Origin of the sequence: Salipiger sp. IMCC34102 (assembly GCF_004145405.1) — a bacterium.
Lineage (GTDB): Bacteria > Pseudomonadota > Alphaproteobacteria > Rhodobacterales > Rhodobacteraceae > Loktanella.
This window is the reverse complement of sequence record NZ_SELQ01000002.1, coordinates 226,388-282,287: the sequence shown is the minus strand read 5'-3', so window position 1 is coordinate 282,287 and position 55,900 is coordinate 226,388. Positions and strand designations below refer to the sequence as shown.

The following is a 55,900-nucleotide window of genomic DNA, read 5'->3' as shown; positions in this document are numbered from 1 at the left end:
GAGCAGGATGATCGTGGCGATGGCCCCGGGTCCCGCGATCAGCGGAATGGCCAGCGGGAAGATGGAGGGGTCCATCTCGGGATCGACGTGATCGCTGGAATTGTCCTCGCGCCGCTGCTGGCGCCGTTCGAAGAGCATGTCGAGCGCCGTGAGGAACAAGAGCACGCCCCCCGCGATGCGGAAGGCGGGCATGGAAATTCCGATGAACTCCAGCAGGGCCTCGCCCGCGAAGGCGAAGATCATCAGGATCACGACACCCGCCACGCAGGCCCGGATCGCGATGGCGCGCCGCTGGTGTCGGTTCATCCCTTGCGTCATCGCCACGAAGAGCGGCGCCATGCCGATGGGGTCGATGACGACGAACAGGGTGGTGAAGGCGGTGATCAGGAACGTCATGTCGGTCATGGGGGAACCGTGGAAGCCTCCGGCGGGAGTATTTTAAGTAAAGCGAGGATCGGATCTTGAATGGGCGACGTCAGACTGGCGGCGCTGTCGGAGCCTCCGGCGGGAGTTTATCTTGCAAGATGAAGATCAGGCGCTTTCGGCCCTTTCCAATTGTTCCAGAGCGGCCATCCACATCGCCTCCGCGCGGGAGAGGCCGTCCATCACCTCGGCGTATTTCTTGTTCCAGGTGGCGAGCTCACCGATGCGGCTGTCCTCGTAGAGTTCGGGGTCGGCCAGTTTCTTCGCCAGCTTGTCGCGCATCTCGTTGATCTTGGTGACGCGCTCCTCTGCCTTGCGGGCCTCGGCGCGCAGGGCGAGGATCTGGTCGCGACTGGGCTTTTTCGCCTTGGGCGGTGCGGGCTTTTCCGCCTTCGCGGGCTTGTCCGGAGTCAGCAGCATCTTGCGGTAGCTATGCAGGTCATCGTCGTAGGGTTTGACGTGTCCGCCCTTCACCAGCCAGAGCCGGTCGGCCACCATCGACAAAAGATGCATGTCGTGGCTGACGAGGATCACGGCGCCGGAGTAGGCGGTCAGCGCCTCGACCAGCGCCTCGCGGCTTTCGATGTCGAGGTGGTTGGTCGGCTCGTCGAGGATCAGCAGGTGCGGCGCGGGCAGGGTGGCCAGCAGCAGCGAGAGGCGCGCCTTTTGACCGCCCGAGAGGCGGCCCACTTCGGTTTCGGCCTGATCCGCGCCAAGTCCGAAGCCTGCGAGCCGGGCGCGCAGTTTCGCCTGACCCTCCTCGGGGCGTTCGCGCAGGAGGTGTTCAAGCGGGGTTTCCTCGACTCGCAATTCGTCCACCTGGTGCTGGGCGAAGAAGCCGATGCGCAGCTTGTTGGCGGTGACCATCTTGCCGCGGGCGACGGGCAGCCGGTCCGAGAGCATCTTGGAGAGCGTCGACTTGCCTTCGCCGTTGCGGCCCAGAAGGGCGATCCGGTCGTCTTGATCGATGCGCAAGTTCAGATCGTGCAGGATGATCTGGTTGCCGTAGCCCACCGCGGCCCCCTCGGTCGCGATGATGGGCGGCGAGAGCTCCTCGGGTTCGGGGAAGGTGAAGACCGTGCGGGCGGCGTCGGCGGGGACGCGGATCGTCTCCATCTTCTCGAGCGCCTTGACGCGGGACTGGGCCTGTTTCGCCTTGGAGGCCTTGGCCTTGAAGCGATCCACGAACTTCTGCAGATGCTCGCGCTTGGCGTCCTGTTTCTTGGCCGCAGAGGTCAGCAGCGCGATCTTCTCGGCGCGTTGGCGGGCGAACTGGTCATAGGGGCCGGTGTAATAGGTCAGGCCCTTGTTCTCGAGGTGCAGGATGCCGCCCACGGAGCGGTTGAGAAGCTCCCGGTCGTGGCTGACGATCAGCACAGTGTGGGGGTACTTGCCGATATAGGCCTCGAGCCAGAGTGCCCCTTCGAGGTCGAGGTAGTTCGTCGGCTCGTCGAGCAGCAGCAGGTCGGGTTCTGAGAACAAGACGGCGGCCAGCGCCACCCGCATCCGCCAACCACCCGAGAAGGCGGAGCAGGGCATGCGCTGCTCTTCGTCGGTGAAGCCGAGACCCTTGAGGATCGTCGAGGCGCGCGCCTCGGCCGACCAGGCGTCGATGTCGGCAAGCCGCGTCTGGATGTCGGCAATGCGGGTGGGGTCGGTGGCGGTCTCGGCCTCCGCCAGCAGCGCCTCGCGTTCGGTGTCGGCGCGCAGGACGGTGTCGATCAGGCTGACCTCGTTGCCGGGCACTTCCTGGCTGACGCCACCGATCCGCCAGCCGCGGGGGATATCGATCGTGCCGGTGTCGAGCACCATCTCGCCGCGGATGATGCGGAACAGCGTCGTCTTGCCGGTGCCGTTGCGCCCCACGAGACCCACCTTGTGGCCGGTGGGAATGGTGACGGTCGCGTGCTCGAGCAGCGTGCGGCCTTCGACGGAATAGGTGATGTCGGAAATCTTCAGCATGGCGCGCCTCTAGCAGAGAGGCGCGCCCCGGGAAAGCGGATTAGCGGCGCTCCGCCGCGACATCGCGGTTCCAGATCGTGGGGTCGATACCCTTGTCGAGACGCGGGTGGTCCTTGAACCGGAAGAGCGGCTCCTTCCCCGCCTTGCGCTGCGCGAAGTAGTCGTCGGTCAATTGCTTCACCGTGCCCGAAAGGATCACGATCGCCACGAGGTTGATCGTGGCCATGACCGCCATGCTCGCATCCGCGAAGTTGAACACCGTCGCCACCGGCTGGACGGCGCCCCAGATGACCATGGCAAGCGCGATCAGCTTGAGCACGGCCAACGGCCCCGCGGTGCCGAGACCGAGGAATTCCATGGCGCTTTCGGCGTAGGAATAGTTGCCAATGATCGAGGTGAAGGCGAAGAACAGGATCGCGATGGCGATGAAGATCGGACCGGCGGCGCCGATATGTTCGGACAGCGCGTTCTGGGTCAGAACCATGCCCTGTGCCCCCTCGGGGCCATAGTCGACCGCCCCCGACAGCAGGATCATCAGCGCCGTGGCGGTGCAGATCACCAACGTGTCGATGAAGACGCCCAACCCCTGCACGAGCCCCTGGCTGGAGGGGTGGTGCGGGTCCGGCACCGCGGTTGCCGCGATGTTGGGGGCGGAGCCCATGCCCGCCTCGTTGGAGAAGAGGCCGCGCTTCACGCCGTTCAGGAGTGCCACCATGATGCCGCCCGTGACGCCGCCCGTCGCCTGCTCGAACCCGAAGGCGGAGCCCACGATCGTGGCCAGCATCCCCGGCACCTCGGTGATGTTGATGACCAGCACGTAGAGCGCCACGAGGATATAGACGCCGGCCATGGCGGGGACGATCTTTTCGGCCACGCGCGCGATCGAGCGGATGCCGCCGAAGATCACGATCCCGGCGAGGGCCGCGATGACGATACCGGTCCAGATGCCCGGGATTCCGAAGGCCGCCGTCATGGATTGCGAGATCGAGTTCGCCTGCACGGCCGAGAAGATCAGCCCGAAGCTCAGGATCAGGCAGATCGAGAAGGCATAGCCCATCGCGCGGGATCCCACGCCGTTGGCCATGTAGAAGGCCGGTCCGCCGCGATACTGGCTGTTGGCGTTGCGCACCTTGTAAAGCTGCGCCAAAGTGCTTTCCGCGTAGGCCGTCGCCATGCCGACGAGCGCCACGATCCACATCCAGAAGATGGCCCCGGGCCCGCCGAGGTAGATCGCCACCGCGACACCCGCGAGGTTGCCGGTGCCCACGCGTGACGCCAGCGAAATCGTCAGCGCCTGCAGCGGCGAAATGCCGGAAGAGGACGTCTTGTTCGAGCCGATGATGACGCGGAAATACTCTGCGAAGTGGCGGATCTGAATAAAGCCCAGGCGGATCGTGAAGAAGATGCCGACGCCCAGCAGGCCCCAGACGAGGACGTAGCCCCACAAAACGGTGTTCAGAAAATCGACAATCGCGGTCATGGCTTGTCCTTAAAGGAATCACGGTCCCGTGAGCCTAACCGAATTTCGCGTTCGGCCAAGCCCGACCGTTCGCGCTTTTCAGCGCCACGCCCGCATGCTAGGGCGCGCGGGAAACATGAACCCACCAGATACGAGGTCCCAAATGGCTGTCGAACGCACGCTCTCCATCATCAAGCCCGATGCCACCAAGCGCAACCTGACCGGCAAGATCATTGCCAAGTTCGAAGAGGCGGGCCTGCGGGTCGTGGCCTCCAAGCGCATTCACCTGACGCCCGCGCAGGCCGGCAAGTTCTACGAGGTCCACAAGGATCGCCCCTTCTTCGGCGAGCTGACCGAATTCATGGCCTCCGAGCCGGTCGTCGTCCAGGTGCTGGAAGGTGAAGGCGCCATCGCGAAGAACCGCGAAGTCATGGGCGCGACGAACCCGGCAGACGCAGCCCCCGGCACGATCCGCGCCGAATTCGCTGAGTCGGTCGGCGAAAACTCGGTCCACGGCTCCGACGCGCCCGAGACCGCCAAGGAAGAGATCGCGTTCTTCTTCTCCGGCCTCGAGCTGGTCGGCTGAACGAAAAAGGCGGGCCGTTGGGCCCGCCGCTTCACATCGCCATCAAGGGGCTGCGCGGATCAAGCACGGCCCCTTTTTCATAAAGGTGCTGGCGCAGGATCTGCACGTTGCGCCGATTGGACTTGAACCTGGCGTCGAACAGGTCGCCGATGATCGGAATGCCGCCGATCAGGACGTCCACGGCCGTGTTGACCCCCATCCGGCTTATCGTCGCTGTCGAGGCGCCCAGACGTTTCGCTTCCCCCAGGATCATCAGGGCGGGAACCAGCGTCAAAACATCGCCTATCCCAGGGACGATTCCGATGATCGCATCCCAGCCGATCCGCATGTTCACGATGGGCAAACGGAACGCCGAGTCCATCTTGACGGCGAGGCTTTCCAGACGCCGCAGGCGGGCTTCGTGATCGCTCACAGCGTCGTCGACTGCGTCGAGGGCGACCGCGCGATGATCCAGACCGCGTGAACGAGGCCGGGAATGAAGCCCAGCAGGGTCAGCAGGACGTTGATCAGGAACTGCTTGCCGATGCCCTCTTCGAGAAGAACGCCCAGCGGGGGCAGGATCACGGCGAGAACAAGCTTGAGTATATTCATGGCTTCGGGCCTCCGGTATGGTTCCGGTGTCAACGCAAGCCAGCTGATAACGGTTCCGTTATCGCGAGAGGTGTGGGCGGACGATCGACCCAAGCCCCGGCCGGAGAGCAAAACGATCCTGGCACGCCGGCGGGACGACCGTCGCATCGCGGTCGGGTCCGCCAAAAGGCCGCGCCTGCGCAGATTCCGGCCGCCAAGGTCTAGCAGCGATCCGGTGTCCGGCGACGATGGCCTCGTGATCCGCCGGATCCCCCGGCAGGTCAGATGCTAGCGAAATCCCGGAAGCGGTAAGATTCGGACCGGGCCGTGGCCGATATCGGCTGACGCTGGGTCGTGGATTGCTCGGCATCACGCTGTGCCGGCTTTGTGTTTTCGTTCGTCGTTTTCGCAGTCGAAGCCATGGTGGCGTCCCTTGTGCATGTCGCAATTGGCCCCCCAACGATCAGGGTGGGCGGGAGTTCAGAATTTTTCCAGAATTTCGACGGAATTGGGCCGTTGGGGGTCTATTCCGCGACAAAATGCGGCTTAATCGCTACGATTTTCCGCTTTTCGACCGTTTCGGAGGCGCACCGCCGCCCTTCCGGGGTCCACCGGGCTTCGCGCCGGGGGGCGTGAAACGCTTCGATGTGTCGCTGGCCCGTGCCGTCGGCTTCGCACCGGGTCCACCGGGTTTGCCGGAGGACTTGCCGAACGGTTTGCCACCCTTGTTGGGCGCCCGCCCTTCGCTGTCGCGGGCAGGTTTGCCGCCAGGGGCGTAGGATTTGCCGCCGCGTGGTTTGTCGCCACCCGAAGGTTTGCCCTTGCCGCGTTTGTCGTCGCGAGGGCCGTCGGACGTGTAGGGCGCCTTGGCCGGGCGCGACTTGGCCTCGCCCTTGTCCTTCCAGACCGCCTTCGACCGGGGCTTGGTCACGGCGCCGTCGTGGTCGCGCGGGGCAGGCTTGGCACGCGGCTTGCGGGGGGCCGCGTCGACCGGTGGAAGCTCTTCCTGCCGGGACGGCGGAGGGGCGGAGGTCTCGCGGTCGTGCACCGGGCGGTCGTCGCGCGTGGGGCGGTTCCCCTTGGGCGCGCGGTGTTTCGTATCGCGCGGCGTGTCGTAATCGCGCTTCGACGGGCGTGGGCCGCGACCGCCCAGTTGCGGCGTGCCTTCGATTTGTTCCAGCTTCGCCTGGTTCTCGAGGCTCATCTCGGGACCAACGGCGCGCAGGAAGCCCGGAACGGCGGCCTCGGCGATCTCGACATAAGTTTCCTCGGGCTGGATGCGGATCGCGCCGATCTCTTTCTTGGTGATGTCGCCGGCCTTGCAGAGCATGGGCAGAAGCCAGCGCGCCTCGGCCTTTTGCTCGCGGCCAACGTTGACCTTGAACCATTTCGAGGGGCCGAAGGTCTCCTTGCGCTCGCGCGGGGGCTTTTCGCCCTTGTAGCCTTCGCCGGGGGCGGGCGCGGGGGCCAGATCCTCTGGCGCGGACTGGCGGCCCTGATAGAGGCGCAGGTAGGCGGCGGCGATCTTTTCCGGCGCGTGCAGCTCCAGCAGGCGGGCGGCGAAGGCGGTTTCGCCTTCGGTGAAGTCGGTCGTCCAGATCTCGTCGGCGAGCAGGCGCTCTTCGTCCTTGGCGAGGATCTCGTCGGCGGAGGGCGGCGTGTCCCAGGTCGCGTCCAGCTTGCCCCAGGTCAGCAGGTTGCGCGCGCGGCGGTTCATCTTGGGCGGCACGATCATAGCGCTGACGCCCTTGCGCCCGGCGCGGCCCGTGCGGCCCGAGCGGTGAAGCAGGATTTCGGCGTTGGTCGGCAGTTCCGCGTGGATCACCAGTTCGAGGTTCGGCAAGTCGATGCCGCGCGCGGCCACGTCGGTCGCCACGCAGACCCGTGCGCGCCCGTCGCGCATCGCCTGCAGCGCGTGGGAACGTTCGGTCTGGGACAACTCACCGGACAGCGCCACGACGGCGAAGCCACGGTTCGACAGACGGGTCGTCAGGCGGGTGACCATGGCCCGCGTGTTGGCGAAGACGATGGCGTTGGGCGCCTCGTAGTAGCGCAGCAGGTTGATGATCGCGTTGTCGGCATCGTGCTGGGCCACGGTCAGCGCGCGGTAGTCGATGTCGGCGTGCTGGCTTTCCTTGGTGGCCGTGACGATGCGCCTGGCGTCGGTCTGGTAGTCCTTGGCCAGCCGTTCGATCATCGGCGGCACCGTGGCCGAGAACATGAGCGTGCGCCGCGTCTCGGGCGCTTCGCCAAGGATGAATTCCAGATCCTCCTTGAAGCCCAGGTCCAGCATCTCGTCGGCTTCGTCCAGCACCACGGCGCGCGTATCGGAGAGGTCGATGTTGCCGCGCGTGATGTGGTCGCGCAGGCGGCCCGGGGTGGCCACGACGATATGCGCGCCCCGGTCCAGCGCCCGGCGCTCGTCGCGCACGTCCATGCCGCCGACGCAGGAGGCCAGCGTGGCCCCTGCGGGACCGTAGAGCCAGGTCAACTCGCGTTTCACCTGCATCGCAAGCTCGCGCGTAGGGGCGACGATCAGCGCCAGCGGGCGGCCTGCGGGGCCGAAGCGACCGTCCTCTGGCAGGATCGTCGGCCCGATGGCAAGGCCGAAGCCCACGGTCTTGCCCGATCCGGTCTGCGCGCTCACCAGCAGGTCGCGGCCCGCAAGGTCGGGGTCGGTCACGGCCTCCTGGACGGGCGTCAGGCTGTCGTAGCCTTGCGTCGCCAGGGCCTGGGCAAGGGTCGGGATCATGTCGGTCATCGGGTGCGGCTTTCGGTCGTCGGGTGCGCGCCGCCTACGCCGCGCCCGCCGTCTTGTATAGAGGCAATCGGCGCAATCGCGTCATGCGCGCCAGACCGCCGAGGCGGCAATCCGCCGGCGCCACCGCCGGTAGACGATCAGCGCAAGAAGTCCCACCACCGCGATGACCCCCAGTGCCACACCGGCGGTTCCGATCACGGCCCAGGTCTCGAGCGGCGGGGCGTCGTAGGTCGTCGCGTCGGGCGGGGGGCCGCCCTGGGGCACGGGACCGGTCGGGTCAGAGCCCGGTTCGGGGACGAAGGGATCCTCCACCAGTTGCAGGGTGATGACGGCGACGTCCCAAAGCCCGTGCAGCAGGATCGCGGGCCACAGCGACGCTGTCTGCAGCGCGATGGCGCCCAGAAGGGCGCCGAAGACGAAGGTGAACCCGATCTGCTGCGCGGTCAGCAGGGGGGACTGTCCCCAGAGCCCGTTGGCCGAGTGACTGACGGCAAAGGCCAGCGAACAGATCACCAGCGCGCGTCCGGTCGAGACCCGGCTGCGCAGCCCGTGCATCAGCACTCCGCGAAAGAGGACCTCCTCGGTCACACCGACGGCGAGGCCGAAGAGCAGCGTCATGACAAGCCGCGCCCCCGTCGCGTCGTAGCGCGGCGCCTGCAGCGCCAGCACCGCACACGCCAGGCACAAGATCACGACCGGCCCCAGGAACCAGGCGGAGAGTTTGAGTCCCTCTGGGTCGGAGCGGGCGATCAGCGTAGTCTCGCGGCCCCAGCCAAGCACCCAGACCGCGGCCAGCGCCAGCGCCGCCGCCGCGCTTTGAAAGACGAGCGCGAAAAGCCCCACCACCACTTCGAGCGTGCCGGTGCCCTGCGTCAGGTCCGTCGGGCCGGAGATGAGCACCGGAGAAAACAGCAGGGCCAGCACGACAAGCACCGCGATCACGGCCGCCCACAGGGGGCGGGCCGTGGCGAAGGTCCGGATCTGGGTCATGGAATGGGCTTTCGCAGTATGGGATCAGCCCTGATGTGACGCCGCGCGCTCCGCAAGCAAGCTTCGTGCGCGTTCTTCCGCGCGCCGTACCCGCACGGCGGTCAGGTAGCTTTCCTGCAGGGTCTGCGAGGAGGCGCCGAGGATCTCTCCCACCCGGGCCACGATCTTGTCGTCGCCGGTGCGGGCCTCGTCCTCGAGCGCCTTGGCGGCGAGTTCGTTCGCGACCTCCTCGACGTAGCTCATCGCGTGCTTTCGGTCAGGCGGCGGCGGACGTAGTCCTGCACGGTGCCGATCATCGGCTCCATGTGCGGTTCCTCGAAGAAATGCCCGGCGCCTTCGACCTCTTCATGGGTGATGGTGATGCCCTTTTGCTCGTGCAGCTTGTTCACGAGGCTCGTGGTATCGGCGGGCGGGGCCACGCGGTCGGCGGCGCCGTTGATGACCAGACCCGAGGAGGGGCAGGGGGCCAGGAAGCTGAAGTCGTACATGTTGGCGGGCGGGCTCACGCTGATGAAGCCCGTGATCTCGGGCCGTCGCATCAGAAGCTGCATCCCGATCCAGGCCCCGAAGGAGAAGCCCGCGACCCAGCAATGCTTGGCGTTGGAGTTCATCGACTGCAGGTAATCGAGCGCCGAGGCGGCATCCGAGAGCTCGCCGATGCCCTGGTCGTATTCCCCTTGGCTGCGGCCCACGCCGCGGAAGTTGAAGCGCAGCACGGTGAAGCCCATCTGGTAGAAGGCGTAGTGCAGGTTGTAGACGACCTTGTTGTTCATCGTGCCCCCGAATTGCGGGTGCGGGTGCAGCACGATGGCGATCGGCGCGTCGCGGTCCCGCTGGGGGTGATAACGGCCTTCGAGGCGACCTTCGGGACCGGGAAATATGACTTCGGGCATCTGGGCCTTCCGAGCTGAGGGCCGGTTGACGAGAACCGCCGGCCACTTTAGAACGTTTCTAAGTCTTTGCGAGGTGCAGAAGACGGGTTGACGTGACCTAATCGCCTTGCTGCTTTTCGTCAACGCGATACGGCCGGACAGGGATCTGGCGGGCCCCCGGGGGGTTGGGGCCACAAGGAGGGAACCGATGAAACTGAGCACGAAGGGCCGCTACGCGATGGTGGCATTGGCGGACGTGGCCCTGCAGCCGGAGGACAAGCTGATCAGCCTGAGCGAGATCTCCAAGCGTCAGGACATCTCTTTGCCGTATCTCGAGCAGTTGTTCGTCAAGCTGCGGCGGGCGGGGCTGGTGCAATCGGTACGCGGCCCCGGTGGCGGCTACAGGCTGGCGCGCCCGGCCTCCGAGATCCGCGTGGCCGATATCCTCGGCGCCGTGGACGAGACGGTGAGCGCCATGCACAAGGGCGCGGGCGCCTCCGGCGGCACCTCCGGCAGCCGGGCGCAATCGCTGACGAACCGGTTGTGGGAAGGTTTGAGTGCGCATGTCTACGTCTTCCTGCACCAGACGCGGCTGTCGGACGTGGTGGGCAACGGCATGGCACCCTGTCCGGCCGTGCCCGCGCTGTTCGAAGTCGTCGACGAGAATTGAATGGGCTGCGCCCATCCGGGGCGCTGCCCCGGACCCCGGAGTTTATGGGCCAGATGAAGATGGAACGGTGCTACCTCGATCATAACGCGACGACGCCCTTGCGGGCGGAGGCGCGGGCCGCGATGGTCGCGGCGATGGATGTCGTGGGCAACCCCTCGTCGGTGCACGCCGAAGGTCGGGCCGCCAAGGGACTGGTCGAGCGCGCCCGCGGCCAGATCGCCGAGGCAGTGGGGGCCGGCGGGGCGGACGTGATCTTCGTCAGCGGATCGACCGAGGCGGCGGCCCTGGCGCTCTCGGGGCGCGGCCTGATTTGTGCGGGGATCGAACACGAAGCAGTGCGCACCTGGTGCGACGCGACCCTGACCGTGGAGGGGGGCCGCGTCCAGGTCCCCGATCCCACGCGCGCCTGCGTGCAGCTCGCCAACTCGGAGACCGGGATCCTGCAGCACCTGCCGGAAGGTCTGGCCGTCAGCGACATTACCCAAGGGTTCGGGCGCGTGCCGTTTTCCTACGGTTGGTCCGGCGTCGGGATGGTGTTCCTTTCGGCGCACAAGTTCGGCGGGCCGAAGGGGGTGGGCGCGCTGATCGTGCCGCAAGGAGCGGAGATCGCGGCCCAGATCCGAGGCGGCGGACAGGAGATGGGACGCCGGTCCGGCACCGAGAACGTCATTGCCATTGCGGGCATGGGTGCGGCGGCAAAGGCCGCGCAAGTCGATCTTGCGGATGGCCTCTGGGACCGGGTTGCGGATCTTAGAACTTTTCTAGAAAAGGCCATTGTAGAGGTCTCTTCGCAGACTATTTTTGTAGGGAATTCGCTGGAGCGGCTGCCCAACACGGCCTGTTTCGTGACCCCCGGCTGGAAGGGCGAAACCCAGGTGATGTCGATGGACCTTGCGGGGTTCGCCGTCAGCGCGGGATCGGCCTGTTCGAGCGGCAAGGTCCGTGCGAGCCGGGTGCTGCAGACGCTCGGGTTCTCGGACGAGGACGCGGGTTGCGCGCTGCGCGTGTCGCTGGGGCCGCAGACGCGGCGAGAAGAAATCGAGCGGTTCGTGGACCGTTGGGGCGCTTCGGCGCAGAAACGTCAGGCGGCATGAGGCCGCGAGAGAGGAAACGATATGTCGCCCATGGATATTGACGTCAAGGAAGGTGTCGACCGCGAAACGGTGGACGCGGTCAAGGAACTCTCCGGCGTCTACAAGTACGGCTGGAACGACGACGACATCGAGATGGACTACGCCCCCAAGGGCGTGAACCCCGAGATCGTCAAGCTGATCTCCTCCAAGAACGAGGAGCCCGCGTGGATGACCGACTGGCGCCTCTCCGCCTTCGAGCGGTGGGAGACGATGTCGGTGCCGAACTGGGCGATGCTGAAGCTGGCCGAGATCGACTTCCAGGACCTCTATTACTACGCGCGCCCCAAGAGCATGGAGGTGAAGCCGAAGTCCCTGGACGAGGTCGATCCCAAGCTCTTGGAGACCTACAAGAAGCTGGGCATCCCGCTGAAGGAGCAGGCCGTGCTCGCCGGTGTCGAGGGTGCAGAACTCGAACCCGAGCGCAAGGTCGCGGTCGACGCGGTCTTCGACTCCGTCTCCGTCGGCACGACGTTCCAGAAGGAGTTGAAGAAGGCGGGCGTCATCTTCTGCTCGATTTCGGAGGCGATCCGCGATTACCCCGATCTGGTGAAGAAATACCTGGGCTCGGTGGTGCCGCCGTCGGACAACTTCTATGCTACGCTGAACTCGGCCGTCTTCTCTGACGGGTCCTTCGTCTACGTACCGCCCGGCGTGCGCTGCCCGATGGAGCTGTCGACCTATTTCCGCATCAACGCCGAGAACACCGGCCAGTTCGAGCGGACGCTGATCATCGCCGACAAGGGCTCCTACGTCAGCTACCTCGAAGGCTGCACTGCCCCCAAGCGCGACGTGGCTCAATTGCACGCCGCCGTGGTCGAGATCATCGTCGAGGAAGACGCCGAGGTGAAATACTCGACCGTCCAGAACTGGTATCCCGGCGATGAAGAGGGCAAGGGCGGCATCTACAACTTCGTGACCAAGCGCGCCGATTGCCGGGGCGACCGGTCCAAGGTGATGTGGACGCAGGTGGAAACCGGATCCGCCGTGACGTGGAAGTACCCCTCCTGCATCCTGCGCGGCAACGACAGCCAGGGCGAGTTTTACTCGATCGCCATCGCCAACAACCACCAGCAGGCCGATACCGGCACGAAGATGGTGCATCTGGGAAAGAACACGAAGAGCCGCATCGTCTCCAAGGGGATCAGCGCGGGCAAGGCGCAGAACACCTACCGCGGCCTGGTGTCCATGCACCCGAAGGCGAAGGACAGCCGGAACTACACACAATGCGACAGCTTGCTGATCGGGTCGGAGTGCGGCGCCCACACGGTGCCCTACATCGAGGTGAAGAACAATTCCTCCCGGGTCGAACACGAGGCGACGACCTCCAAGGTAGACGACGACCAGCTCTTCTATTGCCGCTCGCGCGGGATGGACGAGGAGGAGGCCGTGGCCTTGGTCGTGAACGGGTTCTGCAAGGAAGTTCTGCAGGCGCTGCCGATGGAATTCGCGATGGAAGCCCAGGCGCTGGTCGCGATCTCACTCGAAGGGTCGGTCGGATGATCGTCACGACCACCCAGTCCATCGAGGGCCGCACCATCACTGCCTATCACGGCGTCGTGGTGGGCGAGGCGATCATGGGTGCGAACTTCGTGCGGGATTTCTTCGCCTCCGTCACTGACGTGATCGGCGGGCGGTCGGGATCCTACGAGAACAAGCTGCGCGATGCCCGTGATATTGCCATGAAGGAGATCGAGGCCGAGGCGAAAGCGCTTGGCGCCGATGCCGTCGTGGGGGTCGATCTGGATTACGAAGTCGTCGGCGAAAGCATGTTGATGGTGTCCGTCTCGGGCACCGCCGTGTCGCTGGCCTGAAGGAACAACGGGACCGCCGCGTCCTGACGAAAGGAAGAAAGAATGCTGAACATCAAGGGCCTGAAGGTCGATCTTGAAGAAGAAGAGAAGTCGATCCTCAAGGGTGTCGACCTGGACGTGAAAGCGGGCGAGGTGCACGCGATCATGGGGCCGAACGGGTCCGGCAAATCGACCTTGTCCTATGTCCTGTCTGGCAAGGACGGCTACGAGGTGACGGGCGGGGAAGCGACGCTCGACGGGGTCGATCTTCTGGACATGGAACCCGAAGAGCGCGCCGCGGCGGGCCTGTTCCTGGCGTTCCAGTACCCGGTGGAGATCCCCGGGGTCGGCAACATGACCTTCCTGCGCACGGCCGTGAACGCTCAGCGCAAGGCCCGCGGGCAGGAGGAACTCTCCGCCGGTGACTTCCTCAAGGAAGTCCGGGCGCGTGCCAAGGATCTGAAGATCGACGCCGACATGCTCAAGCGGCCCGTGAACGTGGGCTTCTCTGGCGGCGAGAAGAAGCGCAACGAGATCCTGCAGATGGCGATGCTGGAGCCGAAGATGTGCATTATGGACGAAACCGACTCCGGTCTCGATGTGGACGCGATGAAGCTGGTGGCCGACGGCGTGAACGCGTTACGGTCGGAGGGGCGCGCGTTTCTGGTGATCACGCACTACCAGCGGCTGCTCGACCATATCAAACCCGACGTGGTGCACATCATGTCCGAAGGCCGGATCATCAAGTCCGGCGGTCCGGAGCTTGCGCTCGAGGTCGAGAACAACGGTTACGCGGACCTGCTGGCGGAGGCGTCCTGATGGCCCTGCCGAAGCTCAAGCAAGAGGCGACCGACGCCCGGCTGGCCGAGGCTGTCCTGCCCGACGGCCCCGCCTGGGCCCGCGCCGCGCGGGAAGAGGCGCTGCACCGCGCCGCCCGCATGGGCCTGCCGCACCGCCGCGATGAATACTGGAAGTTCACCGATCCGTCCGCGCTGGTCGCGGTCGACTCCGCCCCGGCGGAGGTGATGGATGACGACGACGCGCTCTTCGAAGGCGCGGGCGCGTTGACGCTGGTTTTCGTCGACGGAGTCTTCGATTCCGACGCCTCTGACGATCTGTCGGGCGCGGGGATCGAAATTTCCCGGCTGGCCGAGGCGCAGGATATCTCCTGGGCGCGTGATCTCTATGGCTCTCTGGAACTGGCCGGGCAGACGCCGGTCGAACGGCCGCTTGCGGCGCTGAACACCGCGACGGCGACCGACGGCGTGCTGATCCGCGCGACGGGCAAGGCCGACCGGCCGGTGTGCCTGCGCTATCGCCGCTCGGCCGAGGACGCCGACGCCGTGCTGCACCACGTGATCCGCGTGGAAGAGGGCGCGTCCGTCACGCTGCTGGAAACCGGGTCCGCCGCGGCGCGCCTGTCCACGGTGACGGAAGTCTCCGTCGCCGACGGGGCCGCGTTTCACCACGTGCGCCAGCAGGGCCGCGACCATGGCCGCCGGATGAACACCCACACCTTCGCCCGGATCGGGGCCGAATCGACCTTCAAGTCCTTCACCCTGTCCCTGAACGGCGTCCTGACCCGCAACGACTGCGTGATCGAGATGCTGGGCGACGACGCCGTGGCGCATGTCGCCGGAGCCTGCGTGGGCGACGGAGAGAAGTTCCACCACGACGACACCGTCTTCATCACCCACGACGCCCTGAACGGAGAAAGCCGGCAGGTCTTCAAGAAGGTGCTGCGCAACGGGGCCGTGGGCGTGTTTCAGGGCAAGATCCTCGTGAAGGAAGGCGCGCAGAAGACCGACGGCTATCAGATCAGTCAATCGCTGCTTCTGGACGGCGACAGCCAGTTCCTGGCCAAGCCCGAGCTCGAGATCTACGCCGACGACGTGGCCTGTTCGCACGGTTCGACCTCCGGTGCGATCTCGGAGGAGGCGCTTTTCTACCTGCGTTCACGCGGGGTGCCGGAGAGCCAGGCGACGAACCTGCTGACGCTGGCCTTCCTGGCCGAAGCGCTGGAGGAGATCGACGACGACGCCCTTGCCGACGACCTGCGCGAGCGGCTGGCCGGCTGGCTGGATCGCCACGCGGGCTGATGGCCGTCACGACCGACATACTGGCAAGCTGGCGCGCGCCGCGCCGCGTGATGCGCGCGCGCCTGGCCGAAGGCCGTGGCGAGGAGCGCGCCATCGCCTATCTGTTGGTCTTCTGCCTGCTGGTCTTCGTGGCCCAATGGCCACGCCTCGTGCGTCTGTCGGCCGGGTTCGACCTGCCGCCGAGCGCCGAGGTGCCGGAACTGACGCGGCTGATGACCTACGAGCTTTTTGCCTGGCTGATGGTCTGGCCGCTGCTGTTCTATGCGATCGCGGCAGCGAGCCATCTGGTCGCACGGCTTTTGGGCGGGCAGGGGTCGTTCTGGTCGGCCCGCATGGCACTCTTCTGGTCGCTCCTGGCCAGCGTGCCGCTGCTGCTGCTCTACGGGCTCATGGCGGGCTTCGTGGGGCCGGGGGCGGGCACGCAGCTTGTCGGCGCCCTCTGGGTGTTGGGGTTCCTCTGGATCTGGCTGCAAAGCCTGCGCGAGGCCGAGGCGTGACCACCGGCACTTTCGTGAAACGCTCGCTCATCGACCCCGCCGGGACAAGCCGGCGCCTGCTGTCCGAGCCCCTGTCGCGCGCCACGCGGTATGCGCTGCTGGCGCTTGTCACGATCCTCAGCGTACTGCTGGTCGAATTGGGGCAGGTCATCGTGACCGGCGAGATGGCCGTGCGGATGACGCCATTCACGCTCACACTGATACTGGCTTGTTCGCTGGTCGTGCTGACCTTCGCGATCCACTTGATGGGACGTATCTTCGGCGGAACCGGAACCCACGATCAGACGGTCCTGCTGGTCGCCTGGTGGCAGGGGATCGGGTTGGTGATCCAGGTAGCGCAAACGATCGCGCTGCTGATCCTGCCACCGATGGCCACCTTGGTGACCTTGGTGGGCCTGGCTTGGCTGGTCTTCGCGCTGCTGCACTTCGTCAACGAGTTGCACGGCTTCGGAAGCCTCTTCAAATCGCTGGGGACCGTCCTTCTGGGCATCCTCGGGTTTTCCTTCGGGATCGCCTTCATTCTGACGCTGCTGGGCGTCTCGGTCCAAGGGGGACCTGTCTGATGTTCGACGTCGACGCCATCCGCGCGCAATTCCCGATCCTGTCGCGAGAGGTGAACGGCAAGCCGCTGGTCTATCTCGACAACGGTGCCTCGGCGCAGAAGCCGCAGGTCGTCCTCGACGCGGTCAACCGCGCCTACGCGGAGGAATATTCCAACGTCCACCGCGGGCTGCATTACCTGTCGAACCTCGCCACCGACCGCTACGAGAGTGTGCGCGGCACCATCGCGCGCTTTCTCAACGCGGCCTCCGAGGACGAGATCATCCTGAACTCCGGCACGACCGAGGGGATCAACATGGTCTCCTACGCCTGGGCGGCACCACGGCTGGAGGCCGGCGACGAGATCGTCCTGTCGATCATGGAACACCACGCCAACATCGTCCCCTGGCACTTCCTGCGCGAGCGGCAGGGCGTGGTGCTGAAATGGGTCGATTGCGACGCCGATGGCAATCTCGACCCGCAGGCGGTGATCGACGCCATCGGACCGAAGACCAAGCTGGTGGCGATCACGCAGATGTCGAACGTGCTGGGCACGGTCGTGAACGTCAAGGCGATCAGCCAGGCCGCGCGCGCACAAGGCGTCCCGGTGCTGGTCGACGGATCGCAATCGGCGGTGCACATGCCCGTCGACGTGCAGGACATCGGCTGCGACTTCTTCGCGATCACGGGCCACAAGCTGTACGGCCCCTCCGGATCGGGCGCGATCTGGGTGCATCCCGACCGCATGGCCGAGATGCGTCCCTTCCTCGGCGGCGGCGACATGATCCGCGACGTCAGCCGCGATGCGATCACCTACAACGACGCCCCGATGAAGTTCGAGGCCGGCACGCCCGGGATCGTCGGCACCATCGGCCTCGGCGTGGCGCTGGAGTGGATGATGGACGTCGGCATGGCGAACATCGCCGCTCACGAGGCCCAATTGCGTGACTATGCCGCCGAACGGCTCTACGGTCTGAACTGGCTGCGGGTGCAGGGCCGCGCGGGCGACAAGGGCGCGATCTTCTCCTTCGCGATCGAGGGCGCGGCCCACGCGCACGACATCTCGACCGTGCTGGACAAGAAGGGCGTCGCGGTGCGCGCGGGCTCTCATTGCGCCATGCCGCTGATGGACCACCTGGGCGAGACGGCGACCTGCCGCGCGTCCTTCGGGGTCTACAACACGCGGGCCGAAGTCGACACGCTGGTCGAGGCGCTGGAGCTTTGCCACGAGCTTTTCGCCTGATTTGCCGTTGCGGGTCGACGCCCCGTTGGATATAGCAGCGCCAACGGTCCGTTAGCTCAGCTGGATAGAGCGCTGCCCTCCGAAGGCAGAGGCCAGAGGTTCGAATCCTCTACGGACCGCCAGTTCCCTCCATCATTCCGATCAGGCCCCGCCCTTGTAGCGGGACCACGTCGATTTGCGCGCAGTCAGGCAGTTGCCGCTTCGGTACGGCGCTCGGGATAGAAGAAGAGGTAGTAGAAGACCGGGGCCGCGACGAGGGTGAGGATGGAGGCAAACCCCAGTCCCCCCATGATCGTCACGGCCATGGAGGCAAAGAATGCATCCCAAAGAAGCGGGATCATCCCGAGGATGGTCGTCGCCGCGGCCAGGACCACCGGGCGCACACGGCTGGTGGAGGCGCGCACGATGGCCTCCTCCATGCGAACCCCTTCGCCGCGCACGATGTCGATCTCCTCGACCAGGACGATGCCGTTCTTGATCAGCATGCCCGACAGGCTGAGCAGGCCGAGCAGCGCGGTGAAGGAGAAAGGCATGCCGGTCGCCAGCAGCGCGATGGCCGCCCCGTTGATCGCCATGGGCACCAACAGCCAGATCAGCAAGGGCTGCCGCAACCGTCCGAACAAGAGCACCGAGGTCACGATCATCGCTAGCAGCGACACCGGCAGCACCTTGCCAAGATTGCCCTGCGCGTCCTGCTGGCTTTCGTATTCGCCGCCCCATTCGAACTTGTAGCCCGGCGGGATCTCCATCGCCTCGAGGTGTGGCTGGATCTGCAGAAGCACGTTGGAGGCGTTCGCGCCTTGAGTAATTCCCGACTGCACCGTCAGCGTCAGCATACGGTTGCGTCGCTCGACCACCGAGTTGTGGATCTCGGGCGAGAAACCATCCACGACCTGCGAGATCGGAAGATAGGTCTGGCTTGGCTCTGAATAGATCTGCACGTCCATCAGCCGTTCGCTTCGATCCAGTCCGAAATCGGGCGTGCGCATGATGATCGGGATCTGGCGCGCGCCTTCCTGGTAGATACCGGCCGAAAGTCCCTCGGTCGCCATCTTCAGCGTGTCCGAGATATCCTCGCGGGCGATGCCGGCGGCCTGCGCGCGGTTGTCGGCGTAGAGCGGGCGCATCACCATCTCTTGCTCGAACCAGTTGGTGCGGATGTTACGCAGGTCCGGCCCGTGCTCCAACATCAGGGCGCGGGCCTCTTCGGCCAGCTCACGCAGAACGACCGGGTCCGGTCCGGAGAACCGTGCCTGGATCGGCGTGCCTCCACCTGGCCCGAAGACCAGTTGCTCGGTCCGGAACTCGCCGCCCGGAAGCTGGTCGGCCCCGAAGACGTCGAGATCCCGGCGCAATGCCGTGATCGCATCGAGCGAGCGGGCGCGAATGATCATCTGCCCGTAGGACGGGGCAGGGTCCTCTGACTGGTAGGTCAGCATGAAACGCGAGGCCCTCCCGCCGACGAAGGTCGCGCTGGACACGACCTCGGGGCGGGTCTCAAGCCAATCCTCGACCAGCGCGAGGTCTGCCGAGGTCGTCTCGAGGTCGGTGCCCTGCGGCAACTTGTAGTGGACGAAGAAGATCGGCGTGTTGCTGTTGAGAAAGAACTGCTGCTTGACCTGGCCGAAGCCGATCACGCAGGCCACCGTGGTCCCGATGAGCGCCGCCACGACCAGCCAGCGGAACCGAATGGCGCCGCGCAGCATCGCGCCGTAGGCCGACAGGAACCGGCCCGTGCCGGGATCGGGGTCGCCGGCCTTGCCCTGCTTGAACAGGTAGTGGCCCAGAAGCGGCGTCACCGTCACGGCCAGGAGCCACGACAGCAAAAGCGAGATTCCCACCACCGCAAAGAGCGAGAACAGGAACTCGCCGGTGGAATCCGGGCTCAGCCCGATCCCCGAGAAGGCGAGGATCCCGATGATCGTGGCCCCCAGGAGGGGGATCTGCGTCTTGCTCGCGACATCTTCGGCGGCATCGCGCGACGGCGTGCCCTTTGCCATGTCGATCTGCATCCCGTCCGCCACGACGATGGCGTTGTCGACCAGCATGCCCATGGCGATGATCAGCGCGCCCAGGCTGATGCGTTGCATGTCGATCCCGAAAATCGCCATGAAAAAGAGCGTTCCCACCACCGTCAAGAGCAACGTGGTCCCCACGACGACCGCCGATCGCCACCCCATGAACAGACCCAGCACCACCACGACGATCACGACCGACAGGGCCAGGCTGAACAGGAAGTTGTTCGAGGCCTCGTCGACCACGACGTGTTGCTGGTAGACCGAGTGGAGTTCGACCCCCTGCGGCAGGGTCTGGAAAATCCGGGCCAGGTTCTCGTCGACCCGGTTGCCCACGTCCACCACGTTCAGGGAGGCCAGCGCCGAGACACCGATGGTGAAGGCTTCCTGTCCTTCGAAGCGGATCAGCTTGCTGCGCTCGCTCACGCGCGCCCGGCTGACGGTCGCGAAATCCTGCAACGACACGACCCGTCCGCCCACGCCCAGGGTCAGGTTGCTGATGTTCTCGACCGTGCCGGACCCGACCGGGGGTGCGATTGCCCGGCGTGCGCCGTCTTGCGTGACGGAACCCGCGGGATTGACCGTGTCGGCGGAGGCGACCGCCCCGCTGACCGCGGACGCAGGCAGGTTGAGGTTGGCAAGGATCGCGGGATGCGGCTCGACGTAGATTGCCTCCTGCGGCAGCCCGTCGAGGACCACGTCCGCCACGCCCTCCACCACCAGCAACTCGCGCCGGATATAGGTGGCGATATCGTGGATCTCGGCATCGCTGAAACCGGGCGCCGTCACCGCGTAGAACAGCCCGTAGACATCCCCGAAGGCGTCGTTCACGAAAGGCGCGCTGGCGTTCTGCGGCAAGTCCCCGCGGGCTTCGTTCACGCGGTTGCGCAGGGTTTCCCAGATCAATGGCAGCTCGTCCGGTCCGAAGGTCGATTCCACGTCCACCGTGATCCGGCTCATCCCGCGGGTGTTCACGGAAGAGATCACGTCGACCTCCGCTATCTGCTGGATGGCCGATTCCAGCGGTTCGGACACCTCGCGCGCGACCTGTTCGGCGGATGCGCCCGGGTAGGACGTGATGACCACCGCCGTCTTGATCGAGAAGGCCGGGTCTTCGAGCCGACCGATCGTGGAGAATCCCCAGATACCGCCCACAAGGCAGCCCAGCATGAGAATCCAGGTGATGAGGGCCTTGTCGATCGACGCGCGCGCGATGGAAAACATAAGCCTACTCTCCAAGCCCGGTGAAGCGGCGGACCGTCTGTCCGTCTTCGATCATCGTAGCACCGGCGGCCACGATCTCGGTGCCCGGGGCAGGGCCGTCGATCAGCTCGACATGGGCATCGTCGCGCAGCCGGATCTCGACCGGGGTCAAGGTCACCCGACCCGCGCCCTCGGTCTCTGCATCGGGTTCGAAGACGAACACCTGCGCAGAGCCGTCGGGGGCATAGACCAGGGCCTCGGGCGGCAGGATGACCATTTGACGCGAGTCGGCCTGATGCTCGATCAACACCATGGCCGACGCGCCGGGCAGGATGCCGGAGGCGTTGTCGCTGTCGATCCGCAACGACAGGCGGAAGGTCTGGCCGACGTCGGCGCTTTCCGCCTCGAACTCCTGGATCGACAGCGGATAGGTCCGGTTCCGGCCCGGGAACGTCGCGGTAAAGGTGGTCGACCCGTCCTGCGTCGCGCCGACCAGCACCTCGGGGATGTTGATGTCGATGAGGACCTGCGACATGTCGTGCAGCCGGACCACGGGCTGCCCCGCGGAAACGGTCGTGTAATTCGCCACCATGCGGCGCGCCACCAGCGCATCGAACGGGGCATGCAAGGTCGCATCCTGCAGCGCGGCCTCGGCCTCCTCGACGGCGACGCGCGACAAATCGACCCGCGTGGTGGCCGCGCTCACTTCGGATCGGGGCACGCCGGTTCCCGAAAGTTGCTCGAACCTGTCCAAATCCTGCTGATCCTGAGAGAGGGTGATCTCGGCCTGCCGCAAGGTGCGTTCGAATCCGGTCCGTTCGAGGGATGCGACCACGTCGCCTTCCTCCAGGATATCTCCTTCGACCACGGGCAGGGTGTCGATCTGGCCACCGACCTGGAACGCAAGTTCGACGGTCTGCAAGGCGCGCACCTGTCCGGGGAAGCTGCGCTGCTAGACGACCGTTTCGGGGGCAAGCTTGACGATCTTGACCGGGCGGGTCGAGTCCTGAGCATATGCCGGGACGACCGCCACGCCGAGAAGCCATGATCCGGAGGACAGGCCGATTGCAAGGAGACGCAGGAAAGATGTGCGCAAGGGGGACCTCCAGAGCGACAGTGCCGCACGACGCGATTGCCCAAGGCGGGCGTTTATGAAACTATACCGTGAAGTATACATAGGAAACCGGCGTGAGTGACAAGTCGAAACCTGACGAGGACGCCACACGCACGTCGGTACGCCCCGGGCGACCTACGGCCGTGGAAGCGCACCAGATCGGCGAGGCGATCATGAACGCGGCCCGCAGGCTCTTCGTGACACAGGGGTTTGACCGGACATCGATGGACCAGGTCGCGTCGGAAGCGGGCGTGTCAAAACGGACCGTCTATTCCCGGTGCGGGTCGAAGGCTGATTTGTTTCTGGGCGTGGCGCGACAACTCGGGCACGAGACCTTGAGCGAACTCGAGGCGGCAGCCGATCCGGAAGGAACGCCCTACCAGGTTCTCCTGACCTTGGGATGGCAGTTGGTCGCCTTCGGGCTCGACCGGGACACGATCGCGATGGAGCGCATGGCGATGGACATGGCGCAGGATTTCCCGGAGCTGGCCAAGCTGCGTCGGGAACAATCCCGCCGCACGGTGGCGGTCGTCATGCGCAGCCTGGCGCATGTCAACGCGACGGGTGCAGTCTCGCCGGAGCGGTTGAACCGCGATGCGCAGGTCTTCTTGTCGATGACGGTGATGCCGACGCTGCACCGCGCCATGATGCAGGACCCGTCGGACAGGGCGGAGACCGAAGCGGTGCTGGCTCGCGCAATCGAGATCTTCCTCCACGGCCATACGGCGCCTGCATCCTAAGGTGACGTCGTTCTCCCTCCAGCCGGTGGCCCCGCGATGCAAGGGCGTCGTGTCCGCTTTGCCCTGACCTGAGGAGGGCGCGCTGAGCGGGCGGGCAGCTTTGGACGATCAGGCGGACAGCGCCTCGTGCAGCAACCGGATTCTCTCGCCCGCAGTCTCGGCGATATGCTCGATGGAGCTTTCGTCCCCCATCGTCCAGCCTTGGAACGACAGCGCAATGGCATGACCGACCGCGCGCGCCAGCAGCGGCGCGACAAGCTTGCGACGCGCGTCGAGGCGACGTGCCAGAAGCGGCGTCAGTTCCGAAGCGAAACCGTCGATCAGGTCGGAAAACAGCGGCTGCAGTTCCGGCGCGGCCTTGACGATCCGGCCGATGTTGCGGATCGGCACATGCTCGGGCCGCGCATCGAGGACGATCTGTCGAATGAGCCGCTGCAGATCCGGCAAGAGCGGCCCCTGCGAGGTGGCGAACCAATCGAACGCCGTGCCCAGTTGCCGCGTTCGAGGCCCGGCGAGCGCCTCTTCCTTGTTTTTGAAATAATTGAAGAACGTCCGTCGGCTGATCCCGGCCCGTTCGGCGATCGTGTCGACCGTGACAGCGTCCAGGCCATGGTCCACCGCGAGGTCGAGCGTGGCATGGTGGATCGCGCGAGCGGTCCGGGCGCGCTTGCCGTGCAGTTCTGCGCCGGCGTCATCGGTCATGATCAAATCTCCTCCATCCCGTGCAACGATAATTGCACTCCATGCAATTCTATGCAAGGTCCGCCCGAAAGCGGGCAAGGCGCCCGCGCCCGAGTGAACGAGGTTTCCCATGCGTCTGCGTCCCTGGCCCCTTATGTTGGTTGCCGCGTTTGCCACGTCTGCCCAGGCGCAGATGCCGCCGCCCGCCGTCGGGGTGATCACGCTCGAGATGCGCGAAATCCCTCGGACGCTGGTCGAACCGGGGCGGGCCATTGCCGCGGCCCAGGTCGGGATCAGGCCGCGGGTGGGCGGCATGGTGACCGAGATCCTCTACCAGCCCGATACCCCGGTCGAGGCGGGCACACCGCTCTTCCGGATCGACCCCGACAGCTTCGAGGCGGATCTTGCGGCGGCGGAGGCCGATCTGGCCTCGGCCCAGGCCGGCATCCGCGAGGCCGAGGCGACCTTGCAGCGCTCCGAGCAATTGGCAGGCACGGGTGTCAGCCAGGCGCAGGTGGACACCGCGCGCAGCACGCTCGAACAGGCCCGCGCGACGCTGCAATCGGCGACCGTCGCGCGGGACCGGGCGCAGACCGATCTGGACCGGACCACCATCGTCAGCCCGATCGCCGGGGTCGTGGGGTTCGCCGCCGTGTCCGTGGGCGATCTGGTGGCCGCCAATCAGGCGGATGCGATGGCTACCGTGACGCAGCTCGATCCCATCGACGTCGAGATCTACGCCCCCGCCCGGCGGATCCTGTCGCTGATCGAGGACGTCTCGAACGCTCGGGTGACGGTCGACGAGGACATCACCGCGACCCTCACGCTGGAGACGGGCCGCACCTACGAGGCGGAAGGCCAGATGATCGCAAGCGGGCAGACCGTGTCCGAGACGACGGGCGCGCGCGCGGTCCGGTTCCAGTTCGACAACCCGCACCGGATCCTCCTGCCGGGCATGTTCGTCCGCTCCGAGGTGGCGCTGGGGTCCATGCAGGCGATCCTCGTGCCGCAATCGGCGGCCGAACGCGCCACCACCGGTGAACTTACCGCCTGGGTCGTCAGCGACGGCACCGCCGAGCAGCGCGTCCTGCAGGACATCGGCACCCACGAGAACGCCTGGATCGTCACCGACGGTCTGGAGGCCGGTGAGGCGCTGGCCGTCGATGGCCTGGCAAACCTGGCCCCGGGGATGGAGGTTCGGACGGTGCCGGTGGAGCTCGACGCGGACGGGGTCGTGCAGGACCTCGACGGCGACGATGCGTCGGGCGCGCCCCAGGCGGAGTGAGCGGATCATGGCACAGTTCTTCATTCATCGCCCCGTCTTCGCCTAGGTCATCGCGATCTTCGTCATGCTCATGGGCGCGATCAGCCTTTGGAACCTGCCGATCGAGCAGTATCCGCAGATCGCACCCACCACGATCAACGTCAGCGCCCGCTACAGCGGCGCCAGCGCCGACGTGGTCGCCAATTCCGTCACCACGGTGATCGAGGACGCGCTGACCGGGATCGAGGGGGTGACCTACATGACCTCCTCGTCGTCGGGGGGCAGCGCCAGCGTCGCGCTGACCTTCGGCGACAGCGTCGATCCGGATATCGCGCAGGTCCAGGTCCAGAACGCGCTTCAGATGGCGACCTCGCAACTGCCCTCGGCGGTGCAGCAATCCGGCGTCTCGGTATCGCGGTCGGGCAGTTCGACCTTGCTCGTCGCGGCGCTCGTGGCGCCGGAAGGCGGGATGACCGCGCTGGAGCTGGGGGATCTGGTCACGGGCCGGATCGTGGGTCCGGTCCAACGGCTCGACGGGGTCGGGTCGGTCCAGCTTTTCGGAGCGGGCTACGCCATGCGGATCTGGATGGATCCGCTGCGGATGAACCAGTACGGCGTCACGCCATCGGACGTGACCACCGCGATCGGGGATCAGAACACCAACGTGACCGTGGGCGAACTGGGCAGTCAGCCCATCGTCGAAGGCCAGCAGGTCACCATGGCGCTCACCGCGCAGTCACAGTTGAGCACGGTCGATGAATTCGAGCGGATCCTGTTGCGCACCACGCAGGACGGCTCCACCGTCTTCCTGGGTGACGTGGCAGAGATTTCCATCGGGCAGGAGACCTACGGCACCGGCGGGCGCTACAACGGGCAGCCGGCGGCCGGTTTCTCGGTCTCGCTCGCGCCGGGCGCCAACGCGGTCGGCACGGCGGAGGACGTGCGCAACACGCTTTCGGCGCTCGCCGGGGCGCTGCCTGCCGGGGTCGAGGTCGTCTATCCCTACGACACGTCGCCCTTCATCGAGGAATCGATCAACCAAGTCTATCACACCCTGATCGAGGCGGTGGTCTTGGTCTTCGTGGTGATCTTCGTCTTCCTGCAAAGCTGGCGCGCGACGCTCATTCCGATCGTCGCCGTGCCGGTGGTGCTTCTGGGCACCTTCGGGATCCTGCTGGTCTTTGGCTACACGATCAACACGCTCACCATGTTCGCCCTGGTGCTGGCGATCGGCCTTCTGGTCGACGATGCCATCGTCGTGGTCGAGAATGTCGAGCGCATCATGGAGGAAGAAGGCCTCGACCCGGTTGCCGCCACCGAAAGGAGCATGGGAGAGATCACCTCTGCCCTGGTGGGGATCGTGCTGGTGCTTTGCGCGGTCTTCCTGCCCATGGCGTTCATGACCGGGTCCACCGGGGCGATCTACCGCCAGTTCTCGGTCACGATCATCACCGCGATGGTTCTTTCACTGGGGGTGGCGGTGATCCTGACGCCCGCGATGTGCGCCACGCTGCTCAAGAAGGGCGGTCACGGCACGCGATTCGCACCTGCGCGTTGGTTCAACAGCGGCCTCGATCGCACGACCCGGGGCTACGGCGGGGCCGTGGGCACGCTGATCCGGCGCCCCTTCGCCATGCTGATCGTGCTGGCGGGGATCACCGCAGGTGCGCTTTGGGTCTACGAGCGCCTGCCCAGTTCCTTCATCCCGCAAGAGGACCAGGGCGTTCTGCTGGTCATGGTGCAGGCCCCGGACGGGTCGACCACGCCCAAGACCGAGGCCCGCGTGCGCCAGGTCGAGGACTTCCTGCTCAGCGCTCAGGACGGGGCCGTCGATTCGGTCTTCGGGGTCATGGGGTTCAGTTTCGGCGGATCGGGTCAGTCGGCCGCGATGCTCTTCGTCAAGCTGGCCGACTACGAAGAGCGTCACGGCGTCAGCGCCGCGGATATCGCCGGACGGATCAACCAGCACTTCTACCTCAACGGCCGGGGCGGGACCGTCTACGCCCTGCAGCCGCCCGCGATCCAGGGAATGGGCGCGACCTCGGGCTTCTCGATGTACATGGTCGACCAGGCGGGTCAGGGGCCCGATCGTCTGGCCGAGGCCGCGAACGAAGTCGTCGCCGCCGCCCAGCAAGGCGGGCAGGTGACCAACCTGCGGGGCAACGAAGCGACCGCGCAGACCTCGCTGCGGATCGACATCGACCAGCAGAAGGCGGCCGCCCTCGGCCTGTCGATCCCGAACGTCAACGCGATGCTCTCGGTCATCTTCAGCGGTCGCGACGTGGGCGATTTTCCGATGAACAACGAGTTGCGCCCGGTGATCGTGCAAGGCGCCGCCGAGGCGCGGTCCCAGCCCGAGGATATCGGCCGCTGGTATGCGCGCAATGCCGACGGCGAGATGGTATCGCTCGACGCCTTCTCGTCGCTGGTCTGGGACGCGCAGCCGCAGTCCATCGCCCGCTTTGCCGCCACCCGCGGGATCAGCCTGACCGGAACGGCCGCAGAAGGCGTGTCTTCGGGCGACGCGATGGAGCGGATGGAGGAGATCGTCGCCGGCCTGGGCGAAGGGTTCTCCGTCGCCTGGACCGGGTTGTCCTACCAGGAACGCCTTTCGGGCAATCAGGCGCCGCTCCTCTACGCGCTGTCGGCGCTGGTCGTCTTCCTGGCTCTTGCCGCCCTTTACGAAAGCTGGGCCCTGCCGCTGGCGGTCATGATGACGGTGCCCATCGGTATCTTCGGTGCGATCACCGCGGCGCTTCTGCTGGGGCAGCTCAACGACGTCTACTTCAAGGTGGGCCTTCTGACGACGATCGGCCTTGCCGCCCGGAACGCCATCCTGATCGTGGAATTCGCAGAGGAGCAGCGGCGTGCCGGCAAGGGGCTGATGGAGGCAGCGGTCACGGCCTCACGCATGCGCTTGCGGCCGATCCTCATGACGACGCTGGCCTTCATGTTCGGCGTGCTGCCGCTTGCCACCGCCTCTGGCGCGGGGGCCGCGGCCCAGCAGTCGATCGGCATCAGCGTGCTCGGCGGGATGACCGCGGCGGCCGTGATCGGCATCTTCACGGTGCCTGTCTTCTACGTCGCGATCCTGAAACTCGCGGGTCATGGCCGGGAAGAGACGAAGGTCGCCTAGACCGGAGTCGCGCGGATTTCGGATGCACATCGATCTCTTCCGGCTGGCGAACCGACGCCCGCCGGAAGAGGTCGGCGCATTTGCCAAGGGGCGTTTCACACAGCCGGAGCCGACCGTTTCACATGCGATGTATCGTCAGCCGGGCTGTTAATTCCCCGGCGCCGTCATCGGCGTCGGCTGGGTCCGCGCGGCGTCCTGCGCGCAGAAGACCTCGGAACAATTCGGAATAGCAAAGCAGGGAAACCGCCGCAGGATTGGCAAAGACGGCGTGACGGCTGGTAGGCCCGGCAGGACTTGAACCCGCAACCAAAGCGTTATGAGCGCTCTGCTCTAACCAATTGAGCTACAGGCCCGCCGAAGTCGTGCATACCCGACAGGGGGGACGGGTCAAGCATCAGTTTGAGAGAGGGATGCGTGTTTTACTGCGCAACCGGCGCGACGGTCAGCACCTGCGACAGGAGGGCGATCATGCGCTCTTCCTCGTCGGTGGTGACGGTGGGGTCGCCGTCCATGTCGGACATCTCGACCACCCGCGCGTAGGTCATCGGCTCGGCCATTTCGGCAGATACCTGTTCCACCGACACGTAAGGACCGTCGAGCGGATCGGACGGCATCATGGGCAGGACCTCGGCCGCGGCGGGGGCGGCGAAGGCGAAAAGTGCGGCGGCGGTGATCGTCAAGCGTGTCATCATGTCCATCAAACGCGGGCGCACGGCAAAGGTTTCCTACGATCGGCAAAAAATCGCCACGACGCTTGCCTTTTGCGTCCGTTGCACAGGCGCGCGGGACGGGCTAAGGCGCGGTGGTCAATCGGATCGGGGGCGGGACATGACGAAGAACGGGCTGACCTACGCGCAGGCGGGTGTCGACATCGACGCGGGCAACGCCTTGATCGAGCGGATCAAGCCTGCGGCCAAGCGCACGCAGCGTCCCGGCACGATGGCGGGACTGGGAGGCTTCGGCGCGCTCTTCGATCTCAAGGGTGCGGGCTACGAGGATCCGATCCTGGTCGCCGCGACCGACGGTGTCGGCACCAAGCTGCGGATCGCCATCGACACCGGCGAGGTGGACACCATCGGCATCGACCTCGTCGCGATGTGCGTCAACGACCTCGTCTGCCAAGGCGCGGAACCGCTGTTCTTCCTCGACTACTTCGCCACCGGCGCGCTGGAGCTCGACAGCGCCACCCGGATCATCGAGGGCATCGCCCGCGGCTGCGAGCTGTCGGGTTGCGCGCTGATCGGCGGTGAGACGGCAGAGATGCCGGGGATGTACGCGGGCGGCGATTTCGACCTCGCGGGCTTTGCGGTCGGTGCGATGGAGCGCGGCACGGATTTGCCCGCGGGTGTCGTCGAAGGCTCCGTCCTGCTGGGGCTGGAAAGCGACGGTGTGCATTCCAACGGCTATTCGCTGGTGCGCCGGATCGTTGATCACGCAGGCCTTTCGTGGTCCGACGACAGCCCCTTCGGCGGGGGCACCCTCGGTCGTGCCTTGCTGGCCCCCACGCGGCTTTACGTGAAGCCCGCCCTGGCCGCGATCCGCGCGGGCGGCGTCCAGGCGCTGGCGCATATCACCGGCGGCGGCCTGACAGAGAACCTGCCCCGCGTCCTGCCCGATGGCCTGGGGGCGCGGATCGACCTGCAAAGCTGGGCGTTGCCGCCGGTCTTCGAATGGCTGTCGCGCACCGGCGGGCTCGACACCGCGGAGATGCTCAAGACCTTCAACGCGGGCATCGGCATGGTGCTGGTGGTCGAAGCCGACCGGGCCGAGGCACTTACGGCGGTCCTGTCGGACGCAGGCGAGCGGGTGCACCGGCTGGGGACCGTCACGACCGAACCCGGGGTGAACTACGACGGATCGCTTTCGTGACACGCACGGCGCTGCTGATCTCGGGCGGCGGGTCCAACATGGTGGCGCTCGCCCGGGACATGACGGGCGATCACCCCGCACGTCCGGCGCTCGTTTTGTCGAACGTGCCGCAGGCGGGGGGCCTGCTGAAGGCCAGCGCTCTGCGCATCCCCACCGCGGTCGTCGACCACCGCGACTACGCCGACCGTGCGGGTTTCGAGGCGGCCTTGCAGGCAGAGCTTGAAGCCGCACGCATCGAATTCGTCTGCCTGGCGGGCTTCATGCGGATCCTCACCCCGGCGTTCACTGATCAGTGGCGCGGGCGGATGCTGAACATCCACCCCTCGCTCTTGCCCAAATACAAGGGGCTTCACACCCACGCCCGCGCGATCGAGGCTGGCGACACCGAACACGGCGCAAGCGTGCATGCCGTCACCTCGGAACTCGATGGCGGGCCGGTGCTGGGGCAGGCGCGGATCACGATCCGGCCCGACGACACCCCACAGACCCTGGCCGCGCGGCTGCTGCCGCTGGAACACCGCCTCTACCCCGCGGTGCTGCGGCAGATCCTCGCCGGCGACGGCACTCGGATCGAGATCGACGCGCGGGACTGACGCGCTTTCCAACCCGGGCCCGATCCCCTATCAAGCGCTCAGGACACCGACGGCGCCGCGCGCCGCTGAACGCGAGGGCCCATGCAGACCATCACGACCACCGAAGATCTTGCCGCCTTCTGCAGCCGCGCCGCCCGCTGCGACTACGTCACCGTCGACACCGAGTTCCTGCGGGAACGCACCTATTATTCCAAGCTTTGCCTCATCCAGCTGGCCTACCGCGACGCGGAGGGCGCGGATGCCGTGCTGGTCGACCCGCTGGACGGCGATCTGTCGCTGGAGCCGCTCTACGACCTCTTCCGCGATCCGGGCGTGGTCAAGGTATTCCACGCCGCCCGGCAGGACCTGGAAATCTTCTGGGTCGATGCGCAACTCATCCCACATCCCCTGTTCGACACGCAGGTGGCGGCGATGGTCTGCGGCTACGGCGACCAGGTGGGTTACGAGACGCTGGTGCGCAAGATCGCGAAATCCGGTCTCGACAAGTCGAGCCGCTTCACCGACTGGTCGCGCCGCCCGCTGACGGAGGCACAGAAGACCTATGCCCTGGGGGACGTCACCTATCTGCGCGACATCTACGAAGTCCTCTCGGAACGGCTGCGCAGCACCGGCCGCCAAAAGTGGGTGACCGAGGAGATGGCGGTGCTGGAGGATCCCGCGACCTACCAGACCGACCCGGCGGAGGCCTGGCGCAGGGTCAAGACGCGGACCACCTCCGGCCGGTTCCTGGCGATCGTGCGCGAGTTGGCCCGCTTCCGAGAGAACTTCGCGCAGACCCGCGACATGCCGCGCAACCGGGTGTTCAAGGACGACGCGCTGGTGGAACTGGCCGCGGCGAAACCCGCTTCGGAAAAGGACCTCGGCCGGTCGCGCCTGCTGCAGCGCGAAGCGCGGCGTGGCGACATCGCCGCGGGCATCATCGAGGCGGTGAAGGCGGGCCTTGCCGTGCCGCAGGACAAGCTGCCGAAGCCTGACGGCACGCTGGAAAAGCTTCAGGTCAATCCCGCCATCGCCGACATGCTGCGCGTGCTGCTGAAGGCCAAGTCGGAGGAGAAGGACGTGGCGCAGAAGCTGATCGCATCTTCCGCGGACCTCGACCGGCTGGCGGCGGGCGAACGCGACGTCGCCGCGCTCAAGGGGTGGCGCAACGAGGTCTTCGGCCGTGACGCGGTTCTTCTGACCGAAGGCCGGGTGGCCCTGGCCGTCGATGGCGCTACCGTCGTTACCGTCCCCCGCTAAGCCTGGAGCCTCCATGCCCACCGCCGCCTTCGAAGACCTGGTCGAGACCTTCGAGTTCCTCGACGACTGGGAAGACCGCTATCGCCACGTGATCGAGATGGGCAAGGCCATGCCGCCGATCGAAGATGCGCTGAAGGTGCCCGCGACCAAGGTCGACGGCTGCGCAAGCCAGGTCTGGCTGGTGCCGGCCCCCGAGGGCTCGACCTACCATTTCCGCGGCGACAGCGACGCGATGATCGTGCGTGGCCTGATCGCCGTGCTGGGGGCGCTTTACGACGGTATCCCGCGACAGGAGGTCCTCGAGATCGACGCGCGTCACCAGCTGGAACGGCTGGGCCTCAACGATCACCTGTCCGCGCAGCGATCCAACGGGCTGCGCGCCATGGTCGAACGGATCAGGCAGACGGCAGAGGGGTAGGGGGCTCTGCCCCCGTCCTTCGGACTCCCCCGGAGTTTATCCGGCCAGATGAAAGCTGGACGCGCGTTTACGCTTGCCAGTTGATCTGGGATCGTGGACCGCGCTCAGATCCGGGCCAGTTCTGTGGCGAGCTCGCCGTAGCCGGTCGGTCGATGCTCGAAGGCGAGGCCCATGCGGGTCGCGATGGCCCGGGCCGCCTCGACCAGTTCGGGGGCCTCTGTCTGGGACAGGTAGACCAGCGTTTCGTAATGGCCGAAGTACATGTCCAGCAGTTGCGGATGGCGGTCGAGGCCGAGCGGTTTCCACACGAAGGCATCGAATTGCCGCGTGAGGAAATCGGTGAGGTAGAAGGCCGTGATCTCGTCGGCGTGGGCGGCGAAGCGTTCGGTGCCTTCGAAGAAGCTGTAGCAATGCGGGCCGGGGATCATCCGGACGCCCAACTCGTCGCAGGCCGCGCGGAGTTGTCCGCCGGTCCCGCAATCGGCGTAGGCCACGAAGATCGTGGCGTAGCGGTCGCGGGCGCGGTCGACGGCGGCGCGGACACCGGGCACGATCCGTTCGGGGTGGTTGTGCCAGATCGCGGGAAGACACTGCAGGTCGATGTGGTCCCAGCCGTTGAGCCGCTTGAGGGCGACGATCTCGTGCGCAAGGGCACCGCAGGCGATGACGAGGCAGCGTCCGGCCCCGGTCGGGGCAAGCCCGTCCCGCGTCAGACCGCTGTCGGATATCATTGCTGGCGGCGAATCAACACGCTGAGGACAAGGGCAACGGTCGAGAGGGCGGGCAGCAGGGCCAAGCCCACGGACGCGCTTGCCATCCAGATCGTCAGGGCGGACAGAAGCAGGACGACGGCGATCAATGCGATGAAATTACGGGTCGGCATAAGGCAGCTCCGTCAGGACACCCCCAGCATAGAGAGCGCGGCTTCGGACGTCCAGTCAAACCGAAGCCGCGACGGGTCTCAATTGGCCGTGGCCTGGTTGTGCTTGCGGGCCATGAAGGTCTTCGCGGTCTCCACCGCGACGGCCGCGTCGCGGCAGTAGGCGTCCGCCCCGATGGCACGGCCGAATTCCTCGTTCAGCGGGGCACCGCCCACGAGAACGATGTAGTCGTCGCGCAGGCCCTTCTCGACCATGGTGTCGATGACTACCTTCATGTAGGGCATCGTCGTCGTCAGCAGCGCGGACATGCCGAGGATATCCGGCGTCTCGGTCTCGAGCGCCTCGATGTAGCCTTCAACGGCATTGTTGATGCCCAGATCGACGACCTCGAAGCCCGCACCTTCCATCATCATGCCGACGAGGTTCTTGCCGATGTCGTGGATGTCGCCCTTCACGGTGCCGATCACCATCTTGCCCACGCGAGGCGCGCCGGTTTCGGCCAGCAGCGGCTTGAGGATCGCCATGCCGCCCTTCATCGCGTTGGCGGCCAGCAGAACCTCGGGGACGAAGAGGATCCCGTCGCGGAAATCTGCGCCGACGATGGTCATGCCGCCGACCAGCGCCTCGGTCAGGATCTTGTAGGGGGCCCAGCCACGCTCCAACAGGATCTGAACGCCTTCCTCGATCTCCTCCTTCATGCCGTCGTAGAGATCGTCGAACATCTGCGCGACGAGATCCTCATCGTTAAGTTCGGCCAGTATGATGTCTTCGTCATCGGACATGGGCGTGGTCCTTTCGGCATGTGTCTGACCAGTTTCACGAAATGATATGGGCAGGCCCGGGCGGTGTCACGCGACGTTTTGCGACATAGTGCGATCCTGCGGCGACCTCTTGTCAATGTTCACCATCCGTTCTACCGTTGAGCAATGCAAAACGAAGCTCCACCGTCCTTCCGTGCGCCCGGCCGCGCGGCGCTGACGAATCCCGACAACCGGTTCGACCGGGTGCACGTCGAGGCCGTCGACGACGGCTGGGCGCGGGAGGAGGAACTGACGGTCCTGCGCACCGAAGTCAGCGAAGAAGTGCCGCGGCGCGTCATCACCCGCAACACCTCCCCGGATGTCGGTTTCGATCGATCGATCAATCCCTACCGCGGCTGCGAACATGGTTGCATCTATTGCTTTGCGCGCCCGAGCCACGCCTACCTCGGCCTGTCGCCGGGGCTGGATTTCGAAACGCGGCTGATCGCGCGCCCCGATGCGCCGAACCTGCTGTGGCGCGAATTGCGGGCCAAGGGCTACGTGCCGAAGGTCATCGCGATCGGCACCAACACGGATCCCTACCAGCCCATCGAACGCGACCGGCGGATCATGCGCGGGATCCTGAAGGTCCTGGCGGAGTTCGAGCATCCCGTGGGCATCGTCACCAAGGGGGCGATGATTACCCGCGACATCGACATCCTGGGCCCGATGGCCGCGAAGGGGCTGGTGCGGGTGGGCATTTCCGTCACGACGCTGGACCCCGCGACCGCGCGTGCCATGGAACCCCGGGTGCCGTCGCCAGCCGCGCGCCTGCGGGCGATCCGCGCGCTGACCGACGCGGGCGTGGACGTACGCGTCATGGTGTCCCCCATCGTGCCGGCGCTTACCGATCACGAGGTCGAGACGATCCTGGCCCGCGCGGCCGAGGCGGGGGCGGTCGCGGCCTCCGCCATCGTCCTGAGGTTGCCGCGCGAGGTCGCGGGTTTGTTCGAGGACTGGGTGCGCGAGACCTATCCCGACCGCGCTGCCCGGATCATGGCGCGGGTGCGCGAATTGCACGGCGGCAAGACCTACGATCCCGAATGGGGGCAACGGATGACCGGGCAGGGGGAATGGGCGCGGCTGACGAAGCAACGCTTCGACCTGGCTGCCCGAAAGCTGGGACTGAAGCGGGACCTGCCACCGTTGCGGTGCGATCTATTCAAGGTGCCGCCGGCGCCCGGGGATCAGCTGGCGCTTTTCTGAAGATAAGGAGGGGGCTCTGCCCCCGCGCCTGCCGCGCTCCCCCGGAGTTTATCCGGCCAGATGAAGGATCCGGACGACGGGGGTTGCGCATTCGCCGGGGTCAGCCGCGGCGGCGGCCCCGGCGGGCGGTGCGGGTGGGGGCATTGCCATCGGTGCCGTCGCTTTCGGAGGAGAAATCGCCCAAGGCGGCGGTGATCTGCTCCAGCGTCGGGCGGTCGCCCTTGGGACGCGTTTCCAGCGCCTCGCGCATGGCCGCGAGATGCTCCGGCGTGGTGCCGCAGCAGCCGCCGATGATCCGCGCGCCGCAATTGCGTGCGAGTTCGGCGTAATCGGCCATGAGTTCCGGCGTGCCGTCGTAGTGAATATGGCCGTCGTGATACTTCGGGATACCCGCATTGCCCTTGGAAATCAGCGGCTGGCCGGGATCGGCCTCCTCCATCCCGAGGATCGTGCGCAGAAGGTCGGACGCGCCGGTGCCGCAGTTCGCGCCGAAGGCCAGCGGCTGGTAGCCCAGCTTGCCCACGTGGTTCACCATGTCCTTGCTGGTCACGCCCATCATCGTGCGGCCCGCGGTGTCGAAGCTCATGGTGCCGCACCAGGGCATGTCCGCCAGGCGGAAGGCCTCGGCGGCGGCCTTGTATTCCTCGAAAGCCGAGATCGTCTCGACCCAGAGCACGTCGGCACCGCCGGCCTTCAGGCCCTCGGCCTGCTCGTGAAACATCTCGACCGCGGACTCGTGGGTCAGCGTGCCCATGGGCGCCATGATGTCGCCGGTGGGACCGACCGAGCCTGCCACCACGACAGGACGACCCGCCTTGTCGGCCACGGCGCGGCCCAGTTCGGCGGCCGCCTTGTTCAGCTCGAACACGCGGGACTGCGCGTCGTGCAGCTTCAACCGGCTCGCGTTGCCGCCGAAACTGTTGGTCAGGAAAAGGTCAGAGCCCGCGTCCACCGCGTCCTGGTAGAGCTTCGTGATCCGGTCGGGATGGTCGATGTTCCACATTTCCGGCGCGTCGCCCGAGGACAATCCCATGTTGAAGAGGTTGGTCCCCGTGGCGCCATCCGCCAGGATCCAGTCGCGGGAAGACAGCATGTCGACGAGTGCTGTGGTCATCTTTGGCATCCTTGCAAGAGTTTGCAGCCTTCTAGACCCGCACCCGCCCGTGCGCAACGGCGAGGCGCTTGCCGCCCGGGCACCTTCGTCGTAAGAGGCGCAGGAGGCGGGCATCCATGTCCGCGCAAAAGATCGGGGCATCCCATGGCACGTCGCAAGCTGGTCTACGAAGGCAAGGCCAAGATCCTTTACGAAGGACCCGAACCGGGCACCTTCGTGCAGTACTTCAAGGATGACGCGACCGCCGGCAACGGCGCCAAGAAGGACGTCATCGAAGGCAAGGGCGTGCTCAACAACCGCCTGTCGGAATTCTTCATGACCGGGTTGCAGAACATCGGCATTCCGACGCACTTCATCCGCCGTCTGAACATGCGCGAACAGCTCATTCGCCAAGTCGAGATCATTCCCCTGGAGATCATCGTGCGCAACTTCGCCGCGGGCTCAATGGCCAAGCGGCTCGGCATGGAGGAGGGCGCCGCCCTGCCGCGCCCGATCGTCGAGTTCAGCCTCAAGGACGACAAGCTGGGCGATCCGCTCGTGCCCGAGGAATACATCATCGCCTTCGGCTGGGCCTCGCAGGCGGACATGGACGATATCGTGGCCATGGCGTTGCGGGTGAACGACTTCATGTCCGGCGTCATGCACGGCGTGGGCATCAAGCTGGTCGACTTCAAGATCGAGGTCGGCCGGATCTGGGACAACGACTACATGCGGCTCGTCGTCGCCGACGAGATCAGCCCCGACAGCTGCCGGCTTTGGGACATCGAAAGCGGCCAGAAGCTGGACAAGGACGTGTTCCGCCAGGATCTGGGTTCGCTCTCGGACGCCTACACGGAAGTCGCGCGACGCCTGGGCGTGCTGCCCAGCAATGTCACCCATCGCCCCAAGCCCACGCTGATCAACTGAGGAGAGACCGATGAAGGCCACTGTCCACGTCATGCTCAAGGACGGCGTTCTCGACCCGCAGGGAGAGGCGATCCGCCACGCGCTCGGGGCGCTGGGATTCGACGGGGTGGACGGTGTCCGGCAGGGCAAGGTGATCGAACTGGATCTCGCAGACGGTACGGACGAGGCGCGGGTGCGCGAGATGTGCGAGAAGCTTCTGGCGAACACGGTGATCGAGTCCTACAGGATCGACCTGTCCTGATGCGCATCGCCATCGACATGGACGAGGTCCTGGCGGACGCCCACGCGGGTCAGCGCAGGCTCTACCGCGACCTCGGCTTCGATCCGACGGACGAGGATCTGCGCGGCTGCGAGCTGCGCGACAAGGCCCCGGCGGAGATGGCCGCCGAGGTCGAACGCCGTCTGCATACGGGGCTGTTCTTCGCCGACCTCGACCCGGTGCCGGGGGCGCAGGACGCGCTGCGGCGGCTACGGGCCGAGCACGACGTATTCGTGGCCTCCGCCGCGATGGAATATCCCGCCTCCTGCGTGCACAAGGTGGCCTGGATGGAACGGCATTTCCCCGATTTCCCGATCTCGAACCTCGTCTTCTGCGGCGACAAGAGCATCCTGCGGGCCGATGTGCTGATCGACGACCACGCGCACCATTTCGAAGGGTTCGCAGGCAAGGGCCTGCTCTTTTCCGCCCTGCACAATCACGGGCACGACTGGCCCGACCGCCTGGCGCATTGGGACGATTGCGACGTCCGTCTGGGGGAGATTTCCGCATGAAGGCCGCCGTTCTCGTCTTTCCCGGGTCGAATTGCGACCGCGACATGGCCGTGGCGCTGCGCGAAGCGGGCGCCGACGTGCGCATGGTCTGGCACAAGGACGCCGAGATCGGCGATGTCGACCTGGTCGCGGTTCCGGGCGGATTCTCCTTCGGGGATTACCTGCGCTGCGGGGCGATCGCCGCGAACTCGCCGGTCTGCGCCGCCCTCAAGGCCCACGTGGAGCGGGGCGGTTACGCGCTGGGAGTCTGCAACGGATTTCAGGTCCTGTGCGAGACGGGTCTTCTGCCCGGCGCCCTGATGCGCAACGCGGGCCTGACCTTCGTATGCAAATCGACGCCGCTTCGGGTCGTGACCGCGGACTGTGTCTTCACCGAAGGCTATGGCGCGGACACGGTCGTCAGCCTTCCGGTGGCGCATCACGACGGGAATTACTTCGCCGATGCACAGACGCTGGCGCAGTTGCGCGACGAGGACCGCATCGCCTTCGCCTATGGCGCGAACTTCAACGGCAGCCAGAACGATATCGCCGGCATCTTGTCGCAGAACCGCCGGGTGCTGGGCATGATGCCCCATCCCGAGCGTGCGGTCGACCCGGCGACGGGCAGCGATGCGGGCCGCGCGGTCTTCACGGGGCTTGTGCGGCAACTCGCTGACGCCTGAGTGGCGCGCTTGGCAAGGCCGCTGCGCCGACCTATCGTTCGGCGGATGTCGAAACGACCCGCTCATAAGGCCCGGACCGTGCTGTCCCGCTGGCGCTTGCGCCTGGCCGTGCTGGCCCTGTGTCTTCTGGGGGCGGCCACGATCTATGTCACCAACATCCTGCTGACGGAACGCTTCACCGAATCCACTCGCAACCGGGCGGAGGTGCGCCTGACGCTTTACGTCGCCAACCTGATGGCCGAGCTGCAGCGCAATGCCATCGTCCCGCAGCTTCTGTCGCGCGACCCGGCCCTGATCGGGGCCTTGCGCGAAGGGGATTTCTCGCTTTCAACCCAGCGGCTTCTGTCCTACGTGGACGAGATCGAGGCCGCCTCGCTCATGCTGCTGGACAGTGACGGCCGCGTCGTGGCGGCGACCGACCGCAACCGCTTGGGTGAAAGCTTTCGCGGCACGCCGCAATTCGTGAACGCGGTGCGGTCGAACTCAACGATCTTCACCCGGGGCCAGACGCCACAGGGCGGGTCGTCCTTCGTCTACTCCAGGCGGCTGACGGACAGCGCCACGACGCTGGGCGTCATCCTGGTGGCCGTGGACCTTGCCCGGATCGAGCGCGGCTGGGCCGGCGTGTCGGACGCGGTCTACGTGACCGACAGCGAGGGGACGATCATCCTGTCGACCGAACCGCGCTGGCGCGGCCAGGCCGAGGAGGACGCGCTCGCCCTCGAACCGCCGTCCAGTGCCATCGACCGCGCCTTGCGTGCGACCGAGATCTGGAACGATTTCCCCATCGACGCCTATTTCCGTGGCGAGGCCGTGATGCGTCGCGACCAGCGGGTGCCGTTCCAGGGCTGGCGCATGGTCAGTTTCACCAGCTATTCGTCGGTGCGCGAACGGGTCAACGGCGTCCTGGCGCTTGAGGTCATGGGCTTCGCCATCCTGCTTGCGCTGCTGTTCTGGTTTTCGTCCCGCCGGTCCGCCACGCGGGTCGCTGCCTTCGAGCGCGAATCCGCGGACCTGCGCAAGCTCAACGCGGCTCTCCAGCGCGAGATCGCGGCGCGCAAGGCGATGGAGCGCAACCTGCAGGTTGCCGAACAGACGGTGGAGCAGACCTCGAAGCTGGCCGCCTTGGGGGAGATGTCGGCCGCCGTCAGCCACGAGCTGAACCAGCCGCTCGCCGCCATGAAGACCTATCTCGCGGGCGCACGGCTCTTGTTGCAACGCAAGCGCCCGGACGAGACGCTGGCCTCGTTCCAGCGCATCGACGACCTGATCGACCGCATGGGCGCGATCACCCGGCAGTTGAAATCCTACGCCCGCAAGGGTTCCGACGCCTTCGAGCCGGTGGACGCGCGTGCGGCCGTCTCGTCGGCGCTCGCGATGATGGAACCGCAGTTGAAGACCCGCGAGGTCGAGATTACGCGCACGCTGCCCAGCGAACCCGCGCTGATCCACGGCGACCGGCTGCGGCTGGAACAGGTGATCATCAATCTGCTGCGCAACGCGCTCGACGCGACCAAGACGGCCACCCATCCGCGCATCGACGTGATCCTGGCGCTCGGCGACACGGTCACGCTGACCGTCCGCGACAACGGCACCGGGATCGAGGACCTGACGGAACTCTTCGAACCCTTCTACACGACCAAACAACCGGGAGACGGCGTCGGACTGGGGCTTGCGATCTCGTCAGGGATCGTGAACGACCTAGGTGGTCGCATGACCGCGCGGAACGGGGCAGGCGGCGGGGCTGTCTTCGAAGTCCAGCTTCCCTTGCTGAAGTCCGATCTGCGCGCCGCTGAATAGGAAGACCAAAATGAGCAAAGCGATGAAGATCGCCATCGTCGACGACGAAAAGGACATGCGCCAGTCCATCGGCCAGTGGCTGGCCCTCTCGGGGTTCGAGACCGAGACCTACGCCGGTGCGGAAGAGGCGCTGAAGGCGCTCTCGCCCGATTTTGGCGGGATCGTGGTCACGGACGTGAAGATGCCCGGCATGGACGGGATGCAATTCCTCAAGAAGCTGCGCGGGGTGGACTCCGCACTGCCCGTCATCATGATCACCGGCCACGGCGACGTGCCCATGGCCGTCGAGGCGATGCGCGTAGGGGCCTTCGACTTTCTCGAAAAGCCGTTCAATCCAGATCGGATGACCGAGCTTGCCAAGAAGGCCTGCAACGCACGCCGCCTGACGCTCGACAACCGGGCGTTGCGTCGTGAACTGTCAGACGGCACGTCGCTGATGAAGAAGCTGATCGGGTCGTCCAACCCGATGGAGCGGCTCAAGGAGGACATCCTCGACCTGGGCCAGGCGGACGGTCACGTGCTGATCGAAGGCGAGACCGGCACCGGCAAGACGCTCGTGGCCCATGCGCTGCACGCGGTTGGCGCACGCGCGTCGAAGAAGTTCGTCCTCGTCTCCTGCTCGGCTCTGGACGAAGACTCCTTGACCCGCCGCCTTTTCGGGCCCGCCGACGATTCCGATCCCGTCCCGGCCATCGAGGAAGCCCGCGGCGGCACCCTCGTTCTGGAGGACGTCGAGGCGTTGAGCGCGGCCCAGCAATCGCGGCTTCTGACCGCGCTCAACGACCAGGGCACGCCCGCCGAGACGCGAATCGTCGCGATCTGCAACCTGCAGGAACAGGACAAGACCTGCGAAAGCGTGCTGCGGCCCGACCTCTACTACCGGATCTCGGCGATGCGGATCGTCGTTCCGCCCCTGCGGCAACGCGGCGAGGATATCCTGACACTCTTCACCCATTACTCCGAGCAATTCTCGGACGAATACGGCTGCGACGCGCCCCAGGTCAGCGCCCAGGAGGCCGCACAACTCCTACAGGCCCCTTGGCCCGGCAACGTGCGGCAACTCATCAACGTGGCCGAACGGGCGGTTCTGCAGAACCGCCGCGGCTCTGGTTCGATCGCGTCGCTGCTGATGACCGACGGCGAGGAAGACGACCAGATGCGTCCCGCGATGACGACCGAGGGCAAGCCGCTCAAGGAATTCGTCGAAGCCTTCGAGCGGATGCTGATCGACAACACCATGCGCCGCCACAAGGGATCCATCGTCGCCGTGATGGAGGAACTCTGCCTGCCACGCCGGACCCTGAACGAGAAGATGGCGAAGTATCAACTTCAGCGGTCGGACTATATCTGATCCTGTGACCCTGGCCCCGGCGTCCCGCCGGGGCAGGGGCTTAGCCCACGCCTTGATGCGCCCGCGCGCCGGGCGCGTGAGCCAGCCGCAATCCCGCAACCGATACGAACACCCCGGGCACCGCTGACGATATCAGGCGCCAGCACGGTCAGCCTTGTGGCGCCCGACCGGTCGACCCACGACATTTTGTCGTTGTCATGGAACCTATCACTGGATTAGGTAGGAACTACGGTCCGTTGCCAAGACGCTTTGCGCAAAGGTCCGGTGAGATTTCAGGCCCGCCCCGGAAAGGGGTGACCGGGCCGCCCCGAATTGGTCCGCACGCCGGACCGGTAAATCGCCCTGGTCGGTTGCGAAGACAGGACCGGGCACCCGAACGGGCCCTTGCAAAAAGGGTCGGAGACAAACCGCGATGCAACGCGCAGACAGTCACAAGCTTCAGCAGGCAACCCCGAGGGGTTGCATGAAGCGTGTCGCGCGGCTCGCCCTTTACAGACACGACCCAGACCCTGCCGCACCCCCCGGGTGCCCCAGGCGCTGTCGTGCGAATGGATACCATGGCCAAGAAAATGCTGATCGACGCCACGCACGCGGAAGAAACCCGCGTCGTTGTGGTGGATGGAAACAAAGTCGAGGAATTTGATTTCGAAAGCCAGTTCAAGCGTCAGCTTGCCGGCAACATCTACCTTGCAAAGGTCACCCGGGTCGAACCGTCGCTGCAGGCGGCCTTCGTCGACTACGGCGGGAATCGCCACGGGTTCCTCGCCTTCTCGGAAATTCACCCCGACTACTACCAGATCCCCATCGCCGACCGTCAGGCCCTGATGGAGGAAGAGCGCGCCTACGCCGAAAGCCTCAAAGCCGCCGACGAGGAAGAGGACCAGAAACCCAACCGCCGCCGGTCCCGCCGCACCAAGGCAGAGGACGCAGCCGACACCGATGCCACGACCTCCGAGAAGGTCTCCGGCATGGAGACCATCGACCTCGACGAGAACGGGAACGGTGACGCGGCAAAAGCCGACGGCGACACGCACGCCGCCGAGGACGATCATCACGACGACGAGGACGACGCGCCCGATGCCTCCGAAAAGGACGACAGCATCGAACGGGTCGCCGACGACGACACCGACGAGGTGCGCCCGGTCCGCAAGCCCCGCCCCAAGCGCTACAAGATCCAGGAGGTCATCAAGGTCCGCCAGATCCTGCTGATCCAGGTCGTCAAGGAAGAGCGCGGCAACAAGGGCGCGGCCCTGACCACATACCTCAGCCTTGCAGGTCGTTACTGCGTGCTGATGCCCAATACCGCGCGCGGCGGCGGCATCAGCCGCAAGATCACCAACGCGGCCGACCGCAAGAAGCTCAAGCAGATCGCCGGAGAGATGGAGGTGCCCGACGGCGCCGGCCTGATCATCCGCACCGCCGGCAGCCAGCGCAGCCGGACCGAGATCAAGCGCGACTACGAGTACCTGCAGCGCATGTGGGAGCAGATCCGCGAGCTGACGCTGAAGTCGGTCGCGCCCGCCAAGATCTACGAGGAAGGCGACCTCATCAAGCGCACGATCCGCGATCTCTATTCCAAGGAGATCGACGAGGTCATCGTCGCGGGCCAGCAGGGCTATCGCACGGCCAAGGACTTCATGAAGATGATCATGCCGTCCCACGCCAAGAACGTGAAGCACTACGCCGAGCAGATGCCGCTTTACGCGCGCTACCAGGTGGAAAGCTACCTGGGCGGCATGTTCAACCCGACGGTGCAACTGCCCTCGGGCGGCTACATCGTGATCGGCATCACCGAGGCGCTGGTCGCCATCGACGTGAACTCCGGCCGGGCCACCAAGGAAGGCTCGATCGAGCAGACGGCGCTGAAGACCAACCTGGAGGCCGCCGACGAGGTGGCCCGCCAGTTGCGCCTGCGCGACCTCGCGGGGCTGATCGTGATCGACTTCATCGACATGGACGAACGTCGCAACAACGCGGCCGTCGAGAAGCGCTTCAAGGACAAGCTCAAGAACGACCGGGCGCGCATCCAGGTGGGCCGCATCTCGGGCTTCGGCCTTTTAGAGATGTCGCGTCAGCGCCTGCGTCCCGGCATGCTGGAAGCGACGACGCAGCCTTGCCCGCATTGTCACGGCACCGGTCTTCTGCGGTCCGACGACAACGTCGCGCTCAACATCATCCGCCAGTTGGAGGAAGAGGGCGTCCGCGGGCGCACGAAGGAGGTGCTGGTCCGCGCACCGGCCTCCATCGCGAACTTCCTGATGAACGCCAAGCGCGAACATGTGGCCGCGGTGGAAGCGCGCTACGGCATGGCCGTGCGGGTGGAATGCGATCTTAAGCTGGTTTCGCCTGAATTCGCCCTCGACAAGTTCAAGCAGGCCACCCGCGTGGTCCCGGAAGCCGGTGCCTTCGTGCAGGCCGATGCCGCGCTGATGCAGGATCTCGACGAGGACGATACGGATATCGTCGAGGAGACCCCGGAAGAGGACGAAGCGCCGGACACGGCCAACACCGGCGACGACACAAGGTCGTCCGCGCCGGGATCCGAGGATGGCGAAGGTCAGCCCAAGAAGAAGCGGCGCCGCCGGCGCCGGCGGCGGGGCGGCCGCTCGGACGAGAACGGGTCGGACGGATCGCAGGACGACACGGCATCCGACGACACCGCGTCGCGCGACGGGTCGGAGGAGACGCCCGCCGCGGCCCGCGACAGCAGGTCCGACGACGCGCCGGAGACGCCGGCCGAGCTTGCGGAAGCTGTGACCGAGGAGCCGAAGCCCCGCCGCAGCCGGTCGCGGCGCAAGAAGGCCGACGCCCCGGCGGAGGCGGCGACCGAGGACACAGCGACCCCTGCGGCTGACGCGGCCGAGGCGACGGATACCGCCGAAGCGAAGGCCGAGGAGGCGCCCAAGAAGCGCACCCGCAGCCGCCGCAAGAAGACCGAGGACTCCCCCAAGGAGGTCGAGGGCGAATTTGCGCCCCAGCCGGAAGCCGCGGAAGGCGAGGTGGAGACATCTAAGCCCAAGCGTCGCAGCCGCGCCCGGAAACCGGCGGCCCCGGCCGAGGAAACGCCGGTTGCCGACACGCCCGTGGCACCCGCGTCGACCGCGACCGAGGAAAGCGCTCCCGCAGCCGGATCCCCTGAGGAGGCGCCCGCCGCCGCGTCAGCGGACGAGGCACTTGGCACCCCCGTTCCGACCCCGGCCACCGAAGCCCCCGAGCCCGCGCCGGCCGAGGCCGCGCCGGAGGTGAAGGCGGTCACCGAGGTGCCGGAGGTCTCGAAGGGTGAGGACACCTCCACCACGGGACAGACCGAGGAAGCCGAAGACACCGACGAGGGTGAAGCGAAGCCCCGCAAACGCGGCTGGTGGTCGCTGGGCCGCTGAGGCCCGGCTACGCTGAAACGAATGAAGAGGGCGTGCCGCAGGTGCGCCCTTTTTCTTATGGCGGAGGAGAATTCGAGCCGAAGCAATCGTTGAAAAGGCTTCGCCTTCGCGCGGATCGCGGAAACGCGGTTCGGTCGGCGTCAACCGGGACCACCCGGACGCGAGGCCTTTCGTGCGGATCGGACCGTCGCGCGGCGCGTTCAGCCCTTGCGGATCAGGTAGGTCTGGACACCACCGCTCTCGCCGCTCGATACAAGCGTATGACCGGCCTCGGCGCAGAAATGCGGCACGTCGACGACCGCCGCGGGATCGTCCGCCTGCATGCGCAGCACCTGTCCAGGGGCCAGCGCTTGCAACCGCTTGCGCGCCTTCAGGACGGGCAGGGGGCACAAAAGCCCGGTGGCATCAAGATCGGCATCATGGTCCATCCCAGCGGCGTAATCCGCGGCGTCGAACTTGTAAACGCCGACGTGACGGGGCAGGGCGTGACCTCCCCCCGGCACCCTGCTAGGCAAGCGCCATGATCGAGTCCGCCACCTTGATGGATGCCAGCCTGTTGCCCGCGATGCTGATCGCGCTGGCCGCGGGCGTGTTGTCGTTCCTCAGCCCCTGCGTGCTGCCGATCGTCCCGCCTTACCTTGCCTTCATGGGTGGGGTGACGGTGACCGAGATGGATCAGGCCGGCGCCGCCCGCCGCAAGGTGCTTGTGGCGGCGGTAATGTTCGTGCTGGGTCTGTCGACGGTATTTTTGTTGCTGGGCATGGCGTTCTCCTCGATGGGGCGGCTCCTGCTGCAGTGGCAGGGCTGGTTCGTGCCGATCTCGGGTGCGGTGGTCATGCTGTTCGGGGCGCATTTCATCGGGGTCTTCCGCCTGGGGTTCCTCGACCGCGAAGCCCGGATCGAGGCCGGGGACCGCGGCGGCAGTGCCCTCGGGGCCTACGTGCTGGGGCTGGCCTTCGCCTTCGGCTGGACGCCCTGCCTGGGCCCGATCCTGGGCACGATACTCAGCCTCGCCGCGACCGAGGCGAGCCTGACCCGCGGATCGGTCCTGCTGGCAGTCTACGCGCTTGGGCTGGGCATTCCCTTCCTCGCGGTCGCGGCGTTCTTCCCGCGGCTCAAGGGCGTCATGGCATGGATGAAGCGGCACATGGCGCGGATCGAGCGGATCTCGGGCCTGCTGCTCTGGACCGTCGGGCTGATGATGGTCACGGGCCAGTTCACCGCCTTCAGCTTCTGGCTTCTGGAACGCTTTCCCGCCCTCGCGGCGGTCGGCTAGGGGCTTAATTTCGCCCCGCCCCCGTGCCAAGGTGACGCAAACAGCGACGGGCAAGCTATGGCAGAGGATCAGGGGCAGGTGCGCAGACGCCGGGTGTTCTACATCCCCGGCTACGATCCCATCCATCCGCGTCGCTACCGGGAACTCTACCGCACCGAAAGCGCGGCGCAGGGGCGGATCAGCGGCTTCGAGATCGCCCTCTCCCCCAAGACGGGCGGCCAGACCTATGGCTGGCAGGTCGCGGCAGAGATCGAGGGCGCGCGGGTCGAGACCCGGATCGACGTGCTGGTCTGGTCCGACATCGTGCGCGACAGCATGTCGAACTCGATCCCCGCGACCTACGCGCACCTTGTCCGCACCGCCTGGACCTATATCGGCAGCGGCGCGCTGAGGCGGCTCATGCGCCTGCGCAAGGGCCCGGTGATCGCGGCGCTCTACCCGGTTGGCATGCTCTTGCTGCAACTGGTTGTGGCGCTGGGTCTGGGCGCGCTCGCGGGCTGGGCGCTCGCCACGTTAGCGGGACTGGGGACGCCACTGGTGTTGTCCGGCACGGTCGGCCTTGTCGTGGGTGTCGCTGTCGCAGTGGGCATTCTGCGCTGGTTCAAGCGCAAGGACGGCAAGGTCTACGCCTATTACCTGATGCACGACTACGCCTATTCCGCCCGCTGGAAAGGCGCCAACCCGCCGCCGCTGGAGGCGCGGATGGCGCAGTTCGCCGATATCATCGCTGAAGCCCTTGCAGAGGACGTGGACGAGGTGCTGGTGGTCGGCCATTCCTCCGGCGCGCATCTGGGCGTGTCGATCCTGTCGGATCTGATCCGCGCGGGCCGCCTGCCGCAGGACGGCCCGGTCCTGTCATTCCTGACCTTGGGCCAGGTCGTGCCCATGGTCAGCTTCCTGCCGCGGGCGGAGCGGTTGCGGCGCGACCTGGCCTATCTTTCAGCGCAGGACGTCACTTGGGTCGACGTGACCGCGCCGGGCGACGGCTGCGCCTTCGCGCTTTGCGACCCGGTGGCCGTCAGCGGTGTCGCGCCCAAGGACCAACGCTGGCCGCTTGTGATCTCGGCGGCCTTTACCCAGACCCTGTCGCCCGCGCGCTGGAAGGAGTTGCGGTGGAAGTTTTTCCGATTGCACTTCCAGTACCTCTGCGCGTTCGACCGGCCCGGGGATTACGATTACTTCCGCATCACCGCTGGCCCCGCGACGCTTGGCGCGCGCTTCGCGGGCCGCGCGCCCTCGAAATCGCGGATCGTCAAACCCGTCTCCAAGTTCACCTCGGTTGCGGCGTGACCCATCCCGTCAAGCCCGACAGCCGTCCCGACAAGGTCTCGCTTTGGCGTTACGCGAAGCTCTTTCGCGCCGACATCCTCTCGGCCCAGCCGGCAAAGCTCTACCGCGCCTGGATGGCCGAGTTCCGCACACCGTTCTTTCGCAGCTACATGGTCAACGATCCCGCACTGGTCGACCTCGTCCTGCGCGAGCGCCCCGATGACTTCCCGAAATCCGACCGCATCGGCGCGGGGCTGCGGCCGCTGCTGGGCAATTCGGTCTTCCTGACGAACGGCGAAACCTGGAAACGGCAGCGCCGCATCATCGACCCCGCCTTCGCCGGCGGGCGGCTGCGGGACGTCTTTCCCGCCATCGTCGATGCGGGGGATCGCGCCGTGGACCGCCTTGGACCGCTGGCCACGGGCGCCCCCGTCGACGTCGAGCCCGAGACGAGCCATGCCGCAGCCGATGTCATTTTCCGCACGCTTTTCTCGCTGCCGATCGAGGATCGCGTGGCGGCGGAGGTCTTCGACGCCTTCCGCGACTACCAGCGCAGTCAGCCGATCCTGAACCTTGCGGCCTTCCTGCCCGGGCTGTCCCGGCTGCCGCGGTTCTTCCGGCGCGAGACGCGCGCGACCGCGCGGCGGATCCGCGCGCTGATCGGTGACCTCACGCAGGCGCGGCTGGAGGCGATCGCAAGCGGGGTTGCCCCGGACGATCTTGCGACCAAGATCATGACCACCGCCGATCCCGAGACCGGCCAGACCTTCGATGCCGAGGAGATGGTCGACCAGGTCGCGATCTTCTTTCTCGCAGGGCACGAAACCTCTGCCGCGGCGTTGGCTTGGACGCTCTATCTGCTCGCCCAGGCGCCGGACTGGCAGGAGCGGGTCATCGCGGAGGCGCTGGCCTGGGACGGCAGTTTCGCGGGCCTCTCGACGTTGAAGGTGACGCGCGACGTCTTCCGCGAATCGCTGCGGCTCTACCCGCCCGTTCCGATGATGGTGCGGGAGACGACGCGGCCCGAGGTGTTCCGCGATCGCGCCGTCCGGCCCGGTGGGCAGGTGGTGCTGTCACCCTGGCACCTTCACCGCCATGCGCGAATCTGGAACGACCCCGACGGCTTCGACCCCGCGCGCTGGCAGCGAGCCGAGGAGAAGGACCAGCAACGACAGGCCTACATGCCGTTCTCCGCCGGACCGCGCGTTTGCACCGGTGCGGGCTTTGCGATGATCGAAGGAGTCGTGTTGCTGGCGAAACTGCTCAAGCAATACCGCTTCGATCTGGTCGAGGACCGGATTCCCGTTCCCGTGGCCCATCTGACCGTACGCAGCCGGTCGGGGCTTTTCCTATCCATCCGACGGCACGCTTTGTCTGACCCTGCGACCACCTGACCGAGGCAGTGCCAAGAGTTCAAAAATCCAATCATCATCCACGGCCCGACCCCGCCCGAGGGTGGGCAAACGACGAGGACTTACGATGCCCTTCAACAGTGCGACTGCTCTCAATCTGCTGCGATGGATCAAGCGGAGGTTGAACCCGGAGCCAGGTCTCCTATCGGTCGGTCCCGAAGTCCTCTACCGGGGACGGCGGTCGGTCGGATGACCCGGCGTCCTCCACCCGGTCCAGAAGGTCTGCCAGGACCGCCACCCGGATGGCGGAGGCGAGGCCCACGTCCCCCCGGCGCACGTCGATCTGAGCGGCCAGCGCATTCAGCGCAAGGTTCCGCCGCGCGGCCAGTGCGCGGAACGCCGTCCAGAACTCCGCTTCGAGAGAGACGCTGGTGCGATGCCCGCGCAGGCTGAGCGAATGCTTGACCGGCCGACCGGCGGGGACCGGCGGAACTTGCGTCATTCCTCGAACTTGGAATCATCGAGGGATTTACGCGCGCGTTCGGCCTGCGTGGCTTCCAGCAGACGTTGCGCTTTCGTGCGCCCATGCCGAACCGCGTTTGCGTCCGCCTCGGCCTTGGCCTCGGCCCGGTCGCGTTTCTTGCGCACCTGATTGAGCGAGATGACTTTCGACGTCATGCCGTGAACTTTCCTTGGCTGCGAGGGGACGGGGACGGCCCGCGCGCAGGCGTCGCGGGCCGGGAAAATAGCAGAGAGCCCTGGATTTACCTGGGGCCGATCATGTCCTCGGGGCGCACGACACGTTCGAAGGTTTCCTCGTCGACGAAGCCCAGAGCGATGGCTTCCTGCTTCAGCGTGGTGCCGTTCTTGTGCGCGGTCTTCGCCACCGTGGTCGCGTTGTCGTAACCGATCTCGGGCGCGAGGGCCGTCACCAGCATCAGGGATTCGCGCATCAGGCGCTCGATCCGGTCGCGGTCGGCGCGGATGCCCAAAACGCAGTTGTCGGTGAAGGCCACGGCCGAATCGCCCAGAAGCTGCATGGATTGCAGCACGTTATAGGCCATCATGGGCTTCATCACGTTCAGCTCGAAATGACCCTGGCTGCCCGCGAAGCCCACGGCGGCGTCGTTGCCCATGACGTGGGCGCAGACCTGGGTGATCGCCTCGACCTGGGTGGGGTTCACCTTGCCCGGCATGATCGAGGAGCCCGGTTCGTTCTCGGGCAGCATCAGCTCTCCCAACCCGCAGCGGGGGCCGGAGCCCAGCATCCGGATGTCGCAGGCGATCTTGTAGATGGACGCCGCGACGCCACGCAGGGCGCTCGACATCTCGACCAGCGCGTCGTGGGCAGCCAGCGCCTCGAACTTGTTGGGGGCCGTGACGAAGGGCAGGCCGGTGATCTCGGCGATCTCGCGAGCCACGGTCTCGCCCCAACCCTTCGGCGTGTTGAGGCCCGTGCCAACGGCGGTGCCGCCTTGCGCGAGCTCGTAGATGGCGGGCAGCGCCGCCTTCACCCGGCGAATGCCCATCGCGACCTGATGCACGTAGCCCGAAAATTCCTGACCCAGCGTCAGCGGTGTCGCGTCCATCGTGTGGGTGCGGCCGATCTTGATGATGTCCTCGAACTCGGCCTGCTTGGCCTCCAGCGCGGTGTGCAGATGCTCCAGCCCCGGCAACAGCACGTCGTGCGCGGTGCGCGCCACGGCGATGTGCATCGCCGTGGGGAAGGTGTCGTTCGACGATTGACCCATGTTGCAGTGATCGTTGGGATGCACCGGCGTCTTCGAGCCGATCTCCCCGCCCATGATCTCGATCGCGCGATTCGAGATGACCTCGTTGGCGTTCATGTTCGACTGGGTGCCCGACCCGGTCTGCCAGACCACCAGCGGGAAGTGATCGTCGAGCTTGCCGGCGACGACCTCTTTCGCCGCCTCGATCATGGCGTCTGCCTTGTCCTGGTCCAGCTTGCCGCGTGCGGCATTGGCCTGCGCGCAGGCCTGCTTGATGACACCCAGGGCACGGACGATGGCGACCGGCTGCTTTTCCCAGCCGATGGGGAAGTTCTGCAGCGACCGTTGGGTCTGCGCACCCCAATAGCGGGAGGTGTCAACCTCGATGGGTCCGAAGCTGTCTGATTCGGTGCGGGTGTCGGTCATGGCAGGGCTCCTCTTCGATTGGCCCTTGCTAGCCCGACCGGCCCCGCGCTTCAAACCCTACTTGCGGAACTTGTCCAGGCTCACGACCTCGGCGTCCTTGCGCGGCGCCTCCTCTGGCTCGGCGTCTTCGGCCATGGGCGCATCCGCGATCTCGTCCTCGTCGTCGGTCTCCTGCGTCTCGAACCGCAGGCCGAATTCGACGGAGGGATCGGCGAAGGTCGTGATCGCGTCATAGGGGATGTAGAGCGGTTCGGGCACGTTGCCGAAGGACAGGGTCACGGCAAAGCCTTCGTCGCCCACGTCGAGGTTCTGGAACCAGTGCTGCATGATGATCGTCATCTCGCCCGGGTAGCGGTCGGAGAGGTGATCGGCCATCTCGACATCCGGATGCAGCGTGTCGAAGGTGATGATAAAACGGTGCTCGCCGGGCATTTCGCCCGTCTTCTGAATGCCTTGCAGCACTTCGCGGATCAGGGTCCGCATCGCACGGTGCATCAGGCTGCCATAGTCGATGTGCTGGGCCATCGTGGATCCTTAGGTCGATTTCCCTCTACCTTACCGCATTCCCCCCCGAGCGAAAGGGGGCCTTAGCCCATCACCTGCGCCAGTTCGCGCAGGATCTTGGCCCGGATCGCGCGCGGATAGTCGCGATGCATCCGCGCCGTCACGACGAAACCGTCGCGGGTGATGACGCGGTTGCGGTAGAAATTCGTGACCGCGACCCCCATCAGTTCGATCGCGATGGCGTTCACGGTGATGCCGTCGCGCTCGGCCCGGGCGCGCGCCGTGGCCACGTTGCCGCCCGTGTTCGGCGTCCCGTCGCCCGAGACATCGATGACCCGCCGGGCACAATCCAGGACCGGCGCGAAATTGTTCAGCGAGAAGAGCAGCGCATCCGCCGGGGCCGTGCCGGACAGGACGAAGGCACGCTCCTGCCTTCGGGCCCGCTCGGAAAGACGGGCCACATCGGCGGCGCTGCGTACGCGTGTCCACGGAATGGTGACGGCCTGCTCGGCCAGTCCCGACCATTGCACGACGGAGATCGCCGATTGCCCGCGCACCAAGGCGTCCACGATATCGGGATCGTTCAGCGCATCGGCAAGTCCGTCGACCTGCAGGTGATACTCCGCCCCGTCGACCGAGTTGCTGACGTCGACCGTCAGCATCAGGGCGGTCTCGCAGGCGAGGGCGGGCAGGGGCAGGAAAGACAGGATCAACGCGCGCAACATGTCCCCAGTCTGCCGCAGCATCGGTGCGCGTTGATAGCCCGGATGCCGTTGATTTGACTTTTGCAAGTCAGTGCACAGATTTCCCCGAAAGGAGAGACGCCATGACCGATGCCCCCTGGTGGCAATCCGCCACAGCCTACCAGATCTACCCCCGCAGCTTCTGCGACAGCAACGGGGACGGGATCGGCGACATACCGGGGATCATCTCGAAACTGGATTACCTCGCGGACCTGGGGATCGGCTTCGTCTGGCTGTCCCCCGTCTTCGCCTCGCCGATGGCGGACAACGGCTACGACATCTCTGACTACCGCGACATCGCCCCCGAATTCGGCACCCTGGCCGACATGGACCGGTTGATCGCCGGCGCCCGCGACCGGGGAATCGGCATCGTCATGGACCTGGTGGTCAACCACACCTCGGACGAGCACGCTTGGTTCCGTTCGGCCTGCGAAGGCCGCGACGCCCCCTATCGCGACTACTACGTCTGGCGCGATCCCGGTCCCGACGGCGGCCCGCCCAGCGATATTCAATCGAACTTCGGCGGACCCGCCTGGACCTTCCACGAGGCGACCGGCCAGTACTACCTGCACCTCTTCGATCCCAAGCAGCCCGACCTGAACTGGTCGAACCCCGAAATGCGCCGCGACGTCTACGAGATGATGAACTGGTGGCTCGACCGGGGCGTGGCGGGGTTCCGGATGGACGTGATCGACCTCATCGGCAAGGACATCGACGCCGGGATCACCGCCGACGGTCCCAAGCTGCACGACTACATCCAGGAGATGAACCGCGAGACCCTGGCCCACCGGGACGTGGTCACCGTGGGCGAGGCCTGGAGCGCCACGCCGGAGAACGCCTTGCTCTACTGCGGTCGCGACCGGGGCGAGTTGTCCATGGTCTTCCAGTTCGCCCACGTGCTCGACGGCTACGAGCCGGGGAAGGGCAAGTGGCACCCCCGCGCCTTCGATCTGCCGCGGCTGAAACGGACGCTGAACACCTGGCAGCAGGTCTGCGCCGAGGACGGCTGGAACTCGCTCTTCTGGGGTAACCACGACCTGCCGCGTGCGGTGTCGAAATACGGCGACGATTCCGCGCAGCACCGGGTGGCGTCCGCCCGCTGCATCGCCACGCTGCTGCATCTGATGAAGGGCACGCCCTATATCTACCAAGGCGAGGAGATCGGCATGACCAATGTCGAATTCGGCCATATCGACCAGTTCCGCGACGTGGAGACGCTGAACTTCTACCGCATCGAGACGGAGCGCGGCATCGACCCGGACGCCTTCATCCGTGGCGCCAACGCGAACGGCCGCGACAACGCGCGCACGCCCATGCAATGGACCGCCGGCGCACAGGCGGGTTTCACCACCGGCACCCCCTGGATCGAGGTGAACCCCAACCACGTCGACATCAACGCCGAGGACGACCGCGCCGACCCCGACGGCGTCTTCGCCCGCCATCGCGATCTGGCGAAGTTGCGCAGAACCTCCGACCTTATCCGGTTCGGCACCTACCACCCCTTCGACGAGGCGCACCCCCAGGTGATGGCCTACGCCCGCCGCCTGAACGGCGAGGAACTATCCGTCGTGGGCAACTTCTCGTCCCGTCCCGCGCCTTACGAAGTCCCAGACGATCTGGCAGCGACCGGTGTCGATCTCTTCACGCAGGAGCAAGCGATCCTCGAGGGAGAGATCACGCTCGATCCCTGGCAGGTCATCACGGTCAAGACGGGGTAAGTGCAGGCTTCTGTTGCCAGGTGCCTGCGAACCCCGCCTAAAGCTGCAAAGCCTTAGGGCTTAAGTTTTCGGTGTTGGGCACAGCTTACGCTGCGACCGCGACCGGAGCATGGTTGTCATTTGCAACTAGCTTATGTGTACCGATAACGGTGGTAACTCACCGGGACAAAGCAAACCCCTTTAGACGTTCGTCGATCCTGTTTCGGCCCCATCGCTGGCAAATGACCAGATGTTGGTGGAGCCGCCGGGTACCGCCCCCGGGTCCGATCCGCTTATTACGAGCGCGTTTATGTCCATAGTCCCGAAGGACACTCCATAGGTAGGGGGGACGGTTGCCTCTGACAAGACCCAGCTCGAACCGCGGCACCCTTTTTCGCCCCGCCGGACCCCATAGCGCCCCGCGCAGCTTCTTCTTCTGGCCGGAAATACCTGCCCCGCCGACGAGGCGTCCCGCACCCTCCGCCGGTGGAACGCTGGCAGCTCAGGCGCTACTTCTCCGGCAGGATTCCCCGCGGACTGAAGCGCAGGATCAGCAACAGCACCGTTCCCATCACGAGGAACCGCATCTGCGGCGCCGAATCGACGAGGCCCTGCCGGAACGAATTGTCGGGATCGAGGGCGGAGGTCGCCCAGACCATCAGGTCCGGCCCGTATTCGCCCACCGCGACCCAAAGCCACCAGATCAGCATGCCACCCAGCGCGGCCCCGAAATTGTTTCCCGATCCGCCGACGATGACCATCACCCAGACAAGGAACGTGAACCGCAGGGGCTGGTAGGCCGCAGGGGTCAGCTGGCCGTCCAGCGTGGTCATCATCGCCCCCGCAAGCCCGCAGATCGCCGACCCGATGACGAAGACCTGCAAGTGACGGCGCGTGACGTCCTTGCCCATCGCCTCGGCGGCGACCTCGTTGTCGCGGATCGCGCGCATCATCCGGCCCCAGGGGCTGTGCAGCGCACGCTGTGCCAGGATCAGGAGCACGATCAGGAAGGCCGCGAAAAGCCCCGAGTACGCGAGCTTTACCGCGATGGTGGAGGCCGTCACCGCGTCCACGCCCAGGTCCTGCGCGGCCGACACGAAGCCCGGATCGGCCTGCAGATCGGTCTCGTAGGGCACGGGGCGGGGCAGGCCGATGACGTTCATCACGCCCCGCGACATCCAGTTCTCGTTCTTGAGGACGGCGATGATGATCTCGGCGATGCCCAGCGTCGCGATGGCCAGATAGTCGCTGCGCAGCCCCAGCGCGGTCTTGCCGATGACCCAGGCGGCCCCGGCGGCCAGCAGACCGCCCACGGGCCAGCCGAGGATCACGATCCAAGGCCAGTCGCGCCCGGAATCGCCGCCGAAGTTCAGCCCGCCCAGGTAGCCGGTCGAGGCCGGGTTCACGGACTCGATCGCCGCCACGCCCGCATCGAACACCCCGCGGAAGATGAAGAACCCCGCGATCATCAGGACCGCCATCGACAGCGCCCGCAGCCGTCCCGAGGTCCGCTTGTAAAGCGTCACGAGCGCCACGATGATCGCCACGCCGATCGCAAGCGCGCCCAGGACCCGACCGCCGCCCGCGGCCCAGGCCTCGGGCACCGGCGGCATCGAGATCAGCACCGAGGCCAGCCCGCCAAGGGCGACGAACCCCATGACGCCCACGTTGAACAGCCCGGCAAGGCCCCATTGCAGGTTCACCCCCAGCGCCATGATCGCCGAGATGAGCCCGTAGTTCACGATGATCAGCGCCAGGTTCCAATTGTCCAGGACCCCGGTGCTCACGATCAGGAAGACCACGAGGCCGGCGAAGAGAGCGGTGCGCAGGCTGTCGGTCATATGGATTGCCCCTTGAACAGTCCGGTGGGCCGGAACAGCAGAACGATGATCAGGATCATGAAGCTCACGGCGAACTTGTAGTCGCCGCTCATCAGTTGCACGAGGCCCTCGGGCGCCATGCTGTCGGGCAGCCAGTAGGTCAGCACGCGCTTGAGCGGGTAGGTGATCGTCACCTCGGCAAAGGCGATGAGAAAGCCCCCCACGATGGCCCCGAGCGGATTGCCGATCCCGCCCACGATCGCCGCGGCGAACATCGGCAGCAGAAGCTGGAAGTAGGTGAAGGCCTTGAAGGACTTGTCGAGCCCGTAGAGCACGCCCGCGGTC

53 protein-coding genes, 2 tRNA genes, 1 other RNA gene and 1 pseudogene (2 of these 57 cut by a window edge) are annotated in these 55,900 nt (G+C 66.2%); 30 read left to right on the top strand and 27 right to left on the bottom strand.

The window, feature by feature from the left end; genetic code table 11:
• From EU805_RS05645 to EU805_RS05635, 3 genes are all read right to left on the bottom strand, one after another.
• Positions 1-405 carry the 5' portion of a MarC family protein gene (locus EU805_RS05645; protein WP_129762976.1) on the bottom strand. The gene continues 222 nt to the left of window position 1, outside the view, so only the first 405 of its 627 coding nucleotides appear in the window; the start codon lies at positions 403-405; its stop codon lies off the left edge, out of view.
• 126 nt (positions 406-531) lie between these two features.
• Complete coding sequence (locus EU805_RS05640; protein ID WP_129762975.1) at positions 532-2,385, bottom strand: ABC-F family ATP-binding cassette domain-containing protein; 1,854 nt, start codon at positions 2,383-2,385, stop codon at positions 532-534.
• A 40-nt stretch (positions 2,386-2,425) separates the two neighbouring features.
• The gene (locus tag EU805_RS05635) at positions 2,426-3,865 is read right to left on the bottom strand and encodes a sodium:alanine symporter family protein (RefSeq protein WP_129762974.1); all 1,440 of its coding nucleotides are present in this window, start codon (positions 3,863-3,865) and stop codon (positions 2,426-2,428) included.
• Positions 3,866-4,007: 142 nt separating this feature from the next.
• Here EU805_RS05635 and ndk point away from each other — a divergent pair, with 142 nt between their 5' ends.
• A complete protein-coding gene (ndk, locus tag EU805_RS05630) occupies positions 4,008-4,430 on the top strand; it encodes a nucleoside-diphosphate kinase (protein WP_129762973.1) in 423 nt (140 codons plus the stop codon).
• Between the two features lie 31 nt (positions 4,431-4,461).
• Here the strand turns inward: ndk and EU805_RS05625 are convergent, their stop codons facing one another.
• The 6 genes from EU805_RS05625 to EU805_RS05600 all read right to left on the bottom strand — a co-directional run bounded on the left by EU805_RS05625 (position 4,462) and on the right by EU805_RS05600 (position 9,644).
• Positions 4,462-4,842 (bottom strand): DUF4112 domain-containing protein, encoded by a 381-nt coding sequence (locus EU805_RS05625; RefSeq protein WP_207208080.1) that lies wholly within the window; start codon positions 4,840-4,842, stop codon positions 4,462-4,464.
• On the bottom strand, positions 4,839-5,021 hold the full coding sequence (locus tag EU805_RS05620; RefSeq protein ID WP_129762972.1) for a YqaE/Pmp3 family membrane protein: 183 nt from the start codon (positions 5,019-5,021) through the stop codon (positions 4,839-4,841). Before EU805_RS05620 ends, EU805_RS05625 begins: the two co-directional genes overlap by 4 nt.
• A 532-nt stretch (positions 5,022-5,553) precedes the next feature.
• Complete coding sequence (locus EU805_RS05615) at positions 5,554-7,761, bottom strand: DEAD/DEAH box helicase (RefSeq protein WP_242494067.1); 2,208 nt, start codon at positions 7,759-7,761, stop codon at positions 5,554-5,556.
• An 81-nt stretch (positions 7,762-7,842) separates the two neighbouring features.
• Positions 7,843-8,751, bottom strand: a complete 909-nt coding sequence (locus EU805_RS05610; protein ID WP_129762971.1) for a CPBP family intramembrane glutamic endopeptidase — start codon at positions 8,749-8,751, stop codon at positions 7,843-7,845.
• Positions 8,752-8,775: 24 nt separating this feature from the next.
• Complete coding sequence (locus EU805_RS05605) at positions 8,776-8,994, bottom strand: hypothetical protein (protein WP_129762970.1); 219 nt, start codon at positions 8,992-8,994, stop codon at positions 8,776-8,778.
• Positions 8,991-9,644 (bottom strand): alpha/beta hydrolase, encoded by a 654-nt coding sequence (locus EU805_RS05600; protein WP_129762969.1) that lies wholly within the window; start codon positions 9,642-9,644, stop codon positions 8,991-8,993. The genes EU805_RS05605 and EU805_RS05600 overlap by 4 nt, the downstream gene beginning before the upstream one ends.
• A gap of 187 nt (positions 9,645-9,831) precedes the next feature.
• On the opposite strand from EU805_RS05600, the gene EU805_RS05595 reads away from it, so the two are divergent.
• From EU805_RS05595 to EU805_RS05550, 10 genes are all read left to right on the top strand, one after another.
• Positions 9,832-10,293 carry an Rrf2 family transcriptional regulator gene (locus tag EU805_RS05595; protein WP_129762968.1) on the top strand — a complete coding sequence of 154 codons (462 nt, stop codon included), beginning with the start codon at positions 9,832-9,834 and terminating at the stop codon, positions 10,291-10,293.
• 59 nt (positions 10,294-10,352) lie between these two features.
• Entirely contained in the window at positions 10,353-11,387 is a 1,035-nt protein-coding gene (locus EU805_RS05590; RefSeq protein ID WP_129763376.1) for a cysteine desulfurase family protein, read from the top strand.
• Between the two features lie 30 nt (positions 11,388-11,417).
• A complete protein-coding gene (gene sufB, locus EU805_RS05585; protein ID WP_370318168.1) occupies positions 11,418-12,926 on the top strand; it encodes a Fe-S cluster assembly protein SufB in 1,509 nt (502 codons plus the stop codon).
• Positions 12,923-13,237, top strand: coding sequence for a heavy metal-binding domain-containing protein (locus tag EU805_RS05580; RefSeq protein WP_129762966.1), 315 nt, complete (start codon positions 12,923-12,925; stop codon positions 13,235-13,237). Before sufB ends, EU805_RS05580 begins: the two co-directional genes overlap by 4 nt.
• Positions 13,238-13,279: 42 nt before the next feature.
• Entirely contained in the window at positions 13,280-14,035 is a 756-nt protein-coding gene (gene sufC, locus EU805_RS05575; protein WP_129762965.1) for a Fe-S cluster assembly ATPase SufC, read from the top strand.
• Positions 14,035-15,315, top strand: a complete 1,281-nt coding sequence (locus tag EU805_RS05570) for a SufD family Fe-S cluster assembly protein (RefSeq protein WP_129762964.1) — start codon at positions 14,035-14,037, stop codon at positions 15,313-15,315. Before sufC ends, EU805_RS05570 begins: the two co-directional genes overlap by 1 nt.
• The gene (locus EU805_RS05565) at positions 15,315-15,812 is read left to right on the top strand and encodes a YIP1 family protein (RefSeq protein WP_129762963.1); all 498 of its coding nucleotides are present in this window, start codon (positions 15,315-15,317) and stop codon (positions 15,810-15,812) included. The genes EU805_RS05570 and EU805_RS05565 overlap by 1 nt, the downstream gene beginning before the upstream one ends.
• The gene (locus tag EU805_RS17390) at positions 15,809-16,375 is read left to right on the top strand and encodes a YIP1 family protein (protein WP_165351896.1); all 567 of its coding nucleotides are present in this window, start codon (positions 15,809-15,811) and stop codon (positions 16,373-16,375) included. The genes EU805_RS05565 and EU805_RS17390 overlap by 4 nt, the downstream gene beginning before the upstream one ends.
• Positions 16,375-17,595, top strand: coding sequence for a cysteine desulfurase (locus EU805_RS05555; RefSeq protein WP_129762961.1), 1,221 nt, complete (start codon positions 16,375-16,377; stop codon positions 17,593-17,595). The genes EU805_RS17390 and EU805_RS05555 overlap by 1 nt, the downstream gene beginning before the upstream one ends.
• A 45-nt stretch (positions 17,596-17,640) precedes the next feature.
• Positions 17,641-17,717: transfer RNA gene (locus tag EU805_RS05550), tRNA-Arg, on the top strand.
• Positions 17,718-17,780: 63 nt separating this feature from the next.
• Here EU805_RS05550 and EU805_RS05545 read toward each other — a convergent pair.
• Both EU805_RS05545 and EU805_RS05540 read right to left on the bottom strand, forming a co-directional pair.
• On the bottom strand, positions 17,781-20,834 hold the full coding sequence (locus EU805_RS05545) for an efflux RND transporter permease subunit (RefSeq protein ID WP_129762960.1): 3,054 nt from the start codon (positions 20,832-20,834) through the stop codon (positions 17,781-17,783).
• A gap of 4 nt (positions 20,835-20,838) precedes the next feature.
• Positions 20,839-21,750: pseudogene (locus tag EU805_RS05540) on the bottom strand (efflux RND transporter periplasmic adaptor subunit); the annotation flags it as partial.
• Between the two features lie 251 nt (positions 21,751-22,001).
• On the opposite strand from EU805_RS05540, the gene EU805_RS05535 reads away from it, so the two are divergent.
• On the top strand, positions 22,002-22,667 hold the full coding sequence (locus EU805_RS05535) for a TetR/AcrR family transcriptional regulator (protein ID WP_242494066.1): 666 nt from the start codon (positions 22,002-22,004) through the stop codon (positions 22,665-22,667).
• Between the two features lie 108 nt (positions 22,668-22,775).
• Here the strand turns inward: EU805_RS05535 and EU805_RS05530 are convergent, their stop codons facing one another.
• Positions 22,776-23,369: a TetR/AcrR family transcriptional regulator gene (locus tag EU805_RS05530; RefSeq protein WP_129762958.1), complete on the bottom strand. Its 594-nt coding sequence runs from the start codon at positions 23,367-23,369 to the stop codon at positions 22,776-22,778.
• A 172-nt stretch (positions 23,370-23,541) separates the two neighbouring features.
• On the opposite strand from EU805_RS05530, the gene EU805_RS05525 reads away from it, so the two are divergent.
• Together EU805_RS05525 and EU805_RS05520 are read left to right on the top strand one after the other, a co-directional pair.
• Positions 23,542-24,633: an efflux RND transporter periplasmic adaptor subunit gene (locus EU805_RS05525; RefSeq protein WP_242494065.1), complete on the top strand. Its 1,092-nt coding sequence runs from the start codon at positions 23,542-23,544 to the stop codon at positions 24,631-24,633.
• Positions 24,634-24,682: 49 nt separating this feature from the next.
• On the top strand, positions 24,683-27,748 hold the full coding sequence (locus EU805_RS05520) for a multidrug efflux RND transporter permease subunit (protein WP_255465871.1): 3,066 nt from the start codon (positions 24,683-24,685) through the stop codon (positions 27,746-27,748).
• 276 nt (positions 27,749-28,024) lie between these two features.
• Here EU805_RS05520 and EU805_RS05515 read toward each other — a convergent pair.
• Together EU805_RS05515 and EU805_RS05510 are read right to left on the bottom strand one after the other, a co-directional pair.
• Positions 28,025-28,101, bottom strand: a tRNA-Ile gene (locus EU805_RS05515).
• 66 nt (positions 28,102-28,167) lie between these two features.
• On the bottom strand, positions 28,168-28,440 hold the full coding sequence (locus tag EU805_RS05510; protein ID WP_129762957.1) for a hypothetical protein: 273 nt from the start codon (positions 28,438-28,440) through the stop codon (positions 28,168-28,170).
• A 136-nt stretch (positions 28,441-28,576) separates the two neighbouring features.
• Here EU805_RS05510 and purM point away from each other — a divergent pair, with 136 nt between their 5' ends.
• The 4 genes from purM (at position 28,577) to EU805_RS05490 (ending at position 31,867) form a co-directional block, all read left to right on the top strand.
• Complete coding sequence (gene purM, locus EU805_RS05505; protein WP_129762956.1) at positions 28,577-29,617, top strand: phosphoribosylformylglycinamidine cyclo-ligase; 1,041 nt, start codon at positions 28,577-28,579, stop codon at positions 29,615-29,617.
• Positions 29,614-30,210 carry a phosphoribosylglycinamide formyltransferase gene (gene purN, locus EU805_RS05500; protein WP_129762955.1) on the top strand — a complete coding sequence of 199 codons (597 nt, stop codon included), beginning with the start codon at positions 29,614-29,616 and terminating at the stop codon, positions 30,208-30,210. The genes purM and purN overlap by 4 nt, the downstream gene beginning before the upstream one ends.
• A gap of 81 nt (positions 30,211-30,291) precedes the next feature.
• Positions 30,292-31,449 (top strand): ribonuclease D, encoded by a 1,158-nt coding sequence (gene rnd, locus EU805_RS05495; RefSeq protein WP_129762954.1) that lies wholly within the window; start codon positions 30,292-30,294, stop codon positions 31,447-31,449.
• Positions 31,450-31,462: 13 nt separating this feature from the next.
• Positions 31,463-31,867, top strand: coding sequence for a SufE family protein (locus tag EU805_RS05490; protein WP_129762953.1), 405 nt, complete (start codon positions 31,463-31,465; stop codon positions 31,865-31,867).
• A 104-nt stretch (positions 31,868-31,971) separates the two neighbouring features.
• Here the strand turns inward: EU805_RS05490 and EU805_RS05485 are convergent, their stop codons facing one another.
• The 3 genes from EU805_RS05485 to EU805_RS05480 form a co-directional block, all read right to left on the bottom strand.
• On the bottom strand, positions 31,972-32,598 hold the full coding sequence (locus tag EU805_RS05485) for a DUF1638 domain-containing protein (protein WP_129762952.1): 627 nt from the start codon (positions 32,596-32,598) through the stop codon (positions 31,972-31,974).
• A complete protein-coding gene (locus tag EU805_RS17385) occupies positions 32,595-32,750 on the bottom strand; it encodes a hypothetical protein (RefSeq protein ID WP_165351894.1) in 156 nt (51 codons plus the stop codon). Before EU805_RS17385 ends, EU805_RS05485 begins: the two co-directional genes overlap by 4 nt.
• A gap of 78 nt (positions 32,751-32,828) precedes the next feature.
• Positions 32,829-33,530: a B12-binding domain-containing protein gene (locus EU805_RS05480; protein ID WP_129762951.1), complete on the bottom strand. Its 702-nt coding sequence runs from the start codon at positions 33,528-33,530 to the stop codon at positions 32,829-32,831.
• A 144-nt stretch (positions 33,531-33,674) separates the two neighbouring features.
• On the opposite strand from EU805_RS05480, the gene EU805_RS05475 reads away from it, so the two are divergent.
• On the top strand, positions 33,675-34,754 hold the full coding sequence (locus EU805_RS05475) for a PA0069 family radical SAM protein (protein ID WP_129762950.1): 1,080 nt from the start codon (positions 33,675-33,677) through the stop codon (positions 34,752-34,754).
• A gap of 100 nt (positions 34,755-34,854) precedes the next feature.
• On the opposite strand, the gene bmt is transcribed toward EU805_RS05475, so the two are convergent.
• Positions 34,855-35,868 (bottom strand): betaine--homocysteine S-methyltransferase, encoded by a 1,014-nt coding sequence (gene bmt, locus EU805_RS05470; RefSeq protein ID WP_129762949.1) that lies wholly within the window; start codon positions 35,866-35,868, stop codon positions 34,855-34,857.
• Between the two features lie 144 nt (positions 35,869-36,012).
• Here bmt and purC point away from each other — a divergent pair, with 144 nt between their 5' ends.
• The 7 genes from purC (at position 36,013) to EU805_RS05435 (ending at position 44,738) form a co-directional block, all read left to right on the top strand.
• Complete coding sequence (gene purC / locus EU805_RS05465) at positions 36,013-36,774, top strand: phosphoribosylaminoimidazolesuccinocarboxamide synthase (protein ID WP_129762948.1); 762 nt, start codon at positions 36,013-36,015, stop codon at positions 36,772-36,774.
• A 10-nt stretch (positions 36,775-36,784) separates the two neighbouring features.
• Positions 36,785-37,015 carry a phosphoribosylformylglycinamidine synthase subunit PurS gene (gene purS, locus EU805_RS05460; RefSeq protein WP_129762947.1) on the top strand — a complete coding sequence of 77 codons (231 nt, stop codon included), beginning with the start codon at positions 36,785-36,787 and terminating at the stop codon, positions 37,013-37,015.
• Complete coding sequence (locus EU805_RS05455) at positions 37,015-37,545, top strand: hypothetical protein (RefSeq protein WP_129762946.1); 531 nt, start codon at positions 37,015-37,017, stop codon at positions 37,543-37,545. Before purS ends, EU805_RS05455 begins: the two co-directional genes overlap by 1 nt.
• Positions 37,542-38,207, top strand: coding sequence for a phosphoribosylformylglycinamidine synthase subunit PurQ (gene purQ / locus EU805_RS05450; protein WP_129762945.1), 666 nt, complete (start codon positions 37,542-37,544; stop codon positions 38,205-38,207). Before EU805_RS05455 ends, purQ begins: the two co-directional genes overlap by 4 nt.
• 45 nt (positions 38,208-38,252) lie before the next feature.
• Positions 38,253-40,007 (top strand): ATP-binding protein, encoded by a 1,755-nt coding sequence (locus EU805_RS05445; RefSeq protein WP_129762944.1) that lies wholly within the window; start codon positions 38,253-38,255, stop codon positions 40,005-40,007.
• A 10-nt stretch (positions 40,008-40,017) separates the two neighbouring features.
• Positions 40,018-41,358 carry a sigma-54 dependent transcriptional regulator gene (locus EU805_RS05440; protein ID WP_129762943.1) on the top strand — a complete coding sequence of 447 codons (1,341 nt, stop codon included), beginning with the start codon at positions 40,018-40,020 and terminating at the stop codon, positions 41,356-41,358.
• A 557-nt stretch (positions 41,359-41,915) separates the two neighbouring features.
• Positions 41,916-44,738 (top strand): ribonuclease E/G, encoded by a 2,823-nt coding sequence (locus EU805_RS05435; protein WP_129762942.1) that lies wholly within the window; start codon positions 41,916-41,918, stop codon positions 44,736-44,738.
• 200 nt (positions 44,739-44,938) lie between these two features.
• On the opposite strand, the gene EU805_RS05430 is transcribed toward EU805_RS05435, so the two are convergent.
• Positions 44,939-45,166, bottom strand: coding sequence for a sulfurtransferase TusA family protein (locus EU805_RS05430; RefSeq protein WP_129762941.1), 228 nt, complete (start codon positions 45,164-45,166; stop codon positions 44,939-44,941).
• A gap of 92 nt (positions 45,167-45,258) precedes the next feature.
• Here EU805_RS05430 and EU805_RS05425 point away from each other — a divergent pair, with 92 nt between their 5' ends.
• From EU805_RS05425 to EU805_RS05415, 3 genes are read left to right on the top strand one after another with little or no spacing between them, the layout of a single operon-like run.
• On the top strand, positions 45,259-46,014 hold the full coding sequence (locus tag EU805_RS05425) for a cytochrome c biogenesis CcdA family protein (protein WP_129762940.1): 756 nt from the start codon (positions 45,259-45,261) through the stop codon (positions 46,012-46,014).
• Between the two features lie 57 nt (positions 46,015-46,071).
• Positions 46,072-47,304, top strand: a complete 1,233-nt coding sequence (locus EU805_RS05420; protein ID WP_129762939.1) for a hypothetical protein — start codon at positions 46,072-46,074, stop codon at positions 47,302-47,304.
• Positions 47,301-48,677 (top strand): cytochrome P450, encoded by a 1,377-nt coding sequence (locus EU805_RS05415; protein WP_129762938.1) that lies wholly within the window; start codon positions 47,301-47,303, stop codon positions 48,675-48,677. Before EU805_RS05420 ends, EU805_RS05415 begins: the two co-directional genes overlap by 4 nt.
• Positions 48,678-48,837: 160 nt before the next feature.
• On the opposite strand, the gene EU805_RS05410 is transcribed toward EU805_RS05415, so the two are convergent.
• The 5 genes from EU805_RS05410 to EU805_RS05390 form a co-directional block, all read right to left on the bottom strand.
• On the bottom strand, positions 48,838-49,137 hold the full coding sequence (locus EU805_RS05410) for a ribbon-helix-helix domain-containing protein (protein ID WP_129762937.1): 300 nt from the start codon (positions 49,135-49,137) through the stop codon (positions 48,838-48,840).
• Entirely contained in the window at positions 49,134-49,313 is a 180-nt protein-coding gene (locus tag EU805_RS05405; protein WP_129762936.1) for a DUF4169 family protein, read from the bottom strand. The genes EU805_RS05410 and EU805_RS05405 overlap by 4 nt, the downstream gene beginning before the upstream one ends.
• Before the next feature lie 86 nt (positions 49,314-49,399).
• The gene (gene fumC / locus EU805_RS05400) at positions 49,400-50,791 is read right to left on the bottom strand and encodes a class II fumarate hydratase (protein WP_129762935.1); all 1,392 of its coding nucleotides are present in this window, start codon (positions 50,789-50,791) and stop codon (positions 49,400-49,402) included.
• A 57-nt stretch (positions 50,792-50,848) separates the two neighbouring features.
• Positions 50,849-51,316: an SspB family protein gene (locus EU805_RS05395; protein WP_129762934.1), complete on the bottom strand. Its 468-nt coding sequence runs from the start codon at positions 51,314-51,316 to the stop codon at positions 50,849-50,851.
• 62 nt (positions 51,317-51,378) lie between these two features.
• Positions 51,379-52,020: a DUF1194 domain-containing protein gene (locus EU805_RS05390; protein ID WP_129762933.1), complete on the bottom strand. Its 642-nt coding sequence runs from the start codon at positions 52,018-52,020 to the stop codon at positions 51,379-51,381.
• 101 nt (positions 52,021-52,121) lie between these two features.
• Between EU805_RS05390 and EU805_RS05385 the strand changes: the two genes are divergently transcribed.
• On the top strand, positions 52,122-53,756 hold the full coding sequence (locus EU805_RS05385; protein WP_165351893.1) for an alpha-glucosidase: 1,635 nt from the start codon (positions 52,122-52,124) through the stop codon (positions 53,754-53,756).
• Here EU805_RS05385 and ssrA read toward each other — a convergent pair.
• The 3 genes from ssrA to EU805_RS05370 all read right to left on the bottom strand — a co-directional run.
• Positions 53,756-54,105: a transfer-messenger RNA gene (gene ssrA / locus EU805_RS05380) on the bottom strand. The genes EU805_RS05385 and ssrA overlap by 1 nt on opposite strands.
• Positions 54,106-54,244: 139 nt before the next feature.
• On the bottom strand, positions 54,245-55,576 hold the full coding sequence (locus EU805_RS05375; RefSeq protein ID WP_129762932.1) for a branched-chain amino acid ABC transporter permease: 1,332 nt from the start codon (positions 55,574-55,576) through the stop codon (positions 54,245-54,247).
• Positions 55,573-55,900: the final stretch of a branched-chain amino acid ABC transporter permease gene (locus EU805_RS05370; protein WP_129762931.1), read on the bottom strand. It continues 683 nt past the right edge of the window; only the last 328 of its 1,011 coding nucleotides appear in the window; its start codon lies off the right edge, out of view; the stop codon is at positions 55,573-55,575. The genes EU805_RS05375 and EU805_RS05370 overlap by 4 nt, the downstream gene beginning before the upstream one ends.

Coding starts and splice junctions, on each gene's coding strand:
- EU805_RS05640 (WP_129762975.1), bottom strand. CDS start 2,385: ATGCTGAAGATTTCCGACATCACCTATTCCGTCGAAGGCCGCACGCTG.
- EU805_RS05635 (WP_129762974.1), bottom strand. CDS start 3,865: ATGACCGCGATTGTCGATTTTCTGAACACCGTTTTGTGGGGCTACGTC.
- ndk (WP_129762973.1), top strand. CDS start 4,008: ATGGCTGTCGAACGCACGCTCTCCATCATCAAGCCCGATGCCACCAAG.
- EU805_RS05620 (WP_129762972.1), bottom strand. CDS start 5,021: ATGAATATACTCAAGCTTGTTCTCGCCGTGATCCTGCCCCCGCTGGGC.
- EU805_RS05615 (WP_242494067.1), bottom strand. CDS start 7,761: ATGACCGACATGATCCCGACCCTTGCCCAGGCCCTGGCGACGCAAGGC.
- EU805_RS05610 (WP_129762971.1), bottom strand. CDS start 8,751: ATGACCCAGATCCGGACCTTCGCCACGGCCCGCCCCCTGTGGGCGGCC.
- EU805_RS05605 (WP_129762970.1), bottom strand. CDS start 8,994: ATGAGCTACGTCGAGGAGGTCGCGAACGAACTCGCCGCCAAGGCGCTC.
- EU805_RS05600 (WP_129762969.1), bottom strand. CDS start 9,644: ATGCCCGAAGTCATATTTCCCGGTCCCGAAGGTCGCCTCGAAGGCCGT.
- EU805_RS05595 (WP_129762968.1), top strand. CDS start 9,832: ATGAAACTGAGCACGAAGGGCCGCTACGCGATGGTGGCATTGGCGGAC.
- EU805_RS05590 (WP_129763376.1), top strand. CDS start 10,353: ATGGAACGGTGCTACCTCGATCATAACGCGACGACGCCCTTGCGGGCG.
- sufB (WP_370318168.1), top strand. CDS start 11,418: ATGGATATTGACGTCAAGGAAGGTGTCGACCGCGAAACGGTGGACGCG.
- EU805_RS05580 (WP_129762966.1), top strand. CDS start 12,923: ATGATCGTCACGACCACCCAGTCCATCGAGGGCCGCACCATCACTGCC.
- sufC (WP_129762965.1), top strand. CDS start 13,280: ATGCTGAACATCAAGGGCCTGAAGGTCGATCTTGAAGAAGAAGAGAAG.
- EU805_RS05570 (WP_129762964.1), top strand. CDS start 14,035: ATGGCCCTGCCGAAGCTCAAGCAAGAGGCGACCGACGCCCGGCTGGCC.
- EU805_RS05565 (WP_129762963.1), top strand. CDS start 15,315: ATGGCCGTCACGACCGACATACTGGCAAGCTGGCGCGCGCCGCGCCGC.
- EU805_RS05555 (WP_129762961.1), top strand. CDS start 16,375: ATGTTCGACGTCGACGCCATCCGCGCGCAATTCCCGATCCTGTCGCGA.
- EU805_RS05545 (WP_129762960.1), bottom strand. CDS start 20,834: ATGTTTTCCATCGCGCGCGCGTCGATCGACAAGGCCCTCATCACCTGG.
- EU805_RS05530 (WP_129762958.1), bottom strand. CDS start 23,369: ATGACCGATGACGCCGGCGCAGAACTGCACGGCAAGCGCGCCCGGACC.
- EU805_RS05525 (WP_242494065.1), top strand. CDS start 23,542: ATGCCGCCGCCCGCCGTCGGGGTGATCACGCTCGAGATGCGCGAAATC.
- EU805_RS05510 (WP_129762957.1), bottom strand. CDS start 28,440: ATGATGACACGCTTGACGATCACCGCCGCCGCACTTTTCGCCTTCGCC.
- purM (WP_129762956.1), top strand. CDS start 28,577: ATGACGAAGAACGGGCTGACCTACGCGCAGGCGGGTGTCGACATCGAC.
- rnd (WP_129762954.1), top strand. CDS start 30,292: ATGCAGACCATCACGACCACCGAAGATCTTGCCGCCTTCTGCAGCCGC.
- EU805_RS05490 (WP_129762953.1), top strand. CDS start 31,463: ATGCCCACCGCCGCCTTCGAAGACCTGGTCGAGACCTTCGAGTTCCTC.
- EU805_RS05485 (WP_129762952.1), bottom strand. CDS start 32,598: ATGATATCCGACAGCGGTCTGACGCGGGACGGGCTTGCCCCGACCGGG.
- EU805_RS17385 (WP_165351894.1), bottom strand. CDS start 32,750: ATGCCGACCCGTAATTTCATCGCATTGATCGCCGTCGTCCTGCTTCTG.
- EU805_RS05480 (WP_129762951.1), bottom strand. CDS start 33,530: ATGTCCGATGACGAAGACATCATACTGGCCGAACTTAACGATGAGGAT.
- EU805_RS05475 (WP_129762950.1), top strand. CDS start 33,675: ATGCAAAACGAAGCTCCACCGTCCTTCCGTGCGCCCGGCCGCGCGGCG.
- bmt (WP_129762949.1), bottom strand. CDS start 35,868: ATGACCACAGCACTCGTCGACATGCTGTCTTCCCGCGACTGGATCCTG.
- purC (WP_129762948.1), top strand. CDS start 36,013: ATGGCACGTCGCAAGCTGGTCTACGAAGGCAAGGCCAAGATCCTTTAC.
- purS (WP_129762947.1), top strand. CDS start 36,785: ATGAAGGCCACTGTCCACGTCATGCTCAAGGACGGCGTTCTCGACCCG.
- EU805_RS05455 (WP_129762946.1), top strand. CDS start 37,015: ATGCGCATCGCCATCGACATGGACGAGGTCCTGGCGGACGCCCACGCG.
- purQ (WP_129762945.1), top strand. CDS start 37,542: ATGAAGGCCGCCGTTCTCGTCTTTCCCGGGTCGAATTGCGACCGCGAC.
- EU805_RS05445 (WP_129762944.1), top strand. CDS start 38,253: ATGTCGAAACGACCCGCTCATAAGGCCCGGACCGTGCTGTCCCGCTGG.
- EU805_RS05440 (WP_129762943.1), top strand. CDS start 40,018: ATGAGCAAAGCGATGAAGATCGCCATCGTCGACGACGAAAAGGACATG.
- EU805_RS05435 (WP_129762942.1), top strand. CDS start 41,916: ATGGCCAAGAAAATGCTGATCGACGCCACGCACGCGGAAGAAACCCGC.
- EU805_RS05430 (WP_129762941.1), bottom strand. CDS start 45,166: ATGGACCATGATGCCGATCTTGATGCCACCGGGCTTTTGTGCCCCCTG.
- EU805_RS05425 (WP_129762940.1), top strand. CDS start 45,259: ATGATCGAGTCCGCCACCTTGATGGATGCCAGCCTGTTGCCCGCGATG.
- EU805_RS05420 (WP_129762939.1), top strand. CDS start 46,072: ATGGCAGAGGATCAGGGGCAGGTGCGCAGACGCCGGGTGTTCTACATC.
- EU805_RS05410 (WP_129762937.1), bottom strand. CDS start 49,137: ATGACGCAAGTTCCGCCGGTCCCCGCCGGTCGGCCGGTCAAGCATTCG.
- EU805_RS05405 (WP_129762936.1), bottom strand. CDS start 49,313: ATGACGTCGAAAGTCATCTCGCTCAATCAGGTGCGCAAGAAACGCGAC.
- fumC (WP_129762935.1), bottom strand. CDS start 50,791: ATGACCGACACCCGCACCGAATCAGACAGCTTCGGACCCATCGAGGTT.
- EU805_RS05395 (WP_129762934.1), bottom strand. CDS start 51,316: ATGGCCCAGCACATCGACTATGGCAGCCTGATGCACCGTGCGATGCGG.
- EU805_RS05390 (WP_129762933.1), bottom strand. CDS start 52,020: ATGTTGCGCGCGTTGATCCTGTCTTTCCTGCCCCTGCCCGCCCTCGCC.
- EU805_RS05385 (WP_165351893.1), top strand. CDS start 52,122: ATGACCGATGCCCCCTGGTGGCAATCCGCCACAGCCTACCAGATCTAC.
- EU805_RS05375 (WP_129762932.1), bottom strand. CDS start 55,576: ATGACCGACAGCCTGCGCACCGCTCTCTTCGCCGGCCTCGTGGTCTTC.